The following is a 54,946-nucleotide window of genomic DNA, read 5'->3' as shown; positions in this document are numbered from 1 at the left end:
GTCAGGCAGGCTTCAACGAGAAGGCCGCCACGTCGCCGGGCTTGCGCAGCATCTTGTCGACCTCGGCGGCGTGCAGTTCCTCGGCATGGATCATCTGGCGCGCGAATTCCTCCAGCGCGACCGATTTCCCTTCCACCAACGACAGCAGTTCGCGGTACAGCGCGAGTGCGCGAAGCTCGGTCTCGAGCGATTCGCGCAGCATGGCGGCGACATCGTGCTGGTGGGAGTCGAGCAGCGGCCCGATCGCGAGCGAGGGGTAGTCCCCCAGCGTGGTGATCCATTCGCCCACCTGCTGCGCGTGCAGCAGCGATTCGTTGGCCTGGTCGCGCAGCCACGCAACGATCGGGATGCGGTTGAAGCCGAACACCAGGAACGAATAGTGCGTGTAGCGCACCACGCCGGCCAGTTCGGCTTCGAGCAGCCGATTGAGCACGGAGACGACCTTCTCTTGATCGAGCTGTTCCATGTCAGCGCTCCCGGACAAGGGGGAGCGAATTATGCGCCGCGCGCGTGCGGCGTTGCCAGAGTGGGCGGCGGGGACATGACAATCGCAGCAGCGCCCGTTCCGACTTCTCCTCATCCAGCGACCCATGTTCACCCTGACCCGCCTGACGATCCAGCGCGCCAAGAAAGAGCGCCTGCCCCAGGTCGCCGGGAGCCTGACTTTCACGACCCTGCTCTCCATCGTGCCCCTGCTCGCGGCGTGCCTCGCGCTGCTCACGCGCTTCCCCGTCTTCCGGCAGCTCAAGGAAGCGCTCCAGCAACTGCTGCTCGTCAAGCTGCTTCCGGCGGACATCGCGCGCACGGTGCTCAGGTACCTCAACCATTTCGCCGCCAATGCGAGCGGGCTGACCTGGATCGGGTCGATCTTCCTGCTCGTCACGGCGGTGGCGATGCTGCTGACGGTGGAGAACGCGCTGAACCAGATGTGGCAGGTGCGCAGGAACCGGCCGTTCTTCAGGCGGGTCGGCCTGTACCTGCTCATGATCGCGGTCGGGCCGCCCGTCGTGGGCCTGAGCCTCTGGGCGACGTCGTACCTGCTGGGCGCGTCGACGGGACTGCTCGGCACGCTGCCGCGCACGCTCGCCTTCGTGCTCGACCTCGGCCCGTTCCTGCTCGGGTTCGTTACGCTGACGAGCCTGTTCTACCTGGTCCCGAACACCCGGGTGCGGCTGCGCGACGCCATCGCGGGCGGGCTGGTCGCCAGCCTGGCCTTCGAACTCGGCAAGCGCGGCTTCACCGCCTATCTCGTCAAGGTGCCGACGTACAAGGCTCTGTACGGGGCCTTCGCCGCCCTCCCCCTTCTGCTCCTGTGGGTGTATTTCTCGTGGCTGGTCACGCTGGTCGCGGCCATGATGACCGCGAATCTGGCGCTCTCGAGGCGGCAGCCGGCCGGCAAGGCAGGCGCGAATCCGCGCGGCGGGAGGCTCGGCCGCGCGCCATGACGCACAGCGTCTAGCTACCCGACCGGGCGCGTCGCAGCGTGTTCGCCGCCGTGTCGACGCCCGCGCGCATGCAGGCCTCCTCGAGTTCCTCGATCAGGCCATCGATCTGGGCGAGGAATTCGGCTCTGTCCAGCGGCAGCGGCTGGATGGCAAGGCGCCACGAAAGGTCTGCCAGCCTGCTTTCACCGGCGTAGCGGGCCCACGGCCGCACCTCGCAGTAGCACAGTGCCGCGAGGTGGCCCAGGTCCATGTGCCTGCGCGCGTGCCCGATTTCCGCCGCAAGGTCTTCGAGGCGGTCGCGGAACTGGCCGGTGACGTTTTCATCGTTCATGTTGCAGTGCAACATTGCCAGTGCCGGCCTGGGTGCGTCAAGCGCACGATTAGAGAGGCATCCCTCGCGCGGCGCTTGACAGATCACCCGAAGATGCGAAGTGAATGCTCTCTGCGGCGCGATTACTGCATGTACGCGAGGTCGCGCACGTCCGACCGGATCGCCTCCCGGTCGGCGGCATTGAGCGGCAGGCTCATCAACAGTTCCAGACGTCTGCGCAAGGCGTAGAGCATCTGGAGGGCCGCATGGGCGGCGTCGTCGGGATGGCTCATTGGACTACCCTCGCGCAGCGGCGCTTCGGGATTCGCCTTCGGAGCGGCCGGGCGGCTCATGGCGGCGATGTCCGGAAAGGCCCAGAGCGCGGCGTCGGGCTGTCCGGGCCAGCTCGGCTGCAGCGGCAGCATCTCGGCGTCGAGCGTGATGACGAAATTGGCCTGCGGCGAACCGCTGCGCGTCAGCTCACCCCAGCCGCGGGGCGCCAGCGACGGCAGCGGCATGCGCGCGCTCGCGAGCGCGCTGACCGCCGCGGGGTCGATGCTGTGGCCCAGATGCGCGGGATGGCCGCATGAATACGCGGCGAACCGGTCGCTGCCGAGATGCGAAAGGCAGGCCTGGGCAAGGATGCTGCGCAACGTGTTGCGACGCGACACGAAGATCACCACGAAGCGCTTGGGGACCATTGAGAGCTGCTGAAACGAACGTAAACGTAGCGTAGGCAAGCCGAGCGATCTCGGCAAGCGAGGATTGCCCTGAGGCCTTCGGCGCCGCGCGCGCTCCCTTCATGCGCCATGGCCCTCTTCGCGCCCGCGCATTCGCCGTTCAGGATGCTGACACGACAAAATGTAAGACAACGATGAGATTCGAACACCTTCGTCAATCGCTCCTGGCGACCGTCGCCGGGCTGGCCTTGGCCAGCGCCCAGGCCGCTTCGCAAGCCCCCGTCGCTGCCGAGAACGGCATGGTCGTGAGCGCGCAGCACCTGGCCACCAAGACCGGCGTGGATGTGCTGAAAGACGGCGGCAACGCGATCGACGCTGCCGTCGCGGTCGGCTATGCGCTCGCTGCCGTGTTCCCGGCTGCAGGCAATCTTGGCGGTGGCGGCTTCATGACGATCCAGCTCGCCGACGGGCGCAAGACCTTCCTCGACTTCCGCGAGAAGGCGCCGCTGGCGGCCACCGCGAACATGTACCTCGACAAGGACGGCAACGTGATCGAAGGCGCGAGCACGACCGGGCATCTCGCGGTGGCCGTGCCCGGCACCGTGTCCGGCCTCGAGATGGCGCGCGAGAAGTACGGCACGATGAAGCGCGCCACGCTCATTGCTCCCGCGATCCACTATGCGCAGAACGGCTTCGTGCTCGAGCAAGGCGACGTGGATCTGCTGAGCACCGCGACCGAGGACTTCAGGAAGGACCCGGCCAGCGGCGCGATCTTCCTGAACCATGGCGAGCCGTTCAAGCCTGGCCAGAAGCTGGTGCAAAAGGACCTCGCCGCGACGCTGCGGCGTATCAGCGAGAAGGGCGTGGACGGCTTCTACAAGGGGCCGGTCGCTGCATCCATCGTGGCGTCCAGCCAGGCGGGCAAGGGCATCATCACGCAGGCCGACCTGGACCAGTACAAGGCGCGCGAATTCAAGCCCGTCGAGTGCACGTACCGCGGCTACGGCATCGTCTCGGCGCCGCCGCCGAGCTCGGGCGGCGTGATCATCTGCGAGATCCTGAATGTCCTCGAGGGTTATCCGCTCAAGGACATGGGCTTCCGCTCGGCACAGGCGGTGCACTATCAGATCGAGGCGATGCGCCATGCGTACATCGACCGCAACAGCTACCTCGGCGATCCGGACTTCGTGAACAACCCGCTCGACCGCCTGCTGTCGAAGGACTACGCGGCGAAGATCCGCGCGGTGATCGCGCCCGACAAGGCCGGCGTCAGCCAGAAGATCAAGCCCGGCGTCGCGCCGCATGAAGGCAGCAATACGACGCACTACTCGATCATGGACAAATGGGGCAACGCGGTCTCGGTGACGTATACCCTCAATGACTGGTTCGGCGCCAAGGTGACGGCGTCGAAGACCGGCGTGGTGCTGAACGACGAGATGGACGACTTCACCGCCAAGGTCGGGGTGCCGAATCTCTATGGCCTGGTGCAGGGCGAGGCGAACTCGATCGGCCCGGGCAAGCGGCCGCTGTCGTCGATGAGCCCGACGATCGTCACCAGGGACGGAAAGCCCGTGATGGTGGTTGGCACGGCAGGCGGCAGCCGCATCATCACAGCCGTGCTCCACACGATCATCAACGTGATCGACTACGACATGAATGTGCAGGAGGCGGTCGACGCGCCGCGCTTCCACCAGCAGTGGCTGCCTGACGTGACCAACGTCGAGGGGTTCGCGCTATCGCCCGACACGCGCAAGATCCTCGAAGGCTGGGGTCAGAAGTTCGGCGACCCGCAGCCTACGAAGCACCTCGCGGTGATTCTCGTGGGCGCGCCGACGCTCGGCGGCAAGCCGGTCGGCAACAACCGCTTCTACGGCGCGAACGATCCGCGGCGCAATACCGGTTTGGCACTGGGCTACTGAATCGGAACGCAAGGTGAGCCGCCGGCGCCCCCGCTCCAAGCGGAGGTTGCGCCCGGCCCGGCGCGACTAGCGCGATCTCGCCGCCCCTTCGCGCAGGCACTCGACCAGCAACTGGCTGGCCGGTGTCTGGGGCCGGCCGCGCAAGGTGATGATGCCCACCGGCGGGAGTGCGATCGGCACCTTGATCTTCAGGATGCGCAGCAAGCCCTGCTTCGCGAAGTGCTGCGCAACGCCGTGCGCCAGGAAGCCCACCGCCGGCCGCTCGTGCATCGCCGACAGCGTGACGAGAAACGATGCGGTCTCGATGATGTCGGCCGGCGGCAGCAGCCGGTGCCGGTAGAACAGCTGCCCGAGCTTGGAGCGTGACGATGCCCACGGTGGCGGCACCACCCAGGGCAGGCCGGCGAGCATCGACCAGTCCGGATCGGCGGCATCGGCCAGCGGATGCGAGGGCGCGACCACGATGCACATGGTCTCGCGGTAGAGCGCCTCGGTGTCCAGGTCGGGCGAGGCATAGCCGGGCTCCAGGCGGCCGACGATCAGGTCGAGTTCGCCGACGCGCAATCGCGGAAGAAGCCGCGTGAGATCGCCCTCCTCGACCATCACGGTCGTGAGCTTGGACCGCGCCTTGAGTCGCTGGATGGCCTGCATGAGCAGGGTCGGCGTCGCCACGACCATCGCGCCCACGCTGGTCCGCCCGACACCCCCGCTGGCGACGGCGTCGATCTCGTCGCGCGTGCGCTGGTAGTCCGCAAGGACGGAGCGCGCGAAGCGCACCACCGTTTCACCATACGCCGTCGGCTCCGTGCCGCGCGTGGAGCGCACGAAGAGCTGGAGGTCGAACATCTTCTCGATCTCGACCAGCATCTTGGAGACGGCCGGCTGCGTGATCGACAGGAACTCCGAGACGCGGCCCAGATGCCGCAGCTCGTCGAGCACCACGAGCAATTGCAGATGGCGCAGCTTGAGGTTTGAACGCAGGACTCTGTCGATCTGGCCCATGGAGGCTTGGGAAGCGGGCGCGGAATGCGGTGCGCTTTCGTGCGTTTCGCTTCATAACCCGCGGTTCATGAAGCCAGTCCGCTATTTCATTGGATGGCCATCATTGTCTCCGAAACAATCCAGCCTGCCATTCCGACGAAAACCATGGAGACCACGATGAACGATGCTCGCGACCCGGCGCGCCGCCAGCTCATGCTCGGCGGCATCGCAGCCGCCACCCTGACCCTCGCGCCGGCCCGCGTCCTGGCCGCGGACACCTATCCGGACCGGCCCATCACCTTCATCTGTCCGTGGCCCGCCGGCGGCACCGCCGACCGCTCTATGCGCAGCATCTGCCAGATCGCGGCTCGCGAGCTGGGGCAACCGATCGTGCTCGAGAACAAGGCCGGCGCCTCGGGAATGATCGGCACCCAGATGCTCGCATCGGCACGGCCCGACGGCTACACCATCGGCCAGGTGCCGATCTCGGTGACCCGCTTCGCGCAGATCGGAAGCGTGAAGGTCGATCCGCTCAAGGACCTGACCTACATCGCCCGCACCTCGGGCCAGACCTTCGGCATCGCAGTACCGGCCAACTCGCGCTTCAAGTCGCTCGGCGACATGGTCGCGCAGGCCAAGGCAAAGCCCGGAGCCATCACCTATGCGCATGCCGGCATCGGCGGCGCGACGCACGTGGGCATGGAGCAGTTCGCCCAGGCGGCGGGCATCCAGCTCAATGCCATCGCCTACAAGGGCGGCGCCGCCGCATTGCAGGACGTGCTCGGCGGCCAGGTCGACATGCTGGCCGACAGCAGCTCGTGGGCGCCGCATGTCGAAGCCGGCAAGATGCGGCTGCTCGCCACCTGGGGCGAGACGCGCACACCGCGCTTCAAGGACGCGCCCACCCTGCGTGAGCTCGGTTACGACGTGGTCGTCGAGGCACCGAACGGCATCGGCGCGCCCAGGGGATTGCCGGCCGCGGTCGAGCAGCGCCTGCGCAAGGCCTTTCGAGTGGCGGTGCAGAGCGACGAGTTCCGAAAGGTGGCGGAAAGCATCGATGCACCCGTGATGTACCAGGATGGCCCCGAGTACCGCACGTATGTCGAATCGGTCTATCGGCAGGAAACCGAACTGATCCGGAAGCTCAACCTGAAGGAGCTGATGGCGAAAGGCTAGGGCCTTCGCCATCGCCACGCACGAATCGTCCCAAGCCATTTCATGAACGACAGCCCCCTGCTTCGCCTGCACCCCAACGACAACGTGCTGGTCGCGCGGCGCGCCATCGCGCTGGGCGAGACCATCGCCGAGTTCGCCGTGCGCGCGCGGGCGCAGATCCCGGCCGGCCACAAGATCGCCTCGCGCGCCGTCGCGGCCGGCGAACAGGTGAAGAAGTACGACACCGTGATCGGCGTCGCATCGCGCGATCTGCAGGCCGGCGACTACGTGCACAGCCACAACCTCACGCTGGTGGACTCCTTGCGCGACCCGGCGTTCTGTGAGGACGTGCGGCCGGTGGACTTCGTGCCCGAGGCCGAGCGCGCGACATTCATGGGCTTCGTGCGCGCGGACGGACAGGTCGGCACACGCAACTTCATCGGCCTCCTGTCGTCGGTCAACTGTTCGGCGACGGTCATCCAGCGCATCGCGGCGCACTTCACCCCCGAGCGACTGGCGGCGTTCCCGAATGTCGACGGCGTCGCCGCCTTCGCTCAGACGAGCGGCTGCGGCATGTCGTCGCCGAGCGAGCACTTCGACGTGCTGCGCCGTACGCTCGCGGGCTATGCGCGCCATCCCAACCTGGCCGGCGTGCTGATCGTCGGGCTCGGCTGCGAGCGCAACCAGGTCGATGCGCTGGTCGATTCGCAAGGCCTCGAACAGGGCCGGCTGATGCGCACGATGGTCATGCAGGATGTCGGCGGCACCCGCGCCACCATCGAGGCCGGGATCCGCGCGATCGAGGAGATGCTGCCCGAAGCGAACGCCGCGCGTCGCACCCGCGTAGGCGCCAACCATCTCAAGATCGGCCTCGAATGCGGCGGCTCCGATGGCTTCTCGGCGATCAGCGCCAACCCCGCACTCGGCGCGGCGATGGATGTGCTGGTGCGCCATGGCGGAACGGCCATCCTGTCGGAAACACCCGAGATCCACGGCGTGGAGTTCATGCTCACGCGACGTGCGGCAACACCCGAGGTCGGCCAGAAGCTGCTCGACCGGCTCGCGTGGTGGGAACGCTATGCCGCCGGCCAGAACGCGCAGTTCAATGGCGTGGTCGGCCATGGAAACCAGGCAGGCGGCCTCGCCAACATCTTCGAGAAGTCGCTCGGCTCGGCCATGAAAGGCGGCACCACGCCGCTGCGTGCGGTCTACGAATACGCCGAGCGCATCGACCAGAACGGTTTCGTCTTCATGGACTCGCCCGGCTACGACCCCGTGGCCGCGACAGGCCAGATCGCGAGCGGTGCCCAGCTCATCTGCTTTACCACCGGACGCGGCTCGATGTTCGGCAGCAAGCCCGCGCCGACCATCAAGCTGGCAAGCAACACGCCCATGTACAAGCGGCTCGAGGAAGACATGGACATCAACTGCGGCGTGGTGATCGACGGTGAGGCCAGCGTCGGCGAACTCGGGCAACGGATCTTCGAGCAAATCCTTCGCCACGCCTCGGGCGAGCCGACCAAGAGCGAAGTGCTCGGACTTGGCGACCACGAGTTCGTGCCCTGGCATCTCGGGATCGTCAGCTGAACAACATCCACGTCGCAATCCACCATGCACTTGACTCTCTCGAAACCCGGTCTGATGCGCACGGGCAACTTCATCGCCGGCCAGTGGCATGAAGCCGCCGAGGGCACGGCGCTCGTCGTCACCAATCCCGCCAACAACGAGCCGATCGCGCGCGTGCCCGACTCCGGCGCCGCCGCCGCTCGGGCCGCCGTCGATGCTGCACATGCGGCCTTCCCGGCCTGGAAGAAGACGCCTGCCAAGGTCCGTGCGCAATGCCTCAAGCGCTGGAACGACCTCGTGCTGTCGCATCAGGAAGACCTGGGCCGCCTCATCTCGCGTGAACAGGGAAAGCCACTGGCCGAAGGCATCGGCGAAGTCGCGTATGCGGCCAGCTACATCGAATGGTTCGCCGAAGAGGCGACACGTGCCAACGGCGACATCATTCCCGCGCCCGTGCCTGGACGACGGATGTTCGCGCTGCGCGAGCCGGTGGGCGTCGTGGCGGCGGTGACGCCCTGGAACTTTCCGGCCGCGATGATCGCCCGCAAGATCGCGCCCGCGCTCGCGGCGGGCTGCACGGTCGTCTGCAAGCCGGCCGAAGATACGCCGCTGACTTCGCTCGCCCTGGTCGCGCTGGCCGCCGAAGCGGGCGTGCCGCCGGGCGTGCTCAACATCGTGACCGCATCGCGCGAGCGGACACCCGAGGTGGTCGACGTATGGCTCGCGGATGCGCGCGTGCGGAAGATCACCTTCACGGGCTCGACGCCGGTCGGCAAGCATCTCGCACGGCGCTCGGCCGACACGCTCAAGAAACTCTCGCTCGAACTCGGCGGCAACGCGCCCTTCATCGTCTTCGAGGATGCCGACATCAAGGCGGCCGTCGACGGCCTCATGGCCGCGAAGTTTCGCAACGGCGGCCAGACCTGCGTCTGCCCGAACCGCGTGTTCGTGCATGACGCGGTCTACGCATCGTTCTCCGACCTGCTGGTGCGGCGCGTGGCCGAGCTGCGCGTCGGCCCCGCGAGCGACGAGGCCTCGCAGATCGGGCCGATGATCAACGCCCGCGCGGTCGAGAAGATCGAACGCCATGTCCAGGATGCCGTCTCGCGCGGCGCCGGCGTGCTTACCGGCGGCAAACGGCTGCCGGCGCTCGGCGACAACTACTACGCGCCGACCGTCCTGGCCGATGTCGACGCCACGATGGCCTGCGCCTCAGAGGAAACCTTCGGTCCTGTCGCGCCACTCACGCGCTTTGGCGACGAAGCCGAAGTCATCGCACAGGCCAACGACACGCCCTTCGGGCTCGCCGCCTATTTCTATTCGCGCGACGTGCGCCGCATCTGGCGCGTGGCGGACGCCTTAGAAAGCGGCATCGTCGGCATCAACGAAGGGGCCATCTCGGCCGAGGCCGCGCCCTTCGGCGGCGTGAAGGATTCCGGCTACGGCCGTGAAGGCTCGGCGCACGGGCTCGACGACTACCTGCACACCAAGTACCTCTGCCAGGGCCAGCTCGACTGACGCCGCGCAACGACCTCTTCGCTTTCACGAATCAAGCATGGCTGCCCACAACCCCTTCAAGACGGCGCTCGCCGCACGCCAGCCGCAAGTCGGCCTCTGGCTCTCGATGGCCGACCCCTACATGGCCGAAGTCAGCGCGACCACCGGTTTCGACTGGATGCTGATCGATGGCGAGCACGCGCCCAACGACCTGCGTTCCACGCTTGCTGCACTGCAGGCGGTCGCGCCGCATCGCGGCCAGCCGGTGGTGCGCGCGGTCAACGGCGAGACGGCGCTGATCAAGCAGCTGCTCGACATCGGTGCGAAGAGCCTGCTCGTCCCGATGATCGATAGCGCCGACGAAGCGCGCCGCCTGGTCGCGGCAACCCGCTATCCGCCCCGGGGTATCCGCGGCGTCGGCAGCGCGGTCGCTCGCGCGTCGCAGTGGAGCGCCCGCGGCGACTACCTGGACATCGCCGACGACGAGGTGTGCCTGCTGGTGCAGGCCGAAACGGTGACCGCCCTCTCGAACCTCGAATCGATCTGCGCAGTCGACGGCGTCGATGGCGTCTTCATCGGCCCGGCCGACCTGGCGGCGTCGATGGGCCATCGCGGACGGCCCGGGCATCCCGAAGTCCAGGCCGCGATCGAGGCCGCCATTCGCACGATCATTTCCTCCGGCAAGGCGGCCGGCACGCTCACCTCGGACCCGAAGCTCGCGCGGCGTTATCTCGAGCTCGGCTGCACCTTCGTCGCGGTCGGCGTGGATGTGCTCGTCTATGCGAATGCGGCACGCAAGCTGGCGGCGGACTTCATTGGCGTGCGGCCCGAAGGCCCGGCGCCGATCTCCGCCGAATCCCGTGGCGCCTACTGAAGCTGGTGCCGAATCCAGCAGCCGAACGCGGCGACGGCACGATTCAGCACGCAGCGGGCGCCACTGAAGCGCCTTCGATGCCGTGGCGCTTCAGCGCCTCCGCGACGAAGCCCTTGGCCTTCATGTCCTCGACGAAGTCGCGCAGCGCCTGTGCCGGCCCTTCGCCGCGCGACTTGGGTGTGCCCATGGCCTGCCTGATGACCATGAAGTGACCCGGCAGCAGCCGCAAGCCTGCGTGCACTCGTGAATCGGCTTCGAGCTGCTGCTTCACGCCGGCCGCGACATCGAGGCCCTGCTCGATGAAGGTCTCGACGACCTTCGGCGAAGTGGGTGCGCGAACGATGCTTGCATGCTTGAGCTCGCGCGTGAGGAAGAGGTCATAGGCGCTGCCCTTGCCCACAGTCACCCGCGTCCCGCCGCGATCCACCTCTTCGTTGCTGCGCAGCAGGGAGTCTTCGCGCACGAGGTAGCTTCCTTCGATGAGCACATAAGGCGCGGTGAAGGCGATGTCGGCACCGCGCACCGGATCGATCGCGAAGAAGCCGATGTCCGCCTGCTCGCCGGCGACGGCCTCGACCGACTTCCCGGCCGCATCGAAGACCACCAGTTCCAGCCGCACGCCAAGATGCTCGGCGAACGCGCGCGCCAGATCGATGGACACGCCCTTGGGCTCGCCGCTGCCGGGGTCCCTGCCGGCCAGGATCGGATTGCCCAGGTTGATCGATGCGCGCAATGCGCCGGTGGGGGTGAGCGCGCGGACCACGGCCGGGTCGGGCGATGTGCGATTGAGGTTCATGACTTGAGGATTCCGCTGATCTTCTTGAAGTTGCGCAAGGTGCTGTTGAGATGCTCGGTCATCGCCTTGGCCGCATCGTCGTTCTTGCCGCGTTCGATGAGGTCCAGCAGGTGCAGGTGCTGCCTGCAGTGTTCCTTGTAGCGGGTGCGGTCCTGCATGGAGCGGTAGGACAACAGGCGGCGCACGCGATTCACGCGCCGGATGGTGTCGATGAAGAAGGGGTTGCCCGAGCCCTCGACCAGCGCCTCGTGGAAGCGCACGCCGCGGTCGTGCAGCTGATCGGCCGTGTCGGTCTCGATGCCGCCTTCGAGCAGATGCTTCTCGGCAGCGCGGCAGCGCGCGATGACATGTGCCGGCAAATGGTAGCCCGGCTCGAGCAGCGCGGCCGGCTCCAGGGCGAGCCGCAGCCGGTACGACTGCAGGAGGCTGTCCGCGGTCGTGAGCATGCTGGAGAACTGCCAGCCGTAACCGGGCTTCTTCTCCACCCAGCCTTCGCTGGCGATCCGGCCGAGCACCGCGTTGAGCTGCGCGGGCGTCAGCCCATAGCGCTGCTTGAGCAGCACTTCGGTGAATTCGTCCGGCAGCGCGCCGCGCAGTCGGTCGTCCGCGATCCTGAAGTACACCTCCGTCACCGTGTCCGCCTCGACCAGGCCGAGCTGCCTGGCGACCGCGTCGCCGCTCTCGACAGGCCGGACGAGGAAGTAGCCCCGATTGGGCTGTCGCTCGAGGATGCCCTTTTCCGCCAGGAAGGACAGCGCCTCGTTGACCGGCGACCGCGAAACGCGAAGACGATCGGCAAAGGCCTGCGCGGGAAGGTGACTGCCTGCCGGCATCGCATCGGCCTGGATCAGACCGAGGATCTGCGCGGTGATGGAACGTTCGGCTCGCATGAACTCCATTGTCGTTTCACTTCGCGACGACCGGCGAAGTCCCTCGCGCGCCTTCGGCCAGCATCCGCTGCAGCGTCGAGGGGATGACCCCGCCGGCGCGCAGCAGGTCGACTTCCAGTTGCGTTTCGACCGCGGCAATCGCTTCGAGGCTTTCGGTGCGCCCTTCGCGGCGCAGGATGCGCACCGCCACGCGGCCGCGCGGTCGCAGTTGCTCCGCCTGGGCCGCGACTTCGACGCGATCGCCGGGGCGAAGCGCGAGCGTTGCGGGCGTCACGCCCGAAGGCATTCGCAGCGGCAATACGCCCATGCCGATGAGGTTGGAGCGATGGATGCGCTCGAAGCTGTTCGCGAGCACCGCGCGAATGCCCAGCAGGCGCTGGCCCTTGGCGGCCCAGTCCCGGGACGAGCCCGTGCCGTAGCGTTCGCCCGCCACCAGCACCAGCGAGTCGCCGGCGGCCTTGTAGCGCTCGGCCGCGTCCCACAGCGGAAGGATGTCCCCGCTCGGCACATGCAGCGTATGCGCGACCGGCAGGTCGGGGGCGAGCAGATTCTTCAGGGTCTTGCTGTGGAACGCTGCGCGGACCATGACCTCCCAATTGCCGCGCCGCGATGCGAAGACGTTGAGGTCGTTCCGGTCGTCGCCGCGTTCAACGAGGTAGTCCGCCACGAGGCTGTCCTTGGGAATGGCGCTGGCCGGCGAGATGTGGTCGGTGGTGATGTCGTCGCCGGCGACCAGCAGCGGATAGGCGCTGTAGGTGCCGAGCAGGCTGCCTTCGCTGGCTGCGGCAAAGGGCGGGCGACGAAGCGCGGTGGATGCAGGGTCCCACGGGTACAGCGCGGTGTCCGGTGCCTCGAGGGCATGCCAGAGCGGATTGCCGCTGGCGACCGCGAACGCGCGGCCGTAGTCGCGCGGGTCCTGCGACGCGCGCAAGGCCTCGTCGATTTCCTCGCGCGTGGGCCAGAGGTCCTGGAGGTACACGGGCATGCCGGTCGATGTGACCTGGACCGGGTCCACGCGCAAGTCACGCTCCGCGTCACCTGCCAGGGCGAACGCAACCACCAGCGGCGGCGACATCAGGAATCCCAGATCCAGATCGGGGTGTACGCGCCCGGGGAAGTTGCGATTGCCCGAGAGCGCTGCGACGGGGCGGATCGCGCCGTCGGCAATGCCTTGCCGGATCACCTCGGGCAGCGGGCCGGGATTGCCGATGCAGGTCGTGCAGCCGAAGCCCACGATGTCGAAGCCGACCGCGGCCAGATCGGCGGTCAGCCCCGCACGTGCGAGATAGTCGGCGGCTGCGGGCGAGCCCGGCGCAGTGGACGTCTTCACCCACGGCGGGACCTTCAGGCCGAGTGCGCGGGCCTTGCGTGCCACCAGGCCCGCGGCCACCAGCAAGCTCGGATCGGACGTGTTCGTGCAGCTCGTGATTGCGGCGATCGCGACGGGATGACGGGGCAACGGCGAATCCACGGCGGGCTGGAAGTCCAGCGCGGCCAGCGTCGCGGCGACCTCGCCGAAGCCCATGAGATCCTGCGGCCTGCGCGGACCGGCCACATGCATGCCGATGCTCGCCAGGTCCACGTCGATGGAGCGGGTGTATTTGGGCTGCGCCTCCGGGTCGAACCACAGTCCATTGGCCCGGCAATAGGCTTGCACTCGCGCGATGTGTGAGGACGAGCGTCCCGTGGATCGCAGGTAGTCGAGCGTCTGCCCGTCGACCGCAAAGAAGCCCGTGGTCGCGCCGTATTCCGGCGCCATGTTCGCGATGACGCTGCGATCGCCCGCGGTGAGCGTGGAGACGCCGGGGCCGAAGAACTCGACGAATTCCCCCGAGATGCCGATAGCGCGAAGCCGCTGCGTCACGGTCAGCGCGAGATCGGTCGCCAGCACGCCCGGCTGCAGTGCGCCAATCAGGCGAACGCCGATCACGTCCGGTATGCGCAGCATGGTCGGCATGCCGAACATCACCGTCTGGGCTTCGAGGCCGCCCACGCCCCAGCCGAGCACGCCGATGCCGTTGACCATCGGCGTGTGGCTGTCGGTGCCGATCATCATGTCGGGCACGAGCCACTCGGTTCCGTCGCGCATCTCGGTCGTGACCACCGTGGCCAACTGCTCGAGGTTGAGGGTGTGCATGATCCCCGTGCCCGGCGGATGGATGCGCACGCCGCGCAGCACCTTCGATGCCCAGCGCAGGAAGGTGTAGCGCTCGCGGTTGCGCCGGATCTCGATCGCCATGTTGTGCGTCGGCGCATCCGCTCGCGCGAAGGCTTCGACGGCCAGCGAATGGTCGACCGACACATCCACCGGCAGGCTCGAGTTCAGCCGCGTCGGATCCACGCCGGCCTCGGCGAGCGTGCTGCGCATGGCGGCGAGATCGACCAGCGCAGGCGTGCTGGTGGTGTCGTGCATGAGCACGCGGCCGGGCTGGAAGGCCACCTCGGCCTCGCTGCTGCCGGCTTCCAGCCAGCCGAGCAGTTCGGCGATCGCGGCGTCGCGCTCCGCCCCGTTCATGTTCCGCGCGGCGTTCTCCAGCAGCAGGCGCAGAACCACGGGCAGCCGGTGCAGCCTGTCGCCGCAAAGCCGCGGCAGATCCACGACGGAAAAGCGACGGTTGCCAACCTCGATCTGTTGGAGCGGCACAGCCGCATTGGTGTTTTCCATAGGTCCGATTTTGCATTTGTCGTTCATAAAATGCAAACCAGTGCAAACCCTCGGATCCACCTCGAGCGCGAAAAAGCTCGCTGGCAAAGGCTCCGAACACCTCAAGGACGCCTCATGTACGCCTATGTCGGCAGCCGGACCACTCGCGAGCGCAATGCGCGTGGCGAAGGCATTGCCATCTTCAAGCTCGACCCATCGGAAGGCAGGCTGACGCAGGTCGGCCTGGTCGGCGATCTGGTCAACCCCTCCTTCCTCGCGCTTCGCCGCGACGGCGAGTTCCTCTATGCGGTGCACGGCGACGAGACCGAGGTCAGCGCATTCCGGGTCGATCGCGAAAGCGGCGCGCTGACTTTCATCAACCGGCAGAGCACGCAAGGCAAGAACCCGGTGCATCTGGCGCTGGACCCGACGGGGCGCTTTCTCGTCGTCTCCAACCACATCGGCGCGAGCCTGGCGGTGCTGCCGGTTCGCGAAGACGGATCGCTCGGCGAGGTGGTGCAGCTCGTGACGCTCGAAGGGCCCGTAGGCCCGCACCGGGTGGAGCAGAAGCAGGCCAAGCCCCACTTCAATCCGTTCGATCCGAGCGGCCGCTTCGTGGTGGTCCCCGACAAGGGGCTCGATCGCGTCTTCGTCTTCCGCTTCGAGGAGGGGCGCCTCGCGCCAGCGCCGGTGCCGTTCGCGGTCACGCGCGAAGGCGCGGGGCCACGCCACATTGCTTTTCACCCGCGCGCGTCGCTGGCCTATGTGATCAACGAGCTCGACTCGACCGTCACGGCGTACCGCTTCAACGGCGAGAGCGGCGAACTGCAACCCTTCCAGATCGTCTCGTCGCTGCCCGAGAGCTTCACCGGCAACAGCCGCGCATCCGAGATCGAGATCGATGCGACGGGCCGCTTCCTGTATGCCTCCAACCGCGGCCACGACAGCATCGCCGTCTTCCGCATCGACGCCGCCAGCGGCGCACTGAAGTTCGTGAACGCGCAGCCGACGCGAGGCAGGACACCGCGCTTCATGACCAGCGCGCCGGACGGCCGCTTCATGTTCGCGCTCAACGAGGACAGCGATTCGATCGTGACCTTCGCCATCGACCCGGCCGCCGGCACGCTTGCGCCGACAGGCGCCGACGTGCGATCGGGCAGCCCTGTCTGCATGGTCTTTTCTAATGGAGCCCGGACATGAGCGCCAGCGCCTTCACGCCCGATCAGGAAAAGGCGATGGTGCGCAAGGTCACCTTGCGCACCATCCCCTTCCTCTTCCTGCTCTACATCATCTCGTACCTCGATCGCGCCAACATCGGCTACGCGGCCTTGCAGATGAACGCCGAGCTCGCCCTCAGCAGCGAGGCCTTCGGCTTCATCTCGGGCATCTTCTTCGTCGGCTACTTCATGTTCGAAGTGCCGAGCAATGTGATGCTCAACAAGTACGGCGCGCGAGTGTGGATCGCGCGCATCCTGATCTCGTGGGGCATCCTGGCCGCGCTGTCGGCCTTCGTGCAGAACGCGATGCAGCTCTACATGCTGCGCTTCCTGCTCGGTGTGGCGGAAGCGGGCTTCTTTCCCGGGATCATCGTCTACCTCACCTACTGGTTCCGCTCCAAGGAGCTGGCCACGACGGTTGCGCTCTTCACCGCGGCGATCCCGGTGTCCTACATCATCGGCGCGCCGCTGAGCACGCTGATCATGGACAACATCCACTGGCTCGGCTGGAGCGGCTGGCGCTGGATGCTCTTCCTCGAAGGCATTCCCGCGGTGATCTTCGGCGTCGTCTGCTGGCTGCGGCTCACCGACCGGCCCGAACAGGCGAAGTGGCTGCGTCCCGACGAAAAGGAATGGCTCGCCTTCGAGCTCGAGCGCGACCGGCTTTCGCGCAAGAACGTCAAGCACCTCACGGTCGGTCAGGCGATCGCCAACGGCAAGGTGCTGTACCTCTCGTTCATCTACTTCGTCTACCAGTGCGGCAGCCTCGGCGTCGGCTACTGGATGCCGCAGATCATCAAGGGCTTCTCGGACACGCTCACGCACACGCAGATCGGCTTCATCGCGATGGTGCCGTATATCATCGCAACGACCGCCATGGTGATGTGGTCGCGCAGCTCGGATCGGCGCAACGAGCGGCGCCTGCATTCCGCCATTCCGCTCGCAGTGGCCGCCGCGGCACTGATGGGCACCGGCATGACGGCAAATCCGTTCACGGCGATCGCACTCATCAGTGTCGCGCTTGCGGGCCTGTATGCGTTCAAGTCGCCCTTCTGGGCATTGCCCACCCTGTTCCTGAGCCGCTCGACCGCCGCCATCTCGATCGCGGTCATCAACTCGATCGGCAACCTCGGCGGCTTCGTCGGCCCCTATGCGATCGGGCTGATCAAGGGCTCGGGCAAGAGCGCGACGGCGGGGCTGGTGTTCCTGAGCGGCCTGCTCGTCGTCTCGTTCCTCATGACGCTGTTCATTCGCCTGGCACCCGGCGCCGATCCCGCGCCTGCGGGAGCGGCCAAGGCGACATGAAGGCGACCTCATTCATTGACTTCAACGAAAGACCCCATGCCATCGCGATTCAGAAAGATCTGCCAAACAGCGGTCGCGTCATTCGCCCTCGTTGCGGGCTTCTCATCCACTGCGCTTGCAGAGGGTGCGAGCCACTATCCGAACAAGCCCATCACGATCATCGTGCCGTTCAAGGGCGGCGGTCCGGCATCGACCGCTCTGCTGGCGGGCCAGGTGGACCTGATGTTCGAGCAGACCGGCGCTGCATTGCCATCGATCCAGGCCGGCAAGATCCGCCCGCTGGCAGTGACTTCGGCGAAGCGTCTGTCGAGCATGCCGGAGGTTCCGACCTTCGCGGATGCCGGCTACCCGCAGGTGCTGGCATCGAACTGGATGGGCTATATCGCGCCCAAGGGAACGCCATCCGCCGTGGTTGCGAAGCTGCATGCCGCCTTCGTCAAGGCGATCAACCATCCGGACGTGAAAGAGCGCATCCTGTCGCAGGACAACGAGCTCGGCGGCGGGTCATCGAAGGAGTTCGCCGACTTCATCGAGGCCGAAAGCGCGAAGTGGTCGAAGCTGGTCAAGGAACGGGACATCCGGATCGAGTAAGCCATCCCGGTGGTGTCCTCACGCCGGCACTATCCACTATCGAGAGGCGCGCAGATCTTCCAGTGACTTGCCGCCGGCGATGGCTTCCTTCAGCCACCGCGGTTGAGGGCCCCGACCCGTCCAGGACTTACCCGCGCCGTCGCTATAGAGCACGGTCGACGGCCTGCGCTTCTGAGCCGTCTTCCTCGCGGGCTTCTTTGCAGCTTCCTTTGCAATGCTCACGGCCTGCGCGCCGACCTGAAAGTCTTCCAGGCGCTTGCCCGCTGCGAGCGCTTCACGCAACCAGGTCGGCCGCTTGCCCCAGCCGCCCCAGGTCCTTCCGTTGCCATCGCTGTAAGAGACTCGTCCACTTTTCTTGGCTGTTCTCTTGCTTGCAGTCGCTTTACTAACTGGCTTCGTTGCCGAGGCCTTGCCGCCGAACAGTTGCTCAGGAGTCAACTCATAGTGGGCGATCGCAACCTTGATGCGATCGATCACACCACCGACTTCCTTCATGCGAATGGCATCGGCCTTTTGTTGCAACGCCGCGATCTGCTTCTGAATCTGTGCGTAAGTCTGAGCCATAGGGACTTCTTTCCAATAAAACATGTCCGTTAGCTTAGTCGCTTTTCATTTCAACCAGCTTCCGCATCGCTCGGACGTTGGGCCTCAAAATGTTGGTATTCAAATGATTTGGATATAATGTCATTCATGGGCACCAGGTCTTCGGAACACCATCGGCACATCGGCATCCGCCTCGTCGGGCTCGCCCGGCGCTGGCGTCAGGCGCTGGATGCGCGCCTGTCCTCGGCGGGCCTGAGCGACGCCACCTGGTCGGCACTGGTCCACCTGCATGAGTTGGGCGACGGCATCTCGCAGAGCCAGCTCGCCGCAGCGGCCGGACTCGATGGGTCCAGCCTGGTCCGGCTGCTCGACATCCTGGCCCAGCACGAGCTGGTCGAACGCCGGCCGCATGAGGGCGATCGCCGCGTCAAGCTGCTCTATCTCACGCCGGCGGGACGCCGCGCGGTCGCCTCGATCCGCAAGCGGCTGGCAGCGATCGAGGACGAGCTGCTCGCCGACATCGGCGACGAAGACGCCCGCGCCCTGTTGCGCGCGTTCGAGAAGATCGAGTCGCGCATCGCGGCATCGAACTGAATCCCATGACCGCACGACCGCCCGATCTGAGCAAACCACGCCACGTCGGCCGCGGCGAATCCATCCGCCATCTGCTGGCGCCGGCGCGCATCCGCGAAAGCCTGGCGGTCGCGCCCTCCCCGCCGCTGCGCAATGCGGCGGTCGCTGGCATGCAGGTGTCGGCGTCGGTGCTGATCGCGGTGGCGCTGGCGCATTCTTCGCCATGGGCGCATCTCCAGGGCTTCCCCGCGCTGGGTGCGCTGGCCGCGCTGTTCGGCCGCTTCGCGCCGGCCGGACAGCGGATGCGCATCGTCGCCGCCGCGGGTGCGCTGCTCCTGGTCTCGGTCGGCCTCCCATCGCTCGTCGCTCACGCGGGCGCGTCGCCGGCATGGATGCTGCTCTGCCTCGCGCTGCTGGCCGGCGCCTTGACGGTGGCGGTGACGCAATGGCGCATCGGGGGACCGGGCGCGGTCATCTTCGTCTTCGCGGCCTCCGCGGCGCTCGGGCCGGTCGATTCATGGCACACGGTGATCGCGCGCTGCGCGCTCACCGCAGGGGGCGTCTCGATCGCCTGGATCGTGTGCCGTCTCACGGACGGCTTGCGATCGGACGCCGTGCCACCCATCCCGGCGCCCGGCAGTGTCCGGCCATCGGGCCACTGGGTGATCGCGGCAGGCCGCGTCGCCCTCTGCGCCGCCGTCGCATCGATGCTGGCGCGCGCCGCCGCCCTGCCCTTTCCCGCCTGGGCTGCGATCGGTGCGACCGCGGTGCTGCAGGGCGGGCATTTGCACATCACGATGCATCGTGCCGTGCAGCGGATGGTCGGCACGGTGGTCGGCGCCGGCATCGCGGGACTCATCCTCGCGAACCATCCTTCGTTCTGGCTCGTGCTCTTCGCAGTGATCGTGCTGCAGTTCGTCACCGAGGTGGTGATCGGCTTCAATTACGCCATCGGACTGGTGTTCGTGACGCCGATGGCCTTGCTCATGACGTCTCTCGCAGCGCCCGGCGCGGCGTCCGCGATGCCGATGGCGCGGGTGTTCGACACGGCGCTCGGCGCGCTGGTCGGCATTGCTTTCGCGCTCGTGTTCTCGACGCTGGATGATCGGGTCCGTCTGGCGACGCATCACGCCGGGACGCGGCCCGGCTGAGGCGCAAGCCGGTCCCCTCCCGGAGCCGTCAGATCACGCCGGCATCACCGAGGTGTGCGGCGACCGCGAGCAGGTCCTCGTCGGTGGGGACGTTCCATCCCGCGCCGATGGTGGCCTCGGCGTACATCGCGAGGAAACGCCCTTTTACCAGCGGGTGCGACCAGCCGTCCTTCCTGAAGCGCTTGATGATCTGCGGATGCAGGTCCTGCGCTTCCATGGCGGCGAGCAGGTCGCGGATGGTCTGCTGCTGGTTCTCGGGCGAACGCGCGCGGAAGTCCGCCTCGATGCCCGCGAGCCGGCGCTCTTTCCACGCGGTTTCGTAGGCCTGGCGGCGGCGGCCCTGGATCTCGAGCGACTCGGGGCTGTTCGGGTCCTTGCGGGCTTCCCTGGTCACCGCGTTGGCCGCCGCGCGCTGCGCATGGCCCGGCATGAGCGACATCAGGTAGCGCTCGGGATCGCGCACCGGCGCCGGGAAGGTGCTCTCGACGCGACGGCGCAGTTCCGGCAGCGCGCTCGCGAGGGCCTCGGAACCGTAGGTGTCGACGATCTTCTCGACGCGCGCATCGGTGATGCCCATCTCGCGCGCCTGTCGCATCGATTCGAGGTCGGCCTTCTCGGGCGCCTGCTGGAGACCGAGCTGGCGCTGGTCCCTGAGCTTGATGTTGAACTGGATCTCGTTGATGAAACGGCCGCTCTTGTGCTCGATCAGCTCGATCGTGAAATCGGTGTTGGCGTTGACCTGTGCGATCGCGGGCTTGAGCACATCGCGCTTGAAGAAAGAGTAGTCCAGCTTCTCGAGCCGCTCCGGATCGGGTACCCGGCCGGTCATCGGGTCGTGCCACCAGCGCCAGGCCTGGCGCGGACTCTTCGCAACGTTCTGGTAGCGGCAGGCCAGCTCGTAGAGGAAGACGGCGGCATGCGTCGTGAGCTGCGAGACCATGGCGAGGTTCATGCGCGCGAACACCCGCGGGTTCAGCAATTCGTGGCGCAGCGCGGGCGCGAAGGCCCATGAGACCCAGACCTGGTTGCGGACCTTTTCGAGTTCGCACTGCGAGAGCAGGCCGCAGACCGTCCAGCGGCTGCCCTCGCCGGTCGTCGGCGACTGCCATTCGACCGTGGTCTTCACCATCGAGCGCAGGTGCTTCTTGACGACTGCGATGTCGTTCGAGTCGTAGCGCAGCAGGTGGACCACCTCTTCCAGCGGCGCGCGGTGGACTTCGACCTCGGCGCCCTTTCGCAGCTCGTCCTGCGCCAGGCTCAGCAGCACGTTGTAGGTCTTGCGCGCGAGCACCGTGATGCGCTCGCTCTGGGCCACCACCGCAAGCGCGTTGACGGGCTTCTTCAGCGGCTGGTAGTCGTCGGCAACCGCCGCCAGTTCATGGCGCTGTTCGTTGTTGTTGGCGGATGGCGATTGAAATGACATGAAGAGGAAATGGCGGACCGCAGGACTGTAACCGCCTTCGCCCTCAGATGAAAGCGCAGTTTCATGTGTCGGGCTAGGGTGCGACGGCGAGGGCTTTCGGGAGGTTCGGGCCGGCAGGATGGGCTGGCGACGGCGAAATCCCGTTGGAGCTCATGCCGAATCCGTGGATCCGGGGCCTTCGAATCCCGTTCGAGCTCAGTTTGGAGGCCGCGATGCGCGCGGAAGAGCGCATTTTCGAGGCCTTTGGAGCCCCCGGCCGGCCCCTGAACTCACACAGCCGGCCTCCTGCCGGGCCTCGCCATGCATCCCGAGCCCACCCCGCCGGCTTCCCGTAAAAGCTCGGGAGATTCCCGTCCAGCCTCGCAAAAGTCTCGTAAGCTGTTGATTTTATTGGATATTTTCCAACGTAAAGGTATTAGAGGTCTTCAACGGATTTCTATATCTTCAACCCGTCCAAGGGGTCCTCGGAGTTCATCTCTCTGGTCGAAGAGGACTCACATGAGCCATTTCGGGATTTGTGTTGGAGGATTTTGTGCGATCGGGGACAATTTACCCAAATCACACAAAATGGAATGTGTGAAAAGCATCTAAGCAAAGGAGTGTGGATGAACGAACTAACTCAAACAAGTCCGACCGAGATCTTTTTGAAGACTTCGACCATGGCGGACATCAAGCTGCAGGCTCAGCGGGCCAGCGAGATGGTCGGGGCGGTGCGGGCCAAGATGCTGGCGCCCTCCGCCGTCAAGACCAGTCCGGTCTTCATTCAGAAGGAGGTGGCCGAGCGCTGCGGGCTGGAACCGGGGCAGTTCAGCTACCGCATGAAGAATGCCGACCTTCCTCCTCTGCCCCAAGGGAATTTCGATCCGAAGAGCCGGCGCCGGGAATTCAGTCTGGCCGAGACGCGGACCTGGGTCAAGGAGTTCCGCCGCAACCGGCTGCGGCCGCCGGGCGCCGAGGCGGTGGTGATCAGCATCGCCAACTTCAAGGGGGGCGTCGGCAAGTCGACCACCGCGATGACGCTGGCCCAGGGCCTGACCCTGCTCGGTCACCGGGTTCTGTTGATCGATGCGGATCCGCAGGGCTCGCTGTCCACCCTCACCGGCCTGGTCCCCGATCTGGACGTGCAGGAGGAAGACACCTTCATGCTGCTGGCGCTCGGCGAGGAGGATTCGATCCGCTATGCGATCCGCCCGACCTACTGGGATGGCCTGGACATCGTCGCTGCGGCGCCCCTGCTCTTCGGCATCGAGTTCAACCTGCCGGCGCGGCAGGTGAAGGAGATGGCGAACGGCTTCGAATTCTGGAATGTGCTGAATCTGGGCATCGACGACGTGCGCGAAGACTACGACGTGATCATCATCGATACTGCGCCGGCACTCTCCTACGGCACCGTCAACGCCCTGATGGCGAGCAACGGGATCATCATGCCGCTGCCGCCGAACGCGCTCGACTTTGCGTCGGGCGCTCAATTCTGGACCTTGTTCACCGACCTCACCGAGAACCTGATCGGCGCCGGCGGCAGCACCAAGACCTTCGATTTCATCAATGTGCTGCTGTCGCGGGTCGACAGCGACGATGCCAGCACGATGGTCCGCAAATGGATCATCCAGACCTACGGCGACAAGGTGTTGCCGGCCGAGATCCCGCGCACTGTGGTCACGTCGGCGGCCAGCGCCGAATTCAACACGGTCTACGACATCTCACGCTACGACTGGAACGCGCGAACCTACAAGCGCGCCCGCGAGGCCTACGACAACCTCGTGGCTTACATGGAGGGCGTGGTTCGGGCTGTGTGGCTCAAGAACCAGAGTCACGCAGCGGAGCCGGCGGTGCGTCCCGTGATCATGGAAGGAGTCTGATATGGCGAGTCGACGATTTCTCGAGAAGGGCAACGCGATCACCCTGCCGTCGGACACGGTGGTCGAGCCGGCGTCCCATCCGCCAGCCGCCAACTCGCCGGTGCCGGCCGCTGTCGTGCCTGGCATCGTCAACCGTCCGCCGCGCACCGCAATCGGCGGCATGGCGGCGTTCATGCAGGCCGAGTCGGTGGCGAACAAGCGGCTGGAGCAGCTCGAGAAGGACTACGCGCCTTTTGTGGGGGCCGACCCGGTCAAGCAACTGGACCCGAGGACGATCCGGCGTTCGCGCTGGGCGAACCGTCATCAGACGGCTTTCGCGATGCGCGAATTTGCCGAACTCAAGGAAGACATCCGCAATGCGGGTGGCAATGTCCAGGCGATCAAAGTCCGGCCGGTGCGCAGCGAAGACCTGAGCGAAGCGGAGAAGGGCGCCGAGCCGCCGGTCCAGTATGAAGTGGTGTTCGGGCACCGTCGCCACGCGGCGTGCCTGGAGCTAGGCCTGCCGGTCAGTGCAGTCATCAAGTCGATGACCGATCGCGAACTGTTCGGCGAGATGGACCGCGAGAACCGAAAGCGCGAAGACCTGTCGGCCTACGAGCAGGGCGTGATGTACTTGAACGCGCTGGAGTCCGGACTCTTCGAATCCATGCGCAAGCTGGCGGAGGCGGTGGGCGTCGACCACGGGCTGGTCAGCAAGGCGGTGGGTGTGGCCCAGCTGCCGGACGTGGTGGTGCAGGCCTTCGATTCGCCGGTCGAGATCCAGTACCGCTGGGCCAAGCCGCTGAGCGAAGCCCTGCAGCGCGATCCGGACGGACTGATGGAGCGCGCGCGGCGTGTGCGGCACAGCGGTGCCACCGTGACGCCCGGTACGATCTATGCGGCGCTCATCGGCGAAACGTCGGATGTGGCGAGCGGATCGGCGGCGTCGGAGATCGTGGGCCGCGCGGGAAAGATCTCGGTCACCAAGGACAAGAAGGGCAGGCTGCTGCTGAAGTTCGATCGACCGGTCAGCGCGGTGCTTCAGGCGGAAGTCGAAAAGGCATTGCGCTCGGTGTTGAGCTGAAAAGCGGAGCGCTCGAGAAAAGGGGGTGGTGAACGGTTCACCACCCCTTTTTTTATGGGCGAGGGGAGAGTGGTGAACCGTTCACCACATCTCAAGATCCGTGTCGATCCTGACTCTCGTTCCGTTCGAGCGATTCCAGGATGTCCCCAACTTCGACGCTTGTGCCTCGTTCCCGACGGGCTTCGACGGCCTTGCAGTCTGACCAAGAGCGGAGATCGTCGAGGCGTACGGGAAAGTGTTGAGCTGAAAAGCGGAACGCACAAGAAGGGCGTGGTGAACCGTTCACCACTTCAAGAGCCACGTCGATTTCGACTCTCGATCCGTTCGAGCGATTCCAGGATGTCCCCCATCATCGACTTCAGGACGCCCATGTCCCGATCCCGCCGGGCCTCGACGAGCGGGTCCGGTCCGGCGCCCGGGGCGCGACCCGACAGCGACTCCTGGGCGCGCGCGACCGCCTCGTCGAGCCGCGTGATGAGGTTGTTGCGCAAGGCCGAGAATTGCGCCAATTCCCGTTTGACGGCCACCAGTTCCTCGTGAAGTACGGCGAGCTGGACCTCGATCTTTTCCAGAGTGGCGTCGGCGCGGGGAAGGGGAGATGGTTCGACCTCGGCGATCGACCCCGAAGGCCTGAGCTGCGCGACCGCGGACTGAAGGTGATCGGCCGTGCGGGCGACCGCCAGCTCGACGATTGCCTGCGTGTCGGTGTGCGCGAGGTGAGGCCATTGATCTCGAACCCGCTGGATCGCACGCTCGGTGTTCAAATGCAGCCCGGGACGTCCCGCGCGCCGGGGACGGCGCAGGCTCTCCTGGGTGAATGACCGGCCGGTATCAAGCGGGGGGCCTGCATCATCGGACGAACAGCCCTCGAAGATGCCCATGGCGTTCCACTTCTTGAGTGACGATTCCGAGGGCGCCTGCGGCCCATGCATCATCGTGAGAATGCGACCGAGTTCAGCGAGCGTGCAGGTGGTCGGCCAAGGTGGCGATCCAACTGAAGCGGGCAAGGAGGGGAGGGCATCGAACGTCGCGCCGGGCGGGAGGGTGACGGAATCACTCATTGAAGGCCCATCATTTGGTTATTAAATAACCTAATTATGGCTTCGCCGATCGACCCCGTACAAGAAAAGCCTTTGCGGGCCTCGATTTCCGTGGAACATTTCGTTCAAAGCAGCCAAAAAAAGCGATAACTCGTTGTCAGCAAAAGAAAAAGCCTGACGTTTCAAAATGTCGTGAAACAGCCTCGCTGGAAGGTCGGCACGTTTTCCGGCGAGCCATGTCGTGCGACATTAACGTCGACACGATGCGTCAGTAACCCCATACCACTTTTCACAATGTGATCCAGAGCTCGTGCGCCTTCTTCTAATCTTCCCGAAAGTCGCCGAAGTGCCCACGCGGATGACCGCGGTGGCGCATTGGTTGGCTTACTGCCGAATCTCACGGAACTCAGAACTCCTCTCACTCAGAATTGAACTTCGCGGCGGCAAAGTTGAAGCAGGTACTTACATCAACGCTGCGAGCAAGGACGGGGAGGGCAGAAAGGAGGGGCGACAGCCCCTCTGATGGGGGCGTCTAGAGCACGCAAGCAGGCAGCCGCCCAATCACCCCAGCCCAATTGACTGCAATCCTCCGCGAACCTACCCGCACGTCGTAGCGCATGAACAGCCACGGTCGCTCGCCGTAGTTCTTCGCTATCTGCTTCGGCTTGGCCAAGTCCGCCTTGCCGACATCGGGCGTTTTGCCTTCAGCTAGCAGCGCATCCTGGCACCGCCGCGTCAGCCCGGGCTCGGCCGTGAACTCGGTCACAACGAACTGCTGCCCCGCCGTGAATGCAATGGGCACGGCGCCGCTGCCGCCAACGCTGACGTTGTGGGCAGACAGCTCCATCACGCGAGCAACTTCCAGCCAGATTGCGCGGGGAAGTTGGGGGGCGGGCAGGGGGACCGACATCGAGAGGTAGGCCGCTTGCGCATCCAAGCCAACGTCGGGCTGGACGACAACTTCAGGCGCCGCTGCCGCCAGCTGTTCCAGATATGGCTCCCAGTCGGAGGGCAACCGGACGAGCAGGGCCTGCGCTTCCGGCGCGCGTGCTTCACCTTCGGCACGGGGCAGTCCCTGAGCCGAGATGACGATGGCGGCGGCCGGCGGCGCGACCTCTTTGAGGCGAGTGCGGTACTGCCGGCGCGAACTGGAGTAGAGCTGGAACGATGCTTGGCGCAAATTGGGAAAGTCGGAAAGGGTATAGATGTGAGTAGAGGGCATGACAGCCAATGGGTGAGTTGAAGGCCTCCGTAGAGGGCCCGCAACTGAATAGTCAGTCGCTTTATTCAGCTACCGCCGACCGTAGTTCCTAAGATCTCCGCGCGCTCTGAACCGACACGACATCACCTTGAGCTGACCTCTGGGCAGCGAGCGCTGAGCTGGCGGAGATCAACGCATCCTCAGTGCCCGTTCCAAGCTTTCACGGCCAAGGGCTTTGACCTCGGTGACCATCAGCGCCTGGTCATTTCAGCCAAGGCGGCCGCATCCCACGGTGCGAGTGTGCTCATCTCCAACCATGACACGCCCGAAACCCGAGACCTCTACCGCGGATTCACGCCGCATTCGCTACATGTTGGCCGCAGCATCGCTTCGCGAGCATCCGCACGCGGCAGGTGCAACGAGCTACTCGCGGTGCTCGGATAAACAGATGCGTCTAGACGCTTCCATGAGTCTCGATTTCGAGCTCGATTCCGGTGGCCAGCCGGCTGGCCACCGGGCGCTACCTCAACCACACTGGAGAAAACTGTGCACCTGAGCCCTGATACAACCTTTTCCCTCGCTCTGGAGGAGGCATATGAACTTGCGCCGCTTCTGCGCCCAAACGTCGAAGGCCTCTATGACTGCGCACAGCGCGAGCTGGGTCGATTCCACCCATGCGTCTTGCGGCTTTCCAGCGACGAAGGCGAGCAATCAGAGCTGACGGGTCTCCTCAGCACTGAGCACGCGACGTCGCCCGGCGCGTTACTCGTCCTGCCTGACCAAGCCGACGACCGCATGGACGCGCTACTCGAAAAGAAGTTCAGCGCCATGGCGGTGCCGTACGACGGCAACATGAGGTCAATGGCTGTATTCGCTCTTGAAGACGACCAAAATGAAGTCGCGATTGCGGTACAGATGTCGGCCCTCAGGGGATTGGGCGATGGCCCGTTCATTCTTGCAGTTGCCTGCAAAAACCAGCTTCGCCTTCGCCGAATCACGAATCAGCCTCCTGAAGACACGGGCGGCTTGCAGGGGCTGGACTGCTCCGTGCAGAGCTACAACCCCCACAACGTCTACTCGCAGCAAGAGCTCGACGAGGCGGCGCGAAGGGAGCGAGACGGCGATGAGCCGGACTTTTGGTTGGTCGAAGAAGTCATGCGCAAAGACAAATTGGACCGACTCCGCGACCTGCAGGCAGCGCGGCTTGAGGCAATGCGGCGCTATGTCGCCCGACGCAAAGGCTTGAACCTGTCCGAAGTGCCCCCTTACCGCGCACCCAATCCGGTTGCTGGCCTTGCCAGGCCATTTGAATGCACACGGGCCGGCTCATGAGCACGAGCGGGAAGTGCGCCGGCGCTTCAGAAGCGGCGGCTCGACAACGGTAGTCGGCTCGTTGGAGCCGACGCCTGCGCGCAAGCGGTCCATCTGGCGGCTTTTGCGAGGGCGTCACGTGATTCACATCGACGCGAAGGCAAGGCCCATGCCTACATTGAGCGGCTCCGGTAGCTCGATGCCCCACTCACATCGTGTAGAGCAACTGAAACCAAGCTGCTCGTTCGCAGCACTTTGGTCTCAGTGCGTCGACTAGGTCGTGGTCCGTACTGACGTCCGCAGTCTGAGCACGCAAGATCAACGCGCTCCGTGGTCTCAAGTGCGTAGGCCTACAGATCGCGACGAACAGAGATAAATAAGTTGGCTGTACTCCTTAGAAGTCGACGCGGTTCGACTGCACTTAGGAGAGCACCCCATGAAACTGACCAAATCTGAAACCCACCACCTGAGCCTGCGCAAAGCTGCAGACGCCTTGAGCGCATTTGCTCTCATCCACCAAGAGGTGGAGAGGCAGAAATCCCTTCTCGCATCGAAGGACACAGCCGTGTGTTGGCGGCGGTGTAGATCCGCTTCTATTCGGCGACGAGGAGGCGGTTTTGCAGGGCGCGTGATGTGCAAACGCTGAGGGCCCCGGTTGGGGCCCTCGTTGCATGGGTGGTGGTCGTTCATTTCAGAACGGCACGTCCGGATCGAAGGACGGCTCAGGCTGGTGTTGCACGAGCTGCTCGTGCCAGGCCTGCCGTTGCGCCTCAACCTCAGTCGTCTCCGCAAGAGCCGCTTCGACCGCGCACTGCACGCCGCCGAAGGCGACTTGGCGATCACGGCCAACTTGATGGGCAACACGCCGAGGGTATGGGCATGAAGGCGTGCGCTAATCGTCGACGTTTACAACGAGACGGAGTCGCCCGAGCAAGTGCATTGGCACGGCCAGTTCGTGCCAGTGGACGTCGATGGTGCTGGCGAAGAAGGCACCCCGCCCGTCCCACCTGGCGGCAAGCGGCGCTTGTCGTTTGTCCCCGGGCCGGCTGGCTTCCGCTTCTATCACACACATGTCGTCGCTGGCGCAGACCTCACAAGTGGCCAATACACCGGCTTGGTCGGCCCGGTGCATATCGAGCCTCGGAACGATCCAGGCCGTTACGACCGTGAGGTCTTCCTGGTGCTCAAGGAGTTCGAGCCCTTCTTGAGCAAAGGCGGGGATATGGCGATGGATTTTCTTTCGCCCCGTACCCGAGACCGGGTCCTTGAGGAGCGCGGCGAGTCAGCGATGCATGACGCGATGGCGCACCGCCAGCCACGTGGCTAAGAGGTGGGATATAGGAGCTTCGCGATCAACGGTCGAGCGCTCGGCCATGGAGAACCGATCCGAGTGAGGGCCTGGGAAAGGGTCTTGCTCCACATCCTCAACGGAAGCGCCACGGAGATCCGAAGCCATCTGGCCTTCTGCCGCTCAGGTGATTGATCGTGCCCTTGACTCTGCGTCGGCGAAATGGTCCACTAATAAGAACGCGAATCACTATCAATGAGAATGACGATGTTCCGCCTGCTGATGGCCTGGATGACGTTGTGGTTTGCTGTATCGGGTGCGCTTGCGCAGAGCGAGACGCCGCCAGAGGCATCGGTGCGCCAGTTGTGGCAGCAACTGGACTATGTCGGCGTCGACTACGGCGGCGCGGTTGCGGGGGGCGTGGTACGCAGCGCGTCGGAATACGCCGAAATGCGGGAGTTCGCCGGCAATGCGCTCAAGCAAGCGCAAGCGCTGCCGCCCCGTCCTGCACGAGAACACTTGATCGCGGCGGTGGCCGCGCTCAACGACGCCGTGGAGCGGCGCGCCGATGCGGCCGAGGTGGGGCAGCTTGCGCGCCACGCCAGTGACCTGCTGTTGGCGTCGTACCCGGTTCCGGTTGCCCCCAAGGAAGCGCCAGACCTGCGCCGTGGCAGCGCGCTGTATCAGGCCCAATGCGCCGCTTGCCACGGCGCAACCGGCCGGTCGGACGGGCCCCTGGCCGCGACGCTGAACCCCAAGCCGGTGGCCTTCGCTGACCGCGACAGGGCCCGTTCGCGCAGCGTGTTGGCGCTGTACCAGATCGTGTCCCAGGGGGTACCCGGCACGCCGATGCCCAGCTTCGGCAGCCTGTCCGAGTCGGATCGGTGGGCCCTGGCCTTTTTCGTCGGAACCCTCTCTCACGACGACACGATGCGCGAGCGTGGCGCCGCGGTGTGGAAGGCCGATACAGCGGTCAAGGCGCAGTTCCCCGACCTGGCGGCGCTGACCACCGCCACCGAGACGACGGCCGAGGGGTTGGGCGCTGAGCGCGCGCGCGACCTCATGGCATACCTGCGCAGCGATCCGCGGGCACTGGCTGATGGGCAGCCGCGAGGCATCGGACTGGCGCGCTCGCTGCTGCATCAAAGCCTGGACGCCGCCCGCGCCGGCAACTTCCCGGCTGCGACGCGGCTGGCCTTGTCGTCCTACCTGGATGGCTTCGAGCCTGTCGAGCCCATGCTCAGCGCGCGCAACAAGCCGCTGATGACGGAAGTCGAAAGCGAGATGCTCGGGTACCGCGCGGCCTTGTCGTCGGGCAAGGCGGACGCCGCCGCGGCCTCGGCACAGCGACTTGAAACGTTGCTGACTCGGGCCGAGGCCGAGTTGGGAGCCGGCGCGACCGATCCGACGACGACCTTCGTCGGCGCACTGACCATCCTCCTCAGAGAGGGCGTCGAGGCACTGCTGATCGTGGTCGGAATGCTGGCGTTCCTGCGCAAGGCCGAGCGGTCGGACGTGACCGGTTACGTGCACGGGGGGTGGGTTTCGGCGTTGGCCGCCGGCGGCGCGACCTGGGCCGTGGCGACTTACGTCGTGAGCATCAGTGGCGCCAGCCGCGAGGTGACCGAGGGCGTGTCCTCGCTGTTTGCGGCGGCGGTGCTGCTCGGCGTGGGCTTGTGGATGCACCAGAAGAGCAGCGCCGGGCGCTGGCAGGCGTATCTGAAGGACAAGCTGTCGTCGGCGATGTCGCGCCGCTCGGCCTGGGCTTTGTTCGCGCTGGCCTTCATCGCGGTGTATCGCGAAGTGTTCGAGACGGTGCTGTTCTATTCCGCGCTGGCCGTCGACGGCAACGGGCACGCGCTTGTGGCGGGGATGCTGGGCGGCGTGCTGATATTGGCTTTGATTGCTTGGGCGCTGCTGCGCACCAGCGCACGCATGCCGATCGGCAAGTTCTTCACGATCAGCTCGGTGTTCGTTGCGGTGCTTGCGGTCGTGCTTGCAGGCAAGGGCGTGGCTGGCCTGCAGGAAGCCGGCTGGCTTTCCGCGAGCCCGGTGGCGTCGCCTCGCATCGAGGTGCTGGGCGTCTTCCCCTCGGCGGAGACCTTGCTGACTCAGGCAGTTGTTCTTGCCGTTGCCCTGATCGGGTTCTGGGTCAACGCGATGGCTGGACGGCGAGCGACGTCTGCGCCCACTGCGCGCACCTGAGGAGTCAAGTGCGCCATCGTTGGTGGCGGATCAAATAGCCGTCAGACGGACTCGACGAACGTTCCATGATCAAGGTTCCCATAGAGGGAAGGTCAATCGTTTTGGCCGGTGTCCGGATTGGATCGAGGGCTATAGGCGCCTGAGCGTTGACCTTCCAATGGTGGAAAGGATGAGAGTCAATCATCGACCAACTCTTTCATATGGAGCGAGCAATGATTGCCTTTCAAGTCAACGACATGACCTGCGGCCACTGTGTCAGCACGATCACCAACGCAGTAAGAAGCGCGGACGGAGAAGCCAAAGTGCAGATCGACCTTTCGACTCATCGCGTTCAGATCGAGTCCGAGACGGCCAACGCGCAGGAGTTGGCCGAGGCCATCAAGCAAGCGGGCTACACGCCCGAACCTGTACAGGCCGCGCTCAGCGACAAGCTTGCCAAGGCGGGAAATTGCTGCGGTTGCTGCCACTGAACAGCAGTCCGAGCGGGTTCTTCAGGCATAGGGTCGCTGGTGGCCCGATCGAGATTGGCGAACATCGCGCAATTGCCTTGACCCACATCAAAGGTCAAGGTCGCCCCGGGGGCCATTCTGTGTCAAGCATATCCCGGAGGTTTGTCGTGAAGCTTCCACTCGTCATCAGTTTTCGGCCGATGTCCTCGTGATGGTTCACTGGGTTTCCTCAAGCGGACTACCGCAACCCATGTCTTGAGCGATGGTGTCTCCGAACCGCCGTGTGGCGAAGCAAGCGGAGCAAGTCGAGGAGAGCGGAGGGCCCGTGAGCACAACAACCCAGGCAATCCCAGAAGGCGATGAAGGCAACGGCGCAGCTACCGCCGAACTGCCGCGATTGCTTCAGATCCTGCGCGCACTGGCCGGTACGGGGTGGACACACTATGTGGAGCGGTTGCGTCTAAGGCATACGGTGTTCGACGCCACCTCCGAAACGGCGAAGACCAGCCTGCGTGACGCGAAGAGGTTTCGTGAAATGCTGGAAGGGCTCGGTCCGGCATTCGTCAAATTCGGCCAGCTTCTGAGTTTGCGGCGGGACATGCTGCCCGAGAGCTATATCGACGAGTTGCAGAAGTTGCAGGACGACGTCGCGATATTTTCCGGCCATCAGGCTCGCGCCATCGTCGAACGCGAGCTGGCCAAGCCTGTCGATGAGTTGTTCGCCGAATTCGACGAGACGCCGCTTGCCGCCGCATCGATCGGTCAGGTTCATACCGCTTGTCTCAAGGACGGCACCAGGGTCGTCGTCAAGGTGCAGCGCCCTGGCATCGAGCCTGTCATTCACGCCGATGTCAACATCATGCGCTTCTTGGCTCGTCGCCTCGAGTTGCACGTCCCGGAGAGCCGCCGGTTTGGTCCATCGAATCTGGTCGAAGAGTTCGCCCGGCTCATCAGCGACGAACTTGACTATCACATCGAGGCGCGCAACGGCGACCGTCTGCGCGAGAACTTCAAAGATGACCCTGACGTATTTATTCCGCGCATCTATTGGGATCTGACCAGCCGCTGCGTCCTGACGATGGAGCGCAGTCTCGGCCACAAGCTCGCGCAACAGCCCCCGGACCTGCCGGGTCGTCGGCAAGTCGCAGAAAAGCTGATGCGGTCATTCCTTAAGCAGGTCTTCGAGGACGGGTTCTTCCATGGCGATCCGCATCCTGGCAATGTGTTCCTACTTGACGACGGCCGCCTGTGCTTGCATGACTTCGGCATCATGGGCGAGACCTCGGCGCACGATCAGGAGGTGCTCGCCCAGCTTATCCTGGCCGTCAGCTCGGCGGACGTTGCGTGGATGGTGGATGCGTATTTCGAAATGGGCATGGCTGCCGAGAGTGTCGACCGCCAGGCGTTTACCCGCGATGTCACCAAGGCGCTCAACGCGTATTACGAGGCCGCTGGAAAGGGCTATTCGTTTGGCGAGATCGCGCGGCAGTTCGCGCAACTGAGCCAGCGTCACCAGATCCAGCTGCCTCGCCAGTTCCTGCTGGTATCGAAGGCCTTCATGCTGATCGAGGCGCAAGCGCTGACGATGGCCCCGAGCTTCAATGCGTTGATGTCGTTGCGCGAGTACGTGCCGCGCTTGCTTCGCCGCCACGCTTTGCAGGGTCTGAATCTTCCGCTTGCGGATTTCAGCCGCGGCTTTCGCACACTGCGCTCACTGCGCCACGCTGTGGCAAGCCTGCCTGACATGCTCAACCGCGCGGTCGAGGTCCTGAGCAGCGGAAAAGCGACGCTTCATATTGAACACGATCAATTGCAGGGCTTGGAAGCGCACATCGATCGGGCAAGCAACCGATTGAGCCTGAGCTTGATCATCGCCAGCCTCGTCATTGGCTCGTCCATCGTCATGACCTTCCACAGTGGGCCGCATTTCTGGGGGGTTCCGCTCCTGGGGCTCGCCGGCTTTGTGGTTGCGAGCGTCATGGGGTTTGCGTGGGCCATCGCCATTCTGCGGTCTGGAAAACTGTAGTGGCGGCAGGGAGCGGTTGGTCTAGAACACGCTCAATGTTCCACTTACCAGTTCGTTGACCAGCTCTGGAAGTGCGGTCAACTGTTGTTTGGTCAGTTCACGGATTTGGTGCTGGCGTGCAAGCGAAAGGCCGCCTTCAGCGACGACCTCGATTGCCGCCAGTTGGGGCTGGTCGATGCGCCGGCCGATTGCCGAGAGTAGCCGGACCGTCACGGCGTCGATGCCATCGACATCGGCATGGATACGACCCGCCAGCCGATGCGCCAGTACGTTGTAGAGCTTGCCGACATGCGCTGCCGGATTCTTCCCGGCGGCTGCCTCCAGGGACATGGGCCGGTAAGGGGTGATCAGGCCGTTGGTGCGGTTTCCCCGGCCAACTTCGCCATCGTCGCCGTGCTCCGCGCTCAAGCCGGTGACGGTCAGATAGATTTCGTCTTCACGGTGCGCAGTCGGGCTGTCGAGCGTATTGATCTCGATTTCGCACCCCGGCAGGCGTTCGGCGAGGTAGTCGACAATCCGGCGCTTTTGCGTGAAATAGTCTTCGACGCCTTGCACACATCGGTCGACGACCGCAAGTGCAATCGTCAATCGCAGACGCGCATCGAGGCGGCTGCCCATGATCTTGTAGTCCAGTCCGGCGGCCTCGAAGGATTTGAGGAATTCGCTGGAACGCAAGGTCTTTGCGGCGCGGAGCACCGCGTTTTCGAGTGCGGAGAGCGGCGCGTAACCAACGCCGAAGGACGTGTCATTGGCTAGCGGGAGCGAGGAGGGCGACGTGACGCGCCGAAGGTTCGGAGCGGAGGGCCGTAGGATCGCCTCTATGCCAATCGCATTGCCGATGGGCCCCAAGGCCTCGACGAGGTAACCGCGAACCGCCTGCTCGACGACCGTCTGAATCGGGGCGGACGGCAGCTCGGTCACAGGTCCAGAAACGATCAGTCGCATGGGGCGTAGCAATTCGCCACCACCGAATCTCGTTTGGCTGATGCCGCCGATCAGCAGCGCCTTGTCCAGGTTGAAGTGCTGAATTGCGCCATAGCTCTCAAGATAGGCCCGGCATACCGCGCGGGCGGCTGCCTCGACCGCGCCATCACAAAGGCTATCCGGGTGGCCGATGCCCTTGTGCTCGCACATTTCAGTCCGAGTGGACCATTGCATCGGAGCTGTCGTGACGGAAAGTGCTGCAGCATCTTCGGGACTTGGCATGATGGCGCTCCCACTTCTTATGTGATTCTATTCATCTCGCTCCGCAATTGATCCACACCGCCCCGCGGCTCGTGGTCCGGGTAGCACAGGACCGCACCACGCCCATTTTTGGAAGACGCCCTTACAGAAGCGTCGGCTCACAAGTTCACCGAGCGCCTCACAGATACGTCCTGCGGGCGAGTTCATCGCTTCTCGAACACCAAGACGTACATGAAAGCTGTCTCACTCCAGCTGAAAGTCTTGTGATCCAACTGCCTCGTAAGGCCAAATCCCTGGGCCTCGACCTCTTTCACGACGTCGTCACGGTCCAGGCGAATGTGACGTTGAACTTCTTCAAGGCTTGCGGACGGATTGGGGCGACTGCGATAGAAGTCAATGATAAAGAGTCGCCCGTCGGACTTGAGCGCCCGCCGCACGCCTCGCATTGTCGCCTCCGGGTAGTTGAGATGATGATACGTGTCGAGGAGAATTGCAGCGTCGAGCCGGTTTGCGGGCAGCTTTGGATTACGCTCGGTACCGAGCACTGGATGCACGTTCCGCCAGCCCGTGGCGGCAATGCGTTCCCGGACCTTGTCAAGGAACTCCGGATACACATCGACGGCGAAGATCGTACCGTTGCTGCCGATTCGTCTGACGATGTAGGGCAGAAGATAGCCAACGCCGGTCCCGACGTCGGCGACCGTATCACCTTCGTGCAAGCCCAGAGAATCCACGAGCGGGCCCGCCCGTTCGAGCGCCCCTCGAAAATTGGAACCCATCTCCGAGGCCGCCTTCTCACGCAGAGCGTGGGTGCGGTACCCCTCGTTGGCGGTGGTCGCAACTTGCGCCACCGACGTGCCAGCCAATAGGAAGACGGATAGGACCACGCCAATGCCGAAGCAGTTCTCAGGTGAGCGATCCATACGGAACTCCTGCCAGATGGAGGACATTGAGAGCCACCGGCGGCGTAACTCTGGGCGTGCGCCTTGCAGTCGCTCCCCACAACGCACGGGTCGGCGACGGGCATCGACCAAGATTGCGTCGACCCGGATGTCAATCGGACGCTACCTCCGTTAGAAGGTCAAGTGTGCGGCCCACGGAAGCGCGACTCGCGCAATAGCCGGGCCGGATGCCTTGCACCCCGCGGTTCGACGTCTGCTTCCGCGCGACCTCTGAGGCAACGTCAAAAGGCCGAGCGGCCACTCCGGGCCAAGCTGTGCCGCATCCGAGAGCGAACGAGCGCGCCAAGTCATACCAGTCCTTGACATTCCCACGGGGGCAAGGTCCATCTTGAAAAAACCGGGGCGAAGTGCCCCCTGCCTAGGTGTGTGATGAACGCTCGACAGGATGGCGCGCTGCACGCGTTAGCGCGCGGCACATTGATGCTCTATGAACGGGCCCTTCGGGTGGGTGAGTACGAAGTTGCCGAGCACCTGCTCAACGCGCTGGAAGAATTGGCTCGCAACGATCGAACGTGCTGCGGCGTACGAGATGACGCATACCTGCGCATCATGAAGTTCATGGTCAGAGCCGACGCAGTGCGGCGAATCGCGCCGGGGCCCGGGCCTTTGCGTCGCAAATTGCCGAAAAGGTGAGGCCCAACCGGGCGCGGAGCGGCAGACATGGCAGTCGCGGTGTATGTAGACGACATATTCCTGCTGCGTCTCGATGCCCATGGGACGTACCGCGAGGGTGGCGTCGTGGCGGGCCCTCATGTGGCGATCTCCACGCGCTGGCCCAGCATGGGTACGCTGGCGGACCACTTCAATTCCCGCTCGATGCGCTGACGCATCGCGTCGGCCGGTCCGGGTTCACCGTGAGTCACGAACACCGAGCGCGGCGCAGCCGGCGCGCTGCGCAGCCACTCGACGATCTGATGCGCATCGGCGTGTGCCGACATCCCCTGCAACGAGATGACTTCGGCACGCACGTCGACATCCTCGCCGTGCATGCGCAGGCTGCGCTCGCCGGATTGCAGGCGCGCGCCGCGGGTGCCGCCCGCCTGGTAGCCGACGAGGATGATCGCGTTGCGCCTGTCCGGGGCCAGGTTCTTCAGATGGTGCAGCACCCGCCCGCCAGTGGCCATGCCGCTTGCGGAGATGATGACCGCTGGGAACGTCAGGCGTGCCAACGCGCGCGATTCCTCTGGAGTGCGGATCATGCGCGCAGCCTTGTACATGCCCATGCAGTCTTCGAGCGACAGCTTGTGCTCCGCGTGGTGGCGGTGGTAGATCTCGGTGGCATCGATCGCCATTGGACTATCGAGAAACACAGGAATGTCCGGGATCGCACCCTGCTGCTTGAGCCGATGGATCAGGTACAGCAGCAGTTGGGCTCGGCCGACCGCGAACGCAGGAATGAGGACCATGCCGCCGCGCGCTACCGTCCGCGTGATCGTCTGGCCGAGCGCGGTTTCGGCTTGCGCCTCCGGTTCATGAAGGCGGTCGCCGTAGGTCGATTCGACGACGATGTGATCGGCCTTGCGGATTGGGGCAGGCTCACGCATGACGAGGTCGTCTGGGCGTCCTATGTCACCTGAGAACAGAACGGTCGTGCCACCGGCGGTGAGTTCGACCGATGCAGCGCCCAAGATGTGGCCGGCGGGTCGCAGGTTCACCGACAGGCCTCGAGAGATTTCCACGCCATCGCCGAAGCGCACCGGCTTGAGGCGCTCCAGCGCCCGGCGCGCATCGTCCTCCGTGTAAAGCGGCAGTGCTGGTGTGTGCCTGGACGTGTGATGCCGGTTGGCGTACGCCGCATCTTCCTCCTGGATCCGGGCGCTGTCTGGCAATAGCAACTGGCACAGGTCGATCGAAGAGCGGGTGGCCAGGATCGGTCCACGGAATCCCTGTTTGACCAACAGCGGCAGCGCGCCCGAGTGATCCAGGTGCGCATGTGTGAGCACCACCGCGTCGATGCCGGCCGGATCGAATGGCAGCGGCTCCCAGTTCATCAACCGCAATTGCTTGTAGCCCTGGAACAACCCGCAGTCGACCAGCAGGTGCATTCCCTCGTGTTCTATCAGGTACTTCGAACCGGTGACTGTGCCGGCCGCGCCGAGGAAACAGAGCTTCATTGGCCTCGCCTTTTCATGAGTGGTAGTGGCGGTCGGTCTGAGCGCTGCCGAAGCATGGTCTGCGTGAACTACTCCCACTCGCTCAATGCCTGGGAGCGTAGGGCAGTGCGGGGCCGCTCGATTGATCTGGCTCAATTGCCCGTGCAGGGGCCGCTTGCTTGACGCCGATCAACCGGCCTGCCGCTTGCCTAGGGGATAAAGTGGAATGCGTACGCTTCTCGGTTCGAAGCGCCTTGTCTATGCCGCTGCCGGTGCGGCCTTGCTGGCGGTGGTGGCCGGCGCGTACCTTGTGCTACGACCGGCGGCGCCAAGCGACGCGATCGAGGCGAACGGTCAGATCCGCGGTACCGAAGTCACCCTCAGCGCGCGCATTCCGGGCATCGCCGAGATCGTGGCCGTGCGGGAAGGCGAGTTCGTGGCGAAGGGGCAGCTCGTCGCCCAAATCGCAGCACGCGAGCTGGAAGCGCGGCTGACGCAAGCGCGTGCGCGGTCCGCTGGGGCGCAGGGCCTCATTGCCGAACTAGACGCCCAGTTGCGCGTCCTGGACGAAACCTCTGAACAGGCCAGGCTGGGCGCGCAACTCGCGCAAGGCACGACCTCGCACGAGGTCCATCGGGCCGACGAGGCCATGGCCCGCTCCGCCGCCGACATCGCGGCCGCTGAAGCCCAAGCCAACCAGGACCAGGTGTCCTACGAGCGTTTCGAAAAGCTGCTGGAGCAGGGATTCGTCAGCCGCAACTACTTGGACGAAATGGCCACTCGCCTGCGCGCCTCGCAGGCCCGCCTCACCGCGGTCCGCCGGGCTGCGGAAGAGGCGCGGGCCGCGCGCGACAAGGCCCGCGCAGCAAGCGGCGAGGTCGAGATCCGTGAGCGGGACGTGCTGCGCCTCGCCGCAGAACGCCAGCGTGTGGTTGCCGCGCGCGCGACGGCCGAGAGTCAGGCCCAGGCGGCGCTTGCCGCCATTGCCGAGGTCGAGGCGCAACTGGCGGATACGCGCCTCTTCGCGCCCGGCCCGGGGACCGTCATGGCCCGGCTTGCGGAACCCGGGGAACTGGTGGCCGCTGGCCGGCCGATCGCGACCCTTGTGGACCTCGGGGACCTGTTCGTGCGCGTCTACGTGACTGAGCGGGATGTGGGGCGTATCAGGCTCGGCGATGCCGCCAGCGTCGCCGTCGATGCATTTCCGGGCCGCGTGTTCGCGGGGGCGGTCAGTGAGATCGCGCAGCAGGCAGAGTTCACGCCCAAGGAAGTCCATATGAAGGACGAGCGCGAAAAGCTCGTCTTCGCGGTCAAGGTGCGGCTCGCCGAGCCCCAGGGGCTGTTGAAGCCCGGGATGCCGGCGGACGTCAAGATCAAGGTGAGCGCCGGTGCCCGCAGCTGAAGCGATCGCGGTCCACTCGCTAACGCGCCGTTTCGGGCGGCAGGTGGCGCTGGAAAATGTCACCTTTACAGTGGGGCGCGGCGAGATGTTTGCCATCGTCGGCGCCGATGGCGCAGGCAAGACGACCCTCCTGCAATCCGTATGCGCCATCCTGGACCCGACCACGGGTGGCGTGACGGTGGACGGCCTCGACAGCGTCCAGGACGCGGCCCGCATCAACGCGTCGCTCGGCTACGTCGCCCAGGCTTACTCGCTATACGGGGACCTGACCGTGAGCGAGAACCTCGCGTTCTTTGCGGCCATCCGCGCTGTGCCGATCGAGGTGTTCGCGCAAAGGCGCGAACAGTTGTTGCGCTTCTCTGGGTTGGCGCCCTTTCTCGAGCGCCGCGCCCAAGCCCTTTCGGGCGGCATGCAGAAGAAGCTCGCAGTTTGTTGCAGCTTGCTCCACGAACCAGAGATCCTCGTGCTGGACGAGCCGACGCTCGGTGTGGATCCCGTGTCGCGCCGGGAGCTGTGGGGCATGCTGCGGGCGTTTCACGCGCGCGGCAAGACCATTCTGGTCGCCACCTCCTACATGGACGAGGCGGCAGGGTGCGACCGAGTCGCGCTGCTCTCCGCAGGACGAGTGCTGGCCTGCGACCGCCCAGCGGCTTTCGGCCCGGACCTGGAAAAGGAGGTCAGCCGGCTCTTGCCACCGCCGGCCGGAGGGGAGCCGCCCCCCATCCCCCCGGCCACCCATGCGCCAGGAAATGCCATCGAAGTGCAGCATCTCACGTGCCGGTTCGGTGATTTCACGGCGGTCGATGACGTGAGCTTTCCGGTGGCTCGAGGCGAGGTGTTCGGGTTGCTCGGACCGAACGGGTCCGGAAAGAGCACCATCATCCGGATGCTTTGCGGCATCCTTGCGCCCAGCGAGGGCGCGATTCAAGTCGCAGGCATCGACGTCGCGCTGCGGCCTGGCGCGGTGAAGGGGCGCATCGGCTACATGTCGCAGCACTTTTCCCTTTACCTCGACCTGACGGTGGCTGAGAACATCGACTTCTTCGGCTCGGTGTATGGGCTGCGTGCCGGCGAATTGCAGCAGCGGGCCAGGTGGGCGCTGCAGCTGGCCGGGTTGCTCGGCGAGGGGCGGCGGCTCGTGCGCAGCCTCTCCGGCGCGCTGCGGCAGCGACTCGCACTCGGGTGTGCGGTGCTGCACCGTCCGGATGTGTTGTTCCTGGACGAGCCCACCTCCGGAGTCGATCCGGTGTCGCGAGCCGCGTTCTGGCGCTTTATCGGGCAGATCAGCCGCAGCGGGACGGCCGTCCTGGTGACGACCCACTACCTGCGCGAGGCAGAGCAATGCGATCGCGTCGCGTTCATCGATCGCGGACGGCTGCTGGCGATGGACACACCGGCTGCACTTCGCGCGACGCAGGGCGGCGGGACTCTCGAGGATGTCTTCGTGCGCTTGATGACGGGCACCAAAGCCGCGTCCGGCGAGCGCGCAACGAGCGCGGAGTCCGTGGCATGACTACGCGCGTGCTGCGCGCCCTGGTGCGCAAGGAAGGAATCGAAATCCTGCGGGATCCGATCACCCTTGCTGTCGCCATCGTGCTGCCCCTGCTCATGCTGTTCATCTTCGGCTATGGCATCTCGATGGACGTGGAAGATGTGCCGCTGGCCGTGCGAGACCGCGACGGCACCCAGGAGAGCGGCCGGCTTACGGAAGCGTTCGTGCGCAGCGGCTACTTCCACCTGCAGTCACTGGTGCGTTCGGATGCACAGGCCCGGGCGGTACTCGACACCGGCAAGGCGACCGTGGTGCTCGATATACCGCCGGAATTCACCCACGAGCTCCGGGCCGGCCGTGAAGCAAGCGTGCAGCTCTTGCTGGACGGCTCCTTCTCCGCCACTGCGCTGATCGTGTCGAACTACGCCGCAGCGGTCGTCAACCGCTTCTCCGAGCAAGCCGCGCAGCGCCGCCTCGCAGAGTTGGGGCTTTCGCTGCCACCGCCAGTGCAGCTCGAGACGCGTGTGTGGTTCAACCCTTCGATGCGTACGGTGAACTACATCGTGCCCGGCCTCTTCGCGGTGCTGCTGATGGCCTTCCCACCCATGCTCACCGCGCTGGCGATCGTGCGCGAACGCGAGCGGGGCACCATCGAGCAGATCTACGTGTCACCGGTCACGCCGGCCCTCTTCGTCCTGGGCAAAGTGCTGCCGTACGCGCTGATTGCGTTCGGGCAGATGCTGCTGGTGCTGGGCGCTGGCACCGCCTGGTTCGGCATCCCGCTGCGAGGCAGCTTGACGCTCCTGCTCGGGGCGTCGCTCCTCTATGTGTTCGTCACGGTCGCACTGGGCGTCGCGGTGTCCGCGGTGGTGCGTACCCAGGTCGCCGCAGTGTTCCTTTCGCTCGTGGGGACGCTGATGCCGTCGTTCCTGTTCTCTGGCTTTCTCTTCCCGATCGGCACGATGCCCTACGTGCTGCAGTTGTACACCTACGCATTTCCTACGCGGTATTTCAACGACATCAGCCGCGACCTGTTCCTCAAGGGCGTAGGGCTGGAATACCTCTGGGGCAACCTGGCGCTTCTGGCCGGCTACGCGGTCGTGCTGCTGGTGGCCGCGAGCCTCAGCCTGCGCAAGAAGGTGGCGCGATGATTCGGCTCGTTGCGGCCATCCGCAAGGAGTTCCGGCAGTTCCTGCGCGACCGCGTCCTGCTGGCCCTGATCGTCTTCATCTACACCGCCGACGTGGTGATGTGCACGGCGGCGCTCTCCTTCGATGTGCGCAACCTCAAGCTGGTCGTGTACGACAGCGACCGCACCGAGCTCAGCGCCCGGTTGGTGGATCGATTCCGGGCCACGGACTACTTCCGCCTGCTACTGCCCGCAGCCAGCCTGCCGGCGATCGACGGCATGCTCGACGCCGGCCGGGCGGACCTCGCGCTCGTGATCCCGGCGGGCTTCGCCGCCGATGTCGGCTCCGGGCGTTCGCCGCAGGTCCAGGTGATTCTCAGCGGCACGAACTCGAATACGGCCAACGCAGCGCGCGGCTACGCGCAGGCTATCGTTGGCGGGTTCGCCCACGAAGTGATGGTGCAGCAGGCGGCGCGCCAGGGCCTGACCGGAACGTTGCCAGGCGTGCGCGCCGAGACCCGAATTTGGTACAACCCGCAGCTGGAATTTAAGCACTTCATGGCCGTTTCCATGATCGTGGTCGCCAGCGCTCTCGTGGGCATAGTGACCGCTGCGGCCGGCCTCGTGCGCGAAAAGGAGTCGGGCACCATCGAGCAGCTGATTGTCACGCCGCTGCGCAGCCACGAGCTGATCGTCGCGAAAGCGGCGCCGCCTCTCGTGATTGGGATGGTCGCGCTGGTGCCAAGCTTGATGATCGGACGGTGGTTCGGGGTGCCGATGCCCGGCGACCTGACCCTGTTCTTCGCCGCGTCCGCCATCGGGCTCACCGCCTTCCTGTCCATCGGCTTCCTGATCGGCACGCTCGCGCAGAACCTGCAGCAGGCCCTGCTGCTCTCTTTCCTGGTGCTTTTCCCGCTCATGTTCCTTTCGGGCACGACCGTGCCGGTGGAGAGCATGCCCACGTTCATGCAGTGGCTCGCCTCGCTCAGCCCCGTGCGGCATTACATGGAGATCGGGCTGGGGGTGCTGATGAAGGGCGTGGGCATCCGAGTGCTCTGGACGCACTTTGCAATGCTTGCGGGGACGACGGCGATGCTGGGTACCTGGAGCGTGATGCGCCTGAGGCGGCAGCTGTACGCGTGAGCTGCGAGGTCGGCCACTAGCGCCATCATCCTCCCCGCGTAGGCGGGGGGCCTCCGCGATCCTCCTTGCCGTTGCCGAGCACTGTGCGCAACGCATCGAGATGGCGCTGGCCGTGCATGATCAGCCGATCCGGAAATCGCGAGGCGAGCCAGGCATAGACGTGGTACTTCGCCAACTTGCCAAGCCACAGGGCGGCAATGACCTCCACGACCGGGAGGCGGGAGATCCCTGCAAACATGAGCGCGGGGGTCAGAGGCACCGGCAGCGCCGCAATGACCAAGAGCGAGACGACACCGTAGTGTTCCAGCCAATGCGTCGCGTCACGCCATGCGGCAGAGCGCACCACGTCCGGATAGGCCGCGAAAAGACGATTCCACCCCAAGTGATGGAACACAAGGTACAGCACAAGCGCGCCGATGGCCGCACCGAGGCTTGCCCAAACCGCAATGGACACCCAGCGTCGCGGCGCCAGCAGCACCGCGGCAATGAGCAGGCCTGCAAACGGAACCGCCATCGACAGTTCCGCCGCCAATGCTGCCCCGGCTACCACCAGCGGAAACGCGCGTGAGTCGGAGCGCCGCGTCAGGGCACGAAGCAGGCCGGATTGCAGGCTCATGCGTAGCATCGGTCGATTACCCTCATTGTTTGCGCATGACCGGGCGCAAGGACCGCATTTTCGAGCGGGGAGAGCAGGGAGAGCAGGGAGAGCGGCGCGTAACCGCCCCCGAAGGAGGTTTCATTGGCTAACGGGACCAAGGAGGGCGACATGGGCAGTACTGGTGGAGCTGAGCTTCGACGAGATGGCTTCTCAAATGCGGTGTCCATGTTCTCAAACCGGCGGCGCGTTCGCATCATGAATTGCCCCGGGTCTTGCGGGTATGCCGCTCCCAATATTCCGACACCCCAGTTGAGCCAGATCAATTGGACGGGCGCCCGCTGTTCTACGCTTCGAGCAACCTGCACCGCGCTCAGACCCGCGCACCATCAATGGAGAAGCCAGTGAACCGACTCCAGCATCTCGCCATCGCCGCCATCCTCGCAACTGCCGGCTCGCTCGCGTTCGGACTCTCCGAGCACCACGACGAGCCGGCAAGCCACCCGCCGCCGCATGCACGGTCCGACGCTGGGCCGACGGAGCTGCCCTACGACGGCGTCGTGCGCAGGATCGACCGCAAGCACAGCAAGATCACGCTCAAGAACGGCCCGAACGTCAATCTAGGTACGAGCGCCATGACCAGGGAGTACCTGGCGGCCGACAACAAGCTCCTCGACAGCCTCAAGGAGGGCGATAAGGTGCGCTTCAACGCGGAGCACTCGCACGGTGCGTTCGTCCTGACAGGCATCAAGAAGGTGCCGTAGTTCCCACGGCGGACGTGAAGATCACGGCGGCGAAGATGGTCGAGAGGACGCACATCTAGGAGACTTCGATGCAAGCTTTCCATCTCCCCAACGGCCTGCGGCGCTGGTTCGTGATCGCGGGCGTGCTTGCCCTGTTTTCCTGGTCCCCCTTGTCGCGCGCCCAGCAGCGCGTGGAGCGCGACGGCGTGGCTGTCTACTGGGGCCTCGTGCCGGAAGCCATCGTTTCCCAGCAACACGCCATCGAGGAGCTGCACGGCGGTCCGCCGCCCGGCGGCGGCAAGATCAACCACCTGGTGCTCGCGGTGTTCGACGCGAAGACCGGCCGCCGCATCGACGACGCGATCATTCGGGCGCAGTTGGTCGAACCGGGCATCGTGGACCAGCCGCCGCGGTACCTTCCGCCCATGCCAGTGAACGGCGTCGGATCGTATGGCCAGCTGTTCGGAATGGTGTACGACGGGCCGTACCGCTTCCGTGTGTGGGTGAAGCTGCCGGAGCGCCCGGCCGAGATCGAGTTCACCATCGACGCAGTCTCGCAATTGCGCAACCGCTGACCATCCCCTGGAGGCTCTCGCCTTGACGTGGCTCAAACGCGAGCGAACTGCAGGCGCCTATAGTGCCAAGCATGTGTGCTCGTGTCCTCATCGGCGGCTTCACGGCACGAACGCGCCCACAAGGTGGAAGGCCGCGACAGGAGTTCGCTATGGCTTGGCTGACACAAAACTGGGTTCTCGTACTGGCGGGCGTGGTCGCACTGATCTTCATCCTTCGGCGCATCGGAGGCAGCCACGCGCGTGACGAACAGACCGCTTCGCCTGGCGGCGCCGATTCACAGGCACCCGGCCAGCAGACCCGACATGGGGGACATGGCGGACACGGAGGCTGTTGCTGACATGCAGGGAGGCGTTGCGGCCCGCGGGTCTATCGCGCGAAGAGCAGGGCGCATCCGGTTTCCAGACGGACGTCCGATCGAGAGTTCATGGCATCTTCTGCGACAGTTCCCACATCGCGTCCACCCTTGGCAAGCGCAGTGAATTGCGGGACGTTCATGCCACCCACCGTTTGAAGCAGGGTGGCGACGTCGAAAGTCGCCTCAGGACCTGTTGCAGGCGTTCGAGCCACTTCGCGTCGAAGCCCTGAGAAAGGGGGGCGCAAGTTCCTACGGACGCTTGGCGTTGGCGCGGGCCTGGCAGTTCTTGAACCGTTGGGCTCAACGGACTGCCAAACGCAAGTCGGCTTGCCGCCGACAAGCCGGACAACAAACACTCGACATTGCTTGCGGCCTTGTTCGCGGCGTTCGTCATGCCGGAGTTGCGTCGATGCGCATCACAACCGGTCGCGCCGGCGGCAAGGTTCCTACAAGATCAGCGGCCGCTCCTGCCGATGGTGCCCGTCGGCTGGACAGTGCTGGCTCAGGTGCTCGGCCACCTCGCGCACACCCTGCACAGTGCCGCTCTCGAACTGTCCAAGTGCGAACGCGGCTTCCATGTGTCGGCACACGGAACCCCACCCGGCCGCGCCAACATGACCGTGGATGCCGCGATCAGCGATGATCTCCACCTGTCGATCGGCGAGCAGGACGTAGATCAGCACCCCGCTGTTGTCCTCGGTGTCCCACAGGCGCAAGTGCGAGAAGAGGTCGATCGCCCGCTCGCGCGCAGACTGGCCGCGCAACAGCGGCAGCCCGTCCATGGCCGCCTCGACGACGAAATGGATTCGTCCGGTATGCGTCGTCTCCGCGTCGTGAATCGCGCGTTCGATCGCTCTCAATGTCTTGCGTGGAAATGCGCGCCGGGCGCGCCAGTGCGTGGTGCACAGATGGCGAACCAAGCGTGCGATCGACACCGTCACCACCTTCCCGACGCACCACCGCCGCCGAAACCGCCGCCCCCACCGCGGAACCCCCCACCTCCGAAGCCTCCGCGCCGCCCATTCCCGAAGCCTCCATAGCGACCGACCATCGGTAACAATCCCTGGCCACCCAGCAACGTGACGAAAAACGCCAGAACGCCGGCGAACAGAGCGCTGGCCAGTGCACCCACCATCAGCCAGGTCACGACCGCGACGATTCCCCCGGTAGCCACCGAGCCGCCGACACGGCCCAGCATCGGGCGTGCTATGGAGCCGAGAATGAGCGCCGCCACGACGATCGCCAGAGCGTACGACGGCAGGTCGTCGCCTTCGGTGCGAGCCCGGCGGGCTGGCGGTGGCAGCGGCTCGCCATCGATCACGCTCATCATCCGTTGCAATCCTGCGGAGATGCCACCTGCGAAGTCCTGCTGCCGGAACTGCGGCACGATGATCTCGCTGATGATCCGCTTGGCGGTGGCGTCGTTGAGCACGCCTTCGAGGCCGTAGCCCACCTCGATGCGCAGCGCGCGGTCATTCTTGGCGACCACGAGGATCGCCGCGTCGTCCACGTTCTTGCGGCCGAGCTTCCATTGCTCGGCCACGCGCAGCGCGTACTGCTCGATTGGCTCCGGCCCCGTCGTCGGCACGATGAGAACGGCGAGCTGGGTGCCCTTGCGCGCCTCGAAGGCGGCCAGTTGCTGCTCGAGCGTCGAAGCTTGCTGTGCACTCAGCGTCCCTGTCTGGTCGGTCACGCGCGCCGTCAGCGGCGGCACAGGCACCTGCGCCTGGACGAGGAGGCCGACGAGCAACCCTAGGACGAGCAGCGCGCGCGCCGCGATGCGCATCACTTGGGCGCTCCTCCCGGGTCGTTCTTCGCGCCCGTTGTCGTGCCGCCGAAGCTCACATTCGGTGGCTGAGCGATGGCCTTCTCGTCCTCGACCGCGAAGTTCGCCTTCTCGCTGTAGCCGAAGGCCATCGCTGTCAGGTTCGACGGAAAGGAGCGCACTGTCACGTTGTATTCCTGCACCGCCTTGATGTAGCGGTTTCGTGCCACCGTGATGCGGTTCTCGGTGCCTTCGAGCTGCGCCTGCAGGTCGCGGAATCCCTCGTTCGCGCGCAGCGTGGGGTAGTTCTCCGAGACGACGAGAAGGCGCGACAATGCACTCGACAGTTCGCCCTGCGCCGACTGGAATTTCTGGAAGGCCTGTGGATCATTGATGAGCTCCGGCGTCGCCTGGATCGACGTCGCCTTGGCGCGGGCCTCTACGACCTTGGTCAGCGTGGATTGCTCAAAGTTGGCTTCACCCTTGACCGTGTTCACCAGGTTCGGCACCAGGTCCGCGCGTCGCTGGTACTGGTTGACCACCTCCGACCAGCTGGCCTTGATCTGCTCGTCGTTGCTCTGCAGGGTGTTGTAGCCGCATCCGCCCAAGCTCAGGGCCACGACGACAGTGATAAGGGTGAACAAGCGGCGCATGAAAGTCCTCTCTTGATCGACGTCTTTTGGACAATGCTACGAATGCCCCTCAGTGGGCGCTTGACATGGATCAAGTCCGAGCGCGGCGGTGGTGCGAGCGCGCTCCCGCGCGCTTGACCTTTCGCAAGCCGGCCGAAGATGGAGCGTGCATACTGTTTTCCGCCCTTTGTTCAAAAGTCCATGTCATGCCTGCCAAGTACGCATTTGGAAGAACCGTCGCACTGAGCCACGATGAGGCCATCGCTCGTGTGACGCAGGAGTTGGCCAAGGAAGGCTTCGGCGTTCTCACCGACATCGACGTCGCCGCGACGATGCAGAAGAAGCTCGGCCTGAAGATGCCGCCCTATCGAATTCTGGGGGCCTGCAATCCACAGTTCGCGCACCAGGCGCTCGAAGCCGAACCGCAGATCGGCGCGCTGCTTCCGTGCAACGTGGTGGTACGCACCGACCCGCAGGGCAGTACGTTCGTGGAGGTAATGGACCCCGTGGCGGTCTTGGGCTTGGTCGAGCGCGACGACATCGAGCCGATTGCCACCGAAGTGCGGCAACGCCTGCAGCGCGCACTGGCGGCGGTATAAGCGTACGCGGGCGCCGGGGAGGGCGCGCGACACATCAGTGAACCGCCCCGGGCTTCGAGAGCCTATCGGAGCCGATTCACCCTCGGCGACGCCGCCGGGGGCGGCCCAAGCAGGGCGGCGATGATGGGGCACGGATGGGCATGGCCCGTCACCTCACATTCGTCGAGCAGGCCGCGCAGGGCCGACCGCATGCGCTCGAGGTCGCTCAGCTTTTCGTTGATTTGCTCGAGGCGTCGGCGGGTTACGGTCTGGATCGCGCGACGGTTCCGCCCGTCCTCAAGGTCGAGGAGAGAAGCAACCTCGTCCAACAAGAACCCGAGATCCTGGGCGCGCTTGATGAAGCCGATGCGATCGATCATCGACATCGGATACTGCCTGAAGCCGGTCGCCGCCTTTGGAACCGGCAAGAGACCGCGACTCTGGTAGTAACGGATCGTCTCCACGCCGACGCCCGCCGCCTTCGCGAGTCGGCCGATCGTCAACCGATCACCCGTGGCGACCAAACCGGGATCTTCAATCTTCTTCATTGCGATCTCAGGATAACGCGGCAGCCCGTAGTTGACACCAGACTCCCTTTGATCAGGATCAATGTCGTAGCAATGGCGAGCGCTACGATAAAAATCAATCACTTGCGTCTTGACTCCGTTTTCGACTACGGCGTTGTAATTTTCCTCATCTTCATCGGCGCACCGCGCTCACACCGCGACCGTACCGTAACTGCAGGAGCATCAGATGACCGTCACAGAAGGTCTTCAGGTCCGCGCCGCGGACCCCCAGATGAGGGCCATGCAGGCCACGCCTGAAAGGTTTTCATGAGCCACGACGCACCGGGCTATGGGCTCTGGATGCTCGTCATCCTGAACTCGGCGATCTTCATCATGTTCGCCTTCAGCTTCTTCAGGCCTCAGACCTCGCGCGACTGGCGCACGTTCGGCAGCTTCGCCGCCTTCATCATTGCCCTGTTCGTGGAGATGTACGGTTTCCCGTTGACGCTGTATCTCCTCTCGGGCTGGTTGCAGACGCGGTATCCGAACCTCGATCTGCTGTCGCACAACAGCGGCCACCTCTGGTCGACGTTGCTCGGCGAGAAGGGCGATCCGCACTTCAGCGCCCTGCACATCGCGAGCTACGCCTTCATCGGCGGGGGCTTCTGGCTGCTGTCCAGCGCGTGGAAGGTGCTCTACCACGCGCAGCGCAGTGGACGCCTCGCGACCAGCGGTCCCTATGCCCGCATCCGGCATCCACAATACGTCGCGTTCGTTGCCATCCTGCTCGGATTCCTGTTGCAGTGGCCGACACTGCTCACCTTGCTGATGTTTCCGATGCTGGTCTGGATGTACTCCCGACTGTCGATCAGGGAAGAGGCCGACATGCGAGATAGCTTCGGAACAGAGTTCGATGCCTACGCGGCGCGCACGCCGCGTTTCCTTCCATCTCTCAGGCAACCCGGGGAGGGCGCCGGCACCTGACAGGGAACACCATGGCAAGATCCAAGAAATCCGAAGTACGCGGCAAGGCAGATGCGCAAGCGCATCAAGACACCCATCACGGCTCGGCAGTCCAGAGTCTCGGCCGTGAGGACTACGAGGCCCAGTTGCACCTGCTGCAAATCGAACTCGTCAAGCTACAGCGGCACTTCATCGGGTGCGGCGACCGCATCCTCATCCTCCTCGAGGGCCGGGACGCCGCCGGCAAGGACGGAAGCATCAAGCGGATCGTGGAAAACCTCAGTCCGCGCGAAACCCGTGTGGTCGCGTTGGGCAAGCCCTCCGACCGCGAACGCAACGGTTGGTACTTTCAGCGCTATGTGCCGCACCTGCCTGTCGCCGAAGAACTCGTCCTCTTCAACCGCAGTTGGTACAACCGTGCCGGCGTCGAACGCGTGATGGGCTTCTGCACGCCGGCGCAACACGAGGAATTCATGCTGTCGGTGCCCATGTTCGAGGAAATGATCGTTCGCTCGGGCATCAAGCTGCTGAAGTACTACCTGGACATCAGCAAGAACGAGCAAGTCGAGCGCCTGGACGAACGTCGCCGCGACCCTCTCAAGCAGTGGAAGACGAGCCCGATCGATGCCGTGGCTGTCAAACATTGGAAGGCGTATTCGCTGGCGCGGGACGAGATGCTGATGCGAACACACAACGCCGTCGCTCCCTGGCACATCGTGCGCGCCGACGACAAGCGACTCGCTCGGCTCAACCTGATACGCGACATCCTCTCGCGGTTGCACTACGCGGACAAGAAGGACAAGCTTTTGCGAGCCGACTCGGATGTCGTGTTCGAGTTTTCGCCAGACTGCATCAAAGCAGAACGTCTGGCTCGTTGATACCCCCTGGAAGGCACCCATGAAATCAACCACCGTTGAAGTCGGCGATCTGGTGTCGAGCCTGAGCGCCGTGGGCGTGCAGCGACAGATCGCATCCCTGCCGGGCGTCTCCCACGTCGACGTCAACTATGTGGCCGGCAGCGCCACCGTCCACTACGACGAATCCAAGGTCACGATCGAGGCCATCCGCCAGCGCATCGTCGAGTGCGGCTACCACTGCCGAGGCGAGATGCTGCCCTCGTATGTCTGCTCTCCCGATGGGCACCGGCATGCGAACGGTGCGCAAATTGCTCTCGGCCCACACGCAGGACACGGCGCGCATGCCGGTCACGCCGGTTATGCAGGCCCATCGGCCGCCCCGGCGAAGCCGACCACCGCACACGCCGGGCATGCTGGCCATGCCACTGACGCCGGGCATCAGATGAGCGACATGATGCACGACATGGGCCACGCGCCCGGCATGTCGATGCAGGACATGGCCAACGACATGCGCAACCGCTTCCTGGTCGCACTGGTCTTCGCGATACCGGTGTTCCTCTATTCGCCGATGGGCAAGATGATCGGCGAGTTCGCCACGCCCTTCGGACTGGACCGCAATCTGTTCCTGTTCATCGTTGCCACCGGCGCGATCGCCTATCCGGGATGGCCGTTCTTCGTTGCAGCGTGGCGTGCGGCTCGCAACCGGGTCGCCAACATGGCAACACTGGTCGTGCTGTCCGTCGGCACGGGCTACGTCTTCAGCGCCGGCGCGACCTTCCTCTACGAAGGCGAAGTCTTCTACGAGGCCGCTGCCGTGCTGCTCGTCTTCATTCTGCTCGGCCATTGGCTCGAGATGCGGGCACGAGCCGGCGCTTCGGATGCGATCCGCGCACTGATGGACCTGGCCCCACCGATGGCCACAGTGCTTCGTAACGGCGTCGAGACGAAGGTTCCGACGGCCGAGGTGCTCGCCGGCGAGACAGTGGTCATCAAGCCGGGTGACAAGATCCCGGTCGACGGGAAGATCACGGAAGGCGCTTCGCAGGTCGACGAATCGATGCTGACCGGCGAATCGATGCCGGTGAAGAAGGTCATCGGCGACGCGGTCATCGGCGCGACGATCAACAAGAGCGGCAGCTTCAGCTACCAGGCAACCAAGGTCGGTGCCGACACGGCGCTCGCGCAGATCGTCAAGCTGGTACAGGAGGCACAGAACTCGAAGGCTCCCGGGCAACTGCTGGCCGACCAGGCCTCGCAATGGCTGGTCCTGGCGGCCATCGCGATCGGTCTGCTGACGTTTGCGGTCTGGTTCTGGGTGCTGGGACAGACACTGCTGTTCGCGTTGACGCTGACGATCACGGTGTTCGTCATCGCCTGCCCCGACGCCCTCGGGCTGGCCACGCCCATGGCGATCATGGTCGGCACCGGCCTCGGCGCGATGAACGGCATCCTGTTCAAGAACGCGGCTGCGCTGGAGAACGCGACCAAGCTCACCGTAATAGTGTTCGACAAGACCGGCACGCTGACACTCGGCCAGCCGGACGTCGTCGAGATGGTGCCGGCGCCCGGCGTAACCGAGGCCGAGCTGCTGTCCACCGCGGCGGCGGTTGAGAAGTTCTCTGAGCACCCGCTGGCGCTCGCGGTGCTCAAGCGCGCCGGGACCGACTTCGCGGAGACAGCCTCGGATTTCGCCAATATCGACGGCCAGGGTGCAAGAGCGTCGATCGGTGGAGACAGGGTCCTTCTAGGCAACCGCAAGCTGATGGATGCCGAGGGCGTCGCCCTCGACGCGCTGGCTGCCGAGGCGGCGCGCCTGCAAGGCGGCGGGCGCACGGTTGTCCACGTTTCCCGCGCCGGCAGGCTGATCGGGCTGATCGCCATCGCCGACGCGGTGCGCCCCACGTCCAAGGCGACGATCGCCAAGTTGCAAGAGCGCGGCGTCAAGGTGGCGATGCTCACCGGCGACAACCAGGCGACCGCGGAACGCATCGGCAAGGAACTCGGCATCGACATCGTGCTCGCGGACGTGCTGCCCGGGCAGAAGGCCACGAAGGTCCAGGAACTGCAGAGCCAGGGGCACAAGGTGGGCATGGTTGGCGACGGCATCAACGACGCCCCGGCCCTGACGCAGGCCGACGTGGGTTTCGCGATTGGCGCCGGCACCGACGTGGCGATGGAAAGCGCCCAGGTCGTGCTGATGAAGAGCGATCCGTTCGACGTGGTCGGGGCGATCGAGCTGTCGCGAGCGACGCTGCGCAAGATGCACCAGAACCTCTGGTGGGCCGTGGGATACAACCTGATCGCTTTCCCGCTCGCCGCCGGCGTGTTCTACCCGTTCACGCTGTCGCCGGAGGTCGCCGCCCTGTCGATGTCCGGCAGCTCGGCCATCGTCGCACTCAACGCGCTGATGCTCAAGCGCACCAAGCTCGCGGGCATCCGCCGCGCGAGCGCGGATGCCGTTGCACCAACACCTGCCGCCCACGGCCAGGGGGCCAGCGCCTGAGCCAATGGCGGCATGAGGACGGCGCCGGCAAGGGCACGAACTCGACCTGTGTGAGCCTGCGACTCGTCGTCTGACACCCTGCGGGACACCATGACGAACCGCATCGAAGCAATCGACCTCCCGTCGACCGGTCCCAACGCGCTCGGACGCTGGCAGCTCGGTTGGCTGGCCGCTGCCGTGTTCGTCGTCTCGGCAGGCTACGGGGGGCTGATGCCACTGCTGCCCATCTGGCTGGAACCGTTGATGGTGGGTGACGCCAAGGCGGAGATAGCGCGCCACGTCGGGCTGCTCAGCGGTGCCTACACTGCGGGGGTGCTGGTCGGCGCGCCCCTTTGGGGCATCGCATCCGATCGCGTCGGGCGCCGGCGAGTCCTGCTCAGCGGCTTGGTCGGCTACGTGTTCAGCTTGCTGCCCCTGCTGCGTCCCGAGTGGACCGGCCTCGCGGGCATCTATGCGATGCGCGCTGCGACGGGTTTCTTCGTGGCAGCTGTCGTGCCGGTCATTCCGGCCCTGGTGGCCGAGCACACGCCGCGAGAACGTCGCGCGAAGCGGTTCGCTTGGCTCGGCGCGATGTCACTCCTGGGCTTTCTGTTCGGCCCTGGTCTCAACGCAGTCAGCGACAGATTGTCCGCGGCGCTGGTCGTCCTCGGCGTGGGCTCGTTCCCGCCAACCGATCTCGTCATCGTGCTGTCGGTCGTGCTGGGCGGTGTGATGATGCTGGGACTCGCCACGTCGCTCCCGAGCACTCTCGCGCCGGTCGTCGAGGTGGAACCGGCGCTGCCGCAAGCGGACGACAAACGCCGCGCGCTGGCGCTGTGGGCATTGAACGGTACCGTCATGTTCGTGCTGGCCGGCTTCGAACTGGGCATCGTGCTTCAAGGGCAGCAGCACCCGACGGTTTCGCCGCGCGAGATCTCGCTGATGTTTGTCGAATGCAGCCTCGTGATGCTGGGGATCAACGCCTTATTGTTCTTCACGGGCTTGCTCGAGCGTACAGCCGGCCGGGGCATTCTTGCCGCCGGGCTCGTACTCGCGATCGCCGGCCTTGCCATGCTTGCCCAGCATGGCAGCGATGCCTGGATGTTCCTCGGCGTGAGCCTGACGGCGGCCGGTACTGGGCTGGTGTTGCCGACCATCTCCTTCCTCGCCGCCGGGGCGTCCCGGCACCGGCTGGGCGCGACCATGGGCGGACTGGCCTTCGCGGCGGGCTTCGGCCAGACGATCGGCTCGGTAGCCGCCGGCTGGCTGTTCGGTGCCGTCGCTCAACTCAGCTTCGTGTGGCTCGCGGTACCGTTGCTTGCAACGCTGGCGCTGCTTCTTGTACGTCCGGCGTCGTGGCTGCTCCAGGGTGCCGAGCTGGCCCTTCCGAACCCTCCACCTCGATCGCAGCCTTCCAGATCTTCGCAGGAGCCATGACCATGCGCAGGCTGACCGCCGGGCGACGGGGCCCGAGGGGGCGCCGAGC

50 protein-coding genes are annotated in these 54,946 nt (G+C 65.1%); 30 read left to right on the top strand and 20 right to left on the bottom strand.

All coding sequences use genetic code 11. The annotated features are described in order from the left end of the window. Nucleotide 1: 1 nt before the first annotated feature. A complete protein-coding gene (locus tag VAR608DRAFT_RS07710) occupies nucleotides 2-466 on the bottom strand; it encodes a ferritin-like domain-containing protein (RefSeq protein ID WP_088953525.1) in 465 nt (154 codons plus the stop codon). Nucleotides 467-590: 124 nt separating this feature from the next. On the opposite strand from VAR608DRAFT_RS07710, the gene VAR608DRAFT_RS07705 reads away from it, so the two are divergent. Continuing rightward, entirely contained in the window at nucleotides 591-1,445 is an 855-nt protein-coding gene (locus VAR608DRAFT_RS07705; protein WP_088953524.1) for a YihY family inner membrane protein, read from the top strand. Nucleotides 1,446-1,455: 10 nt separating this feature from the next. Here VAR608DRAFT_RS07705 and VAR608DRAFT_RS07700 read toward each other — a convergent pair whose 3' ends face one another. Then, entirely contained in the window at nucleotides 1,456-1,776 is a 321-nt protein-coding gene (locus tag VAR608DRAFT_RS07700) for a hypothetical protein (RefSeq protein ID WP_157730721.1), read from the bottom strand. 122 nt (nucleotides 1,777-1,898) lie between these two features. Continuing rightward, nucleotides 1,899-2,456, bottom strand: coding sequence for an arsenate-mycothiol transferase ArsC (locus VAR608DRAFT_RS07695; protein ID WP_088953522.1), 558 nt, complete (start codon nucleotides 2,454-2,456; stop codon nucleotides 1,899-1,901). A 173-nt stretch (nucleotides 2,457-2,629) separates the two neighbouring features. Here VAR608DRAFT_RS07695 and ggt point away from each other — a divergent pair, with 173 nt between their 5' ends. After that, entirely contained in the window at nucleotides 2,630-4,354 is a 1,725-nt protein-coding gene (gene ggt / locus VAR608DRAFT_RS07690) for a gamma-glutamyltransferase (protein ID WP_088953521.1), read from the top strand. A 66-nt stretch (nucleotides 4,355-4,420) separates the two neighbouring features. On the opposite strand, the gene VAR608DRAFT_RS07685 is transcribed toward ggt, so the two are convergent. After that, nucleotides 4,421-5,356 carry a LysR substrate-binding domain-containing protein gene (locus VAR608DRAFT_RS07685; RefSeq protein ID WP_088953520.1) on the bottom strand — a complete coding sequence of 312 codons (936 nt, stop codon included), beginning with the start codon at nucleotides 5,354-5,356 and terminating at the stop codon, nucleotides 4,421-4,423. Nucleotides 5,357-5,512: 156 nt separating this feature from the next. On the opposite strand from VAR608DRAFT_RS07685, the gene VAR608DRAFT_RS07680 reads away from it, so the two are divergent. The 4 genes from VAR608DRAFT_RS07680 to hpaI are packed head-to-tail and all read left to right on the top strand — an operon-like array spanning nucleotide 5,513 to nucleotide 10,427. Next, on the top strand, nucleotides 5,513-6,511 hold the full coding sequence (locus VAR608DRAFT_RS07680; RefSeq protein ID WP_088958672.1) for a tripartite tricarboxylate transporter substrate binding protein: 999 nt from the start codon (nucleotides 5,513-5,515) through the stop codon (nucleotides 6,509-6,511). Nucleotides 6,512-6,553: 42 nt separating this feature from the next. Continuing rightward, nucleotides 6,554-8,077 carry a UxaA family hydrolase gene (locus VAR608DRAFT_RS07675; protein ID WP_088953519.1) on the top strand — a complete coding sequence of 508 codons (1,524 nt, stop codon included), beginning with the start codon at nucleotides 6,554-6,556 and terminating at the stop codon, nucleotides 8,075-8,077. Nucleotides 8,078-8,101: 24 nt separating this feature from the next. After that, nucleotides 8,102-9,574, top strand: coding sequence for an NAD-dependent succinate-semialdehyde dehydrogenase (locus VAR608DRAFT_RS07670; RefSeq protein ID WP_088953518.1), 1,473 nt, complete (start codon nucleotides 8,102-8,104; stop codon nucleotides 9,572-9,574). Between the two features lie 37 nt (nucleotides 9,575-9,611). Further along, the gene (gene hpaI / locus VAR608DRAFT_RS07665; protein WP_088953517.1) at nucleotides 9,612-10,427 is read left to right on the top strand and encodes a 4-hydroxy-2-oxoheptanedioate aldolase; all 816 of its coding nucleotides are present in this window, start codon (nucleotides 9,612-9,614) and stop codon (nucleotides 10,425-10,427) included. 43 nt (nucleotides 10,428-10,470) lie between these two features. Here hpaI and VAR608DRAFT_RS07660 read toward each other — a convergent pair whose 3' ends face one another. The 3 genes from VAR608DRAFT_RS07660 to acnA are packed head-to-tail and all read right to left on the bottom strand — an operon-like array spanning nucleotide 10,471 to nucleotide 14,778. After that, nucleotides 10,471-11,223: an ABC transporter substrate-binding protein gene (locus tag VAR608DRAFT_RS07660; RefSeq protein ID WP_088953516.1), complete on the bottom strand. Its 753-nt coding sequence runs from the start codon at nucleotides 11,221-11,223 to the stop codon at nucleotides 10,471-10,473. Beyond that, entirely contained in the window at nucleotides 11,220-12,113 is an 894-nt protein-coding gene (locus VAR608DRAFT_RS07655) for a GntR family transcriptional regulator (protein ID WP_088958671.1), read from the bottom strand. Before VAR608DRAFT_RS07655 ends, VAR608DRAFT_RS07660 begins: the two co-directional genes overlap by 4 nt. A 16-nt stretch (nucleotides 12,114-12,129) precedes the next feature. After that, entirely contained in the window at nucleotides 12,130-14,778 is a 2,649-nt protein-coding gene (gene acnA, locus VAR608DRAFT_RS07650; protein WP_088953515.1) for an aconitate hydratase AcnA, read from the bottom strand. A gap of 114 nt (nucleotides 14,779-14,892) precedes the next feature. On the opposite strand from acnA, the gene VAR608DRAFT_RS07645 reads away from it, so the two are divergent. Genes VAR608DRAFT_RS07645 through VAR608DRAFT_RS07635 form a run of 3 tightly spaced genes read left to right on the top strand, consistent with a single transcriptional unit; the run spans nucleotide 14,893 to nucleotide 17,870 of the window. Further along, the gene (locus VAR608DRAFT_RS07645) at nucleotides 14,893-15,957 is read left to right on the top strand and encodes a lactonase family protein (protein ID WP_088953514.1); all 1,065 of its coding nucleotides are present in this window, start codon (nucleotides 14,893-14,895) and stop codon (nucleotides 15,955-15,957) included. Then, nucleotides 15,954-17,279 (top strand): MFS transporter, encoded by a 1,326-nt coding sequence (locus VAR608DRAFT_RS07640; RefSeq protein ID WP_088953513.1) that lies wholly within the window; start codon nucleotides 15,954-15,956, stop codon nucleotides 17,277-17,279. The genes VAR608DRAFT_RS07645 and VAR608DRAFT_RS07640 overlap by 4 nt, the downstream gene beginning before the upstream one ends. Nucleotides 17,280-17,315: 36 nt before the next feature. Beyond that, nucleotides 17,316-17,870 carry a Bug family tripartite tricarboxylate transporter substrate binding protein gene (locus tag VAR608DRAFT_RS07635; protein WP_088953512.1) on the top strand — a complete coding sequence of 185 codons (555 nt, stop codon included), beginning with the start codon at nucleotides 17,316-17,318 and terminating at the stop codon, nucleotides 17,868-17,870. Between the two features lie 36 nt (nucleotides 17,871-17,906). Here the strand turns inward: VAR608DRAFT_RS07635 and VAR608DRAFT_RS07630 are convergent, their stop codons facing one another. After that, complete coding sequence (locus VAR608DRAFT_RS07630) at nucleotides 17,907-18,434, bottom strand: H-NS family nucleoid-associated regulatory protein (protein ID WP_172843815.1); 528 nt, start codon at nucleotides 18,432-18,434, stop codon at nucleotides 17,907-17,909. 126 nt (nucleotides 18,435-18,560) lie between these two features. Here VAR608DRAFT_RS07630 and VAR608DRAFT_RS07625 point away from each other — a divergent pair, with 126 nt between their 5' ends. Together VAR608DRAFT_RS07625 and VAR608DRAFT_RS07620 are read left to right on the top strand one after the other, a co-directional pair. Continuing rightward, the gene (locus tag VAR608DRAFT_RS07625) at nucleotides 18,561-19,007 is read left to right on the top strand and encodes a MarR family winged helix-turn-helix transcriptional regulator (protein ID WP_172843814.1); all 447 of its coding nucleotides are present in this window, start codon (nucleotides 18,561-18,563) and stop codon (nucleotides 19,005-19,007) included. Nucleotides 19,008-19,012: 5 nt separating this feature from the next. Beyond that, complete coding sequence (locus tag VAR608DRAFT_RS07620; protein WP_231973337.1) at nucleotides 19,013-20,137, top strand: FUSC family protein; 1,125 nt, start codon at nucleotides 19,013-19,015, stop codon at nucleotides 20,135-20,137. Nucleotides 20,138-20,165: 28 nt separating this feature from the next. Here the strand turns inward: VAR608DRAFT_RS07620 and VAR608DRAFT_RS07615 are convergent, their stop codons facing one another. Then, nucleotides 20,166-21,560, bottom strand: coding sequence for a replication initiation protein (locus VAR608DRAFT_RS07615; protein ID WP_088953509.1), 1,395 nt, complete (start codon nucleotides 21,558-21,560; stop codon nucleotides 20,166-20,168). Nucleotides 21,561-22,165: 605 nt separating this feature from the next. Here VAR608DRAFT_RS07615 and VAR608DRAFT_RS07610 point away from each other — a divergent pair. After that, entirely contained in the window at nucleotides 22,166-23,419 is a 1,254-nt protein-coding gene (locus tag VAR608DRAFT_RS07610) for an AAA family ATPase (protein ID WP_088953508.1), read from the top strand. 1 nt (nucleotide 23,420) lies between these two features. Continuing rightward, on the top strand, nucleotides 23,421-24,482 hold the full coding sequence (locus VAR608DRAFT_RS07605) for a ParB/RepB/Spo0J family partition protein (RefSeq protein ID WP_088953507.1): 1,062 nt from the start codon (nucleotides 23,421-23,423) through the stop codon (nucleotides 24,480-24,482). Nucleotides 24,483-24,772: 290 nt separating this feature from the next. Here the strand turns inward: VAR608DRAFT_RS07605 and VAR608DRAFT_RS07600 are convergent, their stop codons facing one another. Both VAR608DRAFT_RS07600 and VAR608DRAFT_RS07595 read right to left on the bottom strand, forming a co-directional pair. After that, nucleotides 24,773-25,543, bottom strand: a complete 771-nt coding sequence (locus VAR608DRAFT_RS07600) for a hypothetical protein (RefSeq protein WP_088953506.1) — start codon at nucleotides 25,541-25,543, stop codon at nucleotides 24,773-24,775. Nucleotides 25,544-26,054: 511 nt separating this feature from the next. Then, the gene (locus tag VAR608DRAFT_RS07595; RefSeq protein WP_088953505.1) at nucleotides 26,055-26,744 is read right to left on the bottom strand and encodes a hypothetical protein; all 690 of its coding nucleotides are present in this window, start codon (nucleotides 26,742-26,744) and stop codon (nucleotides 26,055-26,057) included. Nucleotides 26,745-27,269: 525 nt separating this feature from the next. Here VAR608DRAFT_RS07595 and VAR608DRAFT_RS07590 point away from each other — a divergent pair. From VAR608DRAFT_RS07590 to VAR608DRAFT_RS07570, 6 genes are all read left to right on the top strand, one after another. Next, nucleotides 27,270-28,055, top strand: a complete 786-nt coding sequence (locus VAR608DRAFT_RS07590) for a hypothetical protein (RefSeq protein ID WP_088953504.1) — start codon at nucleotides 27,270-27,272, stop codon at nucleotides 28,053-28,055. Between the two features lie 415 nt (nucleotides 28,056-28,470). Next, the gene (locus tag VAR608DRAFT_RS36840; protein ID WP_157730719.1) at nucleotides 28,471-28,680 is read left to right on the top strand and encodes a hypothetical protein; all 210 of its coding nucleotides are present in this window, start codon (nucleotides 28,471-28,473) and stop codon (nucleotides 28,678-28,680) included. A 249-nt stretch (nucleotides 28,681-28,929) separates the two neighbouring features. After that, nucleotides 28,930-29,361, top strand: coding sequence for a multicopper oxidase domain-containing protein (locus VAR608DRAFT_RS07585; protein ID WP_197700551.1), 432 nt, complete (start codon nucleotides 28,930-28,932; stop codon nucleotides 29,359-29,361). Nucleotides 29,362-29,589: 228 nt separating this feature from the next. Next, nucleotides 29,590-31,527 carry an FTR1 family protein gene (locus tag VAR608DRAFT_RS07580; protein WP_088953503.1) on the top strand — a complete coding sequence of 646 codons (1,938 nt, stop codon included), beginning with the start codon at nucleotides 29,590-29,592 and terminating at the stop codon, nucleotides 31,525-31,527. Between the two features lie 212 nt (nucleotides 31,528-31,739). Next, nucleotides 31,740-31,997, top strand: coding sequence for a heavy-metal-associated domain-containing protein (locus VAR608DRAFT_RS07575; protein ID WP_088953502.1), 258 nt, complete (start codon nucleotides 31,740-31,742; stop codon nucleotides 31,995-31,997). 304 nt (nucleotides 31,998-32,301) lie between these two features. Then, nucleotides 32,302-34,002, top strand: a complete 1,701-nt coding sequence (locus VAR608DRAFT_RS07570) for an ABC1 kinase family protein (protein WP_231973333.1) — start codon at nucleotides 32,302-32,304, stop codon at nucleotides 34,000-34,002. 21 nt (nucleotides 34,003-34,023) lie between these two features. On the opposite strand, the gene VAR608DRAFT_RS07565 is transcribed toward VAR608DRAFT_RS07570, so the two are convergent. From VAR608DRAFT_RS07565 to VAR608DRAFT_RS07550, 4 genes are all read right to left on the bottom strand, one after another. Continuing rightward, on the bottom strand, nucleotides 34,024-35,208 hold the full coding sequence (locus VAR608DRAFT_RS07565; protein ID WP_088953500.1) for a methionine adenosyltransferase: 1,185 nt from the start codon (nucleotides 35,206-35,208) through the stop codon (nucleotides 34,024-34,026). 182 nt (nucleotides 35,209-35,390) lie between these two features. Further along, nucleotides 35,391-36,110 (bottom strand): class I SAM-dependent methyltransferase, encoded by a 720-nt coding sequence (locus VAR608DRAFT_RS07560; protein ID WP_157730717.1) that lies wholly within the window; start codon nucleotides 36,108-36,110, stop codon nucleotides 35,391-35,393. 441 nt (nucleotides 36,111-36,551) lie between these two features. Then, entirely contained in the window at nucleotides 36,552-36,902 is a 351-nt protein-coding gene (locus VAR608DRAFT_RS07555) for a hypothetical protein (RefSeq protein WP_088953498.1), read from the bottom strand. Next, nucleotides 36,899-38,263 (bottom strand): MBL fold metallo-hydrolase, encoded by a 1,365-nt coding sequence (locus VAR608DRAFT_RS07550; protein ID WP_088953497.1) that lies wholly within the window; start codon nucleotides 38,261-38,263, stop codon nucleotides 36,899-36,901. The genes VAR608DRAFT_RS07555 and VAR608DRAFT_RS07550 overlap by 4 nt, the downstream gene beginning before the upstream one ends. 205 nt (nucleotides 38,264-38,468) lie before the next feature. Here VAR608DRAFT_RS07550 and VAR608DRAFT_RS07545 point away from each other — a divergent pair, with 205 nt between their 5' ends. Genes VAR608DRAFT_RS07545 through VAR608DRAFT_RS07530 form a run of 4 tightly spaced genes read left to right on the top strand, consistent with a single transcriptional unit; the run spans nucleotide 38,469 to nucleotide 43,408 of the window. After that, nucleotides 38,469-39,644 carry an HlyD family secretion protein gene (locus VAR608DRAFT_RS07545; protein WP_088953496.1) on the top strand — a complete coding sequence of 392 codons (1,176 nt, stop codon included), beginning with the start codon at nucleotides 38,469-38,471 and terminating at the stop codon, nucleotides 39,642-39,644. Beyond that, nucleotides 39,631-41,157: an ATP-binding cassette domain-containing protein gene (locus tag VAR608DRAFT_RS07540; RefSeq protein ID WP_088953495.1), complete on the top strand. Its 1,527-nt coding sequence runs from the start codon at nucleotides 39,631-39,633 to the stop codon at nucleotides 41,155-41,157. The genes VAR608DRAFT_RS07545 and VAR608DRAFT_RS07540 overlap by 14 nt, the downstream gene beginning before the upstream one ends. Next, a complete protein-coding gene (locus VAR608DRAFT_RS07535; protein WP_088953494.1) occupies nucleotides 41,154-42,287 on the top strand; it encodes an ABC transporter permease in 1,134 nt (377 codons plus the stop codon). The genes VAR608DRAFT_RS07540 and VAR608DRAFT_RS07535 overlap by 4 nt, the downstream gene beginning before the upstream one ends. Then, nucleotides 42,284-43,408 carry an ABC transporter permease gene (locus VAR608DRAFT_RS07530; RefSeq protein WP_088953493.1) on the top strand — a complete coding sequence of 375 codons (1,125 nt, stop codon included), beginning with the start codon at nucleotides 42,284-42,286 and terminating at the stop codon, nucleotides 43,406-43,408. The genes VAR608DRAFT_RS07535 and VAR608DRAFT_RS07530 overlap by 4 nt, the downstream gene beginning before the upstream one ends. 25 nt (nucleotides 43,409-43,433) lie before the next feature. Here VAR608DRAFT_RS07530 and VAR608DRAFT_RS07525 read toward each other — a convergent pair whose 3' ends face one another. Next, the gene (locus tag VAR608DRAFT_RS07525) at nucleotides 43,434-44,024 is read right to left on the bottom strand and encodes a YqaA family protein (protein ID WP_231973331.1); all 591 of its coding nucleotides are present in this window, start codon (nucleotides 44,022-44,024) and stop codon (nucleotides 43,434-43,436) included. A gap of 383 nt (nucleotides 44,025-44,407) precedes the next feature. On the opposite strand from VAR608DRAFT_RS07525, the gene VAR608DRAFT_RS07520 reads away from it, so the two are divergent. Next, entirely contained in the window at nucleotides 44,408-44,767 is a 360-nt protein-coding gene (locus VAR608DRAFT_RS07520; protein WP_157730715.1) for a copper-binding protein, read from the top strand. A gap of 68 nt (nucleotides 44,768-44,835) precedes the next feature. Beyond that, nucleotides 44,836-45,321: a hypothetical protein gene (locus VAR608DRAFT_RS07515; protein WP_231973329.1), complete on the top strand. Its 486-nt coding sequence runs from the start codon at nucleotides 44,836-44,838 to the stop codon at nucleotides 45,319-45,321. Between the two features lie 802 nt (nucleotides 45,322-46,123). On the opposite strand, the gene VAR608DRAFT_RS07510 is transcribed toward VAR608DRAFT_RS07515, so the two are convergent. Genes VAR608DRAFT_RS07510 through VAR608DRAFT_RS07500 form a run of 3 tightly spaced genes read right to left on the bottom strand, consistent with a single transcriptional unit; the run spans nucleotide 46,124 to nucleotide 48,095 of the window. Next, nucleotides 46,124-46,612 carry a TPM domain-containing protein gene (locus tag VAR608DRAFT_RS07510; RefSeq protein WP_088958668.1) on the bottom strand — a complete coding sequence of 163 codons (489 nt, stop codon included), beginning with the start codon at nucleotides 46,610-46,612 and terminating at the stop codon, nucleotides 46,124-46,126. Between the two features lie 2 nt (nucleotides 46,613-46,614). Beyond that, the gene (locus VAR608DRAFT_RS07505) at nucleotides 46,615-47,463 is read right to left on the bottom strand and encodes a TPM domain-containing protein (protein ID WP_088953490.1); all 849 of its coding nucleotides are present in this window, start codon (nucleotides 47,461-47,463) and stop codon (nucleotides 46,615-46,617) included. Beyond that, nucleotides 47,463-48,095 carry a LemA family protein gene (locus VAR608DRAFT_RS07500; RefSeq protein ID WP_088953489.1) on the bottom strand — a complete coding sequence of 211 codons (633 nt, stop codon included), beginning with the start codon at nucleotides 48,093-48,095 and terminating at the stop codon, nucleotides 47,463-47,465. The genes VAR608DRAFT_RS07505 and VAR608DRAFT_RS07500 overlap by 1 nt, the downstream gene beginning before the upstream one ends. Before the next feature lie 185 nt (nucleotides 48,096-48,280). Here VAR608DRAFT_RS07500 and VAR608DRAFT_RS07495 point away from each other — a divergent pair, with 185 nt between their 5' ends. After that, a complete protein-coding gene (locus VAR608DRAFT_RS07495) occupies nucleotides 48,281-48,673 on the top strand; it encodes a DUF302 domain-containing protein (RefSeq protein WP_088953488.1) in 393 nt (130 codons plus the stop codon). A gap of 62 nt (nucleotides 48,674-48,735) precedes the next feature. On the opposite strand, the gene VAR608DRAFT_RS07490 is transcribed toward VAR608DRAFT_RS07495, so the two are convergent. After that, the gene (locus VAR608DRAFT_RS07490) at nucleotides 48,736-49,200 is read right to left on the bottom strand and encodes a MerR family transcriptional regulator (RefSeq protein WP_088953487.1); all 465 of its coding nucleotides are present in this window, start codon (nucleotides 49,198-49,200) and stop codon (nucleotides 48,736-48,738) included. A 285-nt stretch (nucleotides 49,201-49,485) separates the two neighbouring features. On the opposite strand from VAR608DRAFT_RS07490, the gene VAR608DRAFT_RS07485 reads away from it, so the two are divergent. The 4 genes from VAR608DRAFT_RS07485 (at nucleotide 49,486) to VAR608DRAFT_RS07470 (ending at nucleotide 54,897) form a co-directional block, all read left to right on the top strand. Beyond that, nucleotides 49,486-50,142, top strand: a complete 657-nt coding sequence (locus VAR608DRAFT_RS07485; protein ID WP_088953486.1) for a methyltransferase family protein — start codon at nucleotides 49,486-49,488, stop codon at nucleotides 50,140-50,142. An 11-nt stretch (nucleotides 50,143-50,153) separates the two neighbouring features. Next, on the top strand, nucleotides 50,154-50,999 hold the full coding sequence (gene ppk2, locus VAR608DRAFT_RS07480; protein ID WP_088953485.1) for a polyphosphate kinase 2: 846 nt from the start codon (nucleotides 50,154-50,156) through the stop codon (nucleotides 50,997-50,999). A gap of 19 nt (nucleotides 51,000-51,018) precedes the next feature. Continuing rightward, on the top strand, nucleotides 51,019-53,481 hold the full coding sequence (locus tag VAR608DRAFT_RS07475) for a heavy metal translocating P-type ATPase (RefSeq protein ID WP_088953484.1): 2,463 nt from the start codon (nucleotides 51,019-51,021) through the stop codon (nucleotides 53,479-53,481). 90 nt (nucleotides 53,482-53,571) lie between these two features. Further along, nucleotides 53,572-54,897, top strand: a complete 1,326-nt coding sequence (locus tag VAR608DRAFT_RS07470) for an MFS transporter (protein WP_088953483.1) — start codon at nucleotides 53,572-53,574, stop codon at nucleotides 54,895-54,897. The last annotated feature ends 49 nt before the right edge of the window (nucleotides 54,898-54,946 follow it).

Source organism: Variovorax sp. HW608 (genome assembly GCF_900090195.1).
In the GTDB taxonomy this organism is placed as follows: Bacteria; Pseudomonadota; Gammaproteobacteria; order Burkholderiales; family Burkholderiaceae_C; genus Variovorax.
Note: the sequence above shows the minus strand (reverse complement) of the source record. Positions and strands in the feature narration are given on the sequence as shown.

What these genes read in the sequence shown, in the direction of transcription:
- VAR608DRAFT_RS07710 (WP_088953525.1), bottom strand. Translation starts at nt 466, where the DNA reads ATGGAACAGCTCGATCAAGAGAAGGTCGTCTCCGTGCTCAATCGGCTG.
- VAR608DRAFT_RS07705 (WP_088953524.1), top strand. Translation starts at nt 591, where the DNA reads ATGTTCACCCTGACCCGCCTGACGATCCAGCGCGCCAAGAAAGAGCGC.
- VAR608DRAFT_RS07700 (WP_157730721.1), bottom strand. Translation starts at nt 1,776, where the DNA reads ATGAACGATGAAAACGTCACCGGCCAGTTCCGCGACCGCCTCGAAGAC.
- VAR608DRAFT_RS07695 (WP_088953522.1), bottom strand. Translation starts at nt 2,456, where the DNA reads ATGGTCCCCAAGCGCTTCGTGGTGATCTTCGTGTCGCGTCGCAACACG.
- ggt (WP_088953521.1), top strand. Translation starts at nt 2,630, where the DNA reads ATGAGATTCGAACACCTTCGTCAATCGCTCCTGGCGACCGTCGCCGGG.
- VAR608DRAFT_RS07685 (WP_088953520.1), bottom strand. Translation starts at nt 5,356, where the DNA reads ATGGGCCAGATCGACAGAGTCCTGCGTTCAAACCTCAAGCTGCGCCAT.
- VAR608DRAFT_RS07680 (WP_088958672.1), top strand. Translation starts at nt 5,513, where the DNA reads ATGAACGATGCTCGCGACCCGGCGCGCCGCCAGCTCATGCTCGGCGGC.
- VAR608DRAFT_RS07675 (WP_088953519.1), top strand. Translation starts at nt 6,554, where the DNA reads ATGAACGACAGCCCCCTGCTTCGCCTGCACCCCAACGACAACGTGCTG.
- VAR608DRAFT_RS07670 (WP_088953518.1), top strand. Translation starts at nt 8,102, where the DNA reads ATGCACTTGACTCTCTCGAAACCCGGTCTGATGCGCACGGGCAACTTC.
- hpaI (WP_088953517.1), top strand. Translation starts at nt 9,612, where the DNA reads ATGGCTGCCCACAACCCCTTCAAGACGGCGCTCGCCGCACGCCAGCCG.
- VAR608DRAFT_RS07660 (WP_088953516.1), bottom strand. Translation starts at nt 11,223, where the DNA reads ATGAACCTCAATCGCACATCGCCCGACCCGGCCGTGGTCCGCGCGCTC.
- VAR608DRAFT_RS07655 (WP_088958671.1), bottom strand. Translation starts at nt 12,113, where the DNA reads ATGCGAGCCGAACGTTCCATCACCGCGCAGATCCTCGGTCTGATCCAG.
- acnA (WP_088953515.1), bottom strand. Translation starts at nt 14,778, where the DNA reads ATGGAAAACACCAATGCGGCTGTGCCGCTCCAACAGATCGAGGTTGGC.
- VAR608DRAFT_RS07645 (WP_088953514.1), top strand. Translation starts at nt 14,893, where the DNA reads ATGTACGCCTATGTCGGCAGCCGGACCACTCGCGAGCGCAATGCGCGT.
- VAR608DRAFT_RS07640 (WP_088953513.1), top strand. Translation starts at nt 15,954, where the DNA reads ATGAGCGCCAGCGCCTTCACGCCCGATCAGGAAAAGGCGATGGTGCGC.
- VAR608DRAFT_RS07635 (WP_088953512.1), top strand. Translation starts at nt 17,316, where the DNA reads ATGCCATCGCGATTCAGAAAGATCTGCCAAACAGCGGTCGCGTCATTC.
- VAR608DRAFT_RS07630 (WP_172843815.1), bottom strand. Translation starts at nt 18,434, where the DNA reads ATGGCTCAGACTTACGCACAGATTCAGAAGCAGATCGCGGCGTTGCAA.
- VAR608DRAFT_RS07625 (WP_172843814.1), top strand. Translation starts at nt 18,561, where the DNA reads ATGGGCACCAGGTCTTCGGAACACCATCGGCACATCGGCATCCGCCTC.
- VAR608DRAFT_RS07620 (WP_231973337.1), top strand. Translation starts at nt 19,013, where the DNA reads ATGACCGCACGACCGCCCGATCTGAGCAAACCACGCCACGTCGGCCGC.
- VAR608DRAFT_RS07615 (WP_088953509.1), bottom strand. Translation starts at nt 21,560, where the DNA reads ATGTCATTTCAATCGCCATCCGCCAACAACAACGAACAGCGCCATGAA.
- VAR608DRAFT_RS07610 (WP_088953508.1), top strand. Translation starts at nt 22,166, where the DNA reads ATGAACGAACTAACTCAAACAAGTCCGACCGAGATCTTTTTGAAGACT.
- VAR608DRAFT_RS07605 (WP_088953507.1), top strand. Translation starts at nt 23,421, where the DNA reads ATGGCGAGTCGACGATTTCTCGAGAAGGGCAACGCGATCACCCTGCCG.
- VAR608DRAFT_RS07600 (WP_088953506.1), bottom strand. Translation starts at nt 25,543, where the DNA reads ATGAGTGATTCCGTCACCCTCCCGCCCGGCGCGACGTTCGATGCCCTC.
- VAR608DRAFT_RS07595 (WP_088953505.1), bottom strand. Translation starts at nt 26,744, where the DNA reads ATGCCCTCTACTCACATCTATACCCTTTCCGACTTTCCCAATTTGCGC.
- VAR608DRAFT_RS36840 (WP_157730719.1), top strand. Translation starts at nt 28,471, where the DNA reads ATGAAACTGACCAAATCTGAAACCCACCACCTGAGCCTGCGCAAAGCT.
- VAR608DRAFT_RS07580 (WP_088953503.1), top strand. Translation starts at nt 29,590, where the DNA reads ATGTTCCGCCTGCTGATGGCCTGGATGACGTTGTGGTTTGCTGTATCG.
- VAR608DRAFT_RS07575 (WP_088953502.1), top strand. Translation starts at nt 31,740, where the DNA reads ATGATTGCCTTTCAAGTCAACGACATGACCTGCGGCCACTGTGTCAGC.
- VAR608DRAFT_RS07565 (WP_088953500.1), bottom strand. Translation starts at nt 35,208, where the DNA reads ATGCCAAGTCCCGAAGATGCTGCAGCACTTTCCGTCACGACAGCTCCG.
- VAR608DRAFT_RS07560 (WP_157730717.1), bottom strand. Translation starts at nt 36,110, where the DNA reads ATGGATCGCTCACCTGAGAACTGCTTCGGCATTGGCGTGGTCCTATCC.
- VAR608DRAFT_RS07555 (WP_088953498.1), bottom strand. Translation starts at nt 36,902, where the DNA reads ATGAGGGCCCGCCACGACGCCACCCTCGCGGTACGTCCCATGGGCATC.
- VAR608DRAFT_RS07550 (WP_088953497.1), bottom strand. Translation starts at nt 38,263, where the DNA reads ATGAAGCTCTGTTTCCTCGGCGCGGCCGGCACAGTCACCGGTTCGAAG.
- VAR608DRAFT_RS07545 (WP_088953496.1), top strand. Translation starts at nt 38,469, where the DNA reads ATGCGTACGCTTCTCGGTTCGAAGCGCCTTGTCTATGCCGCTGCCGGT.
- VAR608DRAFT_RS07535 (WP_088953494.1), top strand. Translation starts at nt 41,154, where the DNA reads ATGACTACGCGCGTGCTGCGCGCCCTGGTGCGCAAGGAAGGAATCGAA.
- VAR608DRAFT_RS07530 (WP_088953493.1), top strand. Translation starts at nt 42,284, where the DNA reads ATGATTCGGCTCGTTGCGGCCATCCGCAAGGAGTTCCGGCAGTTCCTG.
- VAR608DRAFT_RS07525 (WP_231973331.1), bottom strand. Translation starts at nt 44,024, where the DNA reads ATGAGCCTGCAATCCGGCCTGCTTCGTGCCCTGACGCGGCGCTCCGAC.
- VAR608DRAFT_RS07515 (WP_231973329.1), top strand. Translation starts at nt 44,836, where the DNA reads ATGCAAGCTTTCCATCTCCCCAACGGCCTGCGGCGCTGGTTCGTGATC.
- VAR608DRAFT_RS07505 (WP_088953490.1), bottom strand. Translation starts at nt 47,463, where the DNA reads ATGCGCATCGCGGCGCGCGCGCTGCTCGTCCTAGGGTTGCTCGTCGGC.
- VAR608DRAFT_RS07500 (WP_088953489.1), bottom strand. Translation starts at nt 48,095, where the DNA reads ATGCGCCGCTTGTTCACCCTTATCACTGTCGTCGTGGCCCTGAGCTTG.
- VAR608DRAFT_RS07495 (WP_088953488.1), top strand. Translation starts at nt 48,281, where the DNA reads ATGCCTGCCAAGTACGCATTTGGAAGAACCGTCGCACTGAGCCACGAT.
- VAR608DRAFT_RS07490 (WP_088953487.1), bottom strand. Translation starts at nt 49,200, where the DNA reads ATGAAGAAGATTGAAGATCCCGGTTTGGTCGCCACGGGTGATCGGTTG.
- VAR608DRAFT_RS07485 (WP_088953486.1), top strand. Translation starts at nt 49,486, where the DNA reads ATGAGCCACGACGCACCGGGCTATGGGCTCTGGATGCTCGTCATCCTG.
- ppk2 (WP_088953485.1), top strand. Translation starts at nt 50,154, where the DNA reads ATGGCAAGATCCAAGAAATCCGAAGTACGCGGCAAGGCAGATGCGCAA.
- VAR608DRAFT_RS07475 (WP_088953484.1), top strand. Translation starts at nt 51,019, where the DNA reads ATGAAATCAACCACCGTTGAAGTCGGCGATCTGGTGTCGAGCCTGAGC.
- VAR608DRAFT_RS07470 (WP_088953483.1), top strand. Translation starts at nt 53,572, where the DNA reads ATGACGAACCGCATCGAAGCAATCGACCTCCCGTCGACCGGTCCCAAC.